Origin of the sequence: Acidovorax sp. (assembly GCF_046291265.1) — a bacterium.
GTDB lineage: Bacteria > Pseudomonadota > Gammaproteobacteria > Burkholderiales > Burkholderiaceae_C > Acidovorax.
In genome coordinates, this window is the sequence record NZ_JBKBTV010000019.1 from 1 (window position 1) to 57,671 (window position 57,671).

51 protein-coding genes (1 of these 51 running past the window's edge) are annotated in these 57,671 nt (G+C 60.9%); 12 read left to right on the plus strand and 39 right to left on the minus strand.

Translation table 11 applies throughout. The features are described 5' to 3' along the window. From ACK41V_RS09565 to ACK41V_RS09675, 23 genes are all read right to left on the minus strand, one after another. On the minus strand, positions 1 to 640 hold a 640-nt coding region (locus tag ACK41V_RS09565), incomplete at its 3' end, for a UDP-N-acetylglucosamine 1-carboxyvinyltransferase (RefSeq protein ID WP_409781188.1). 103 nt (positions 641 to 743) lie between these two features. Then, entirely contained in the window at positions 744 to 986 is a 243-nt protein-coding gene (locus ACK41V_RS09570) for a BolA family protein (RefSeq protein WP_409781191.1), read from the minus strand. A 1-nt stretch (position 987) separates the two neighbouring features. Next, the gene (locus ACK41V_RS09575) at positions 988 to 1,743 is read right to left on the minus strand and encodes an ABC transporter permease (protein ID WP_409781193.1); all 756 of its coding nucleotides are present in this window, start codon (positions 1,741 to 1,743) and stop codon (positions 988 to 990) included. Continuing rightward, complete coding sequence (locus tag ACK41V_RS09580) at positions 1,740 to 2,678, minus strand: ABC transporter ATP-binding protein (protein WP_409781196.1); 939 nt, start codon at positions 2,676 to 2,678, stop codon at positions 1,740 to 1,742. Before ACK41V_RS09580 ends, ACK41V_RS09575 begins: the two co-directional genes overlap by 4 nt. A gap of 122 nt (positions 2,679 to 2,800) precedes the next feature. Then, positions 2,801 to 3,073, minus strand: a complete 273-nt coding sequence (locus ACK41V_RS09585) for an STAS domain-containing protein (protein WP_409781199.1) — start codon at positions 3,071 to 3,073, stop codon at positions 2,801 to 2,803. A 33-nt stretch (positions 3,074 to 3,106) separates the two neighbouring features. After that, complete coding sequence (locus ACK41V_RS09590; RefSeq protein ID WP_409781202.1) at positions 3,107 to 3,745, minus strand: phospholipid-binding protein MlaC; 639 nt, start codon at positions 3,743 to 3,745, stop codon at positions 3,107 to 3,109. Positions 3,746 to 3,905: 160 nt separating this feature from the next. Further along, positions 3,906 to 4,646 (minus strand): VacJ family lipoprotein, encoded by a 741-nt coding sequence (locus ACK41V_RS09595; protein ID WP_409781205.1) that lies wholly within the window; start codon positions 4,644 to 4,646, stop codon positions 3,906 to 3,908. Between the two features lie 59 nt (positions 4,647 to 4,705). After that, positions 4,706 to 5,194: an outer membrane lipid asymmetry maintenance protein MlaD gene (gene mlaD / locus ACK41V_RS09600; protein ID WP_409781208.1), complete on the minus strand. Its 489-nt coding sequence runs from the start codon at positions 5,192 to 5,194 to the stop codon at positions 4,706 to 4,708. A gap of 39 nt (positions 5,195 to 5,233) precedes the next feature. Further along, entirely contained in the window at positions 5,234 to 6,016 is a 783-nt protein-coding gene (gene mlaE / locus ACK41V_RS09605) for a lipid asymmetry maintenance ABC transporter permease subunit MlaE (protein WP_409781211.1), read from the minus strand. Next, positions 6,013 to 6,831, minus strand: a complete 819-nt coding sequence (locus ACK41V_RS09610) for an ABC transporter ATP-binding protein (RefSeq protein ID WP_409781213.1) — start codon at positions 6,829 to 6,831, stop codon at positions 6,013 to 6,015. The genes mlaE and ACK41V_RS09610 overlap by 4 nt, the downstream gene beginning before the upstream one ends. 386 nt (positions 6,832 to 7,217) lie before the next feature. Next, positions 7,218 to 8,696: a glutamate synthase subunit beta gene (locus tag ACK41V_RS09615; protein WP_409781216.1), complete on the minus strand. Its 1,479-nt coding sequence runs from the start codon at positions 8,694 to 8,696 to the stop codon at positions 7,218 to 7,220. 48 nt (positions 8,697 to 8,744) lie between these two features. Next, positions 8,745 to 13,502 (minus strand): glutamate synthase-related protein, encoded by a 4,758-nt coding sequence (locus tag ACK41V_RS09620; RefSeq protein ID WP_409781219.1) that lies wholly within the window; start codon positions 13,500 to 13,502, stop codon positions 8,745 to 8,747. Positions 13,503 to 13,683: 181 nt separating this feature from the next. Further along, positions 13,684 to 14,382 carry a transposase gene (locus ACK41V_RS09625; RefSeq protein WP_409781222.1) on the minus strand — a complete coding sequence of 233 codons (699 nt, stop codon included), beginning with the start codon at positions 14,380 to 14,382 and terminating at the stop codon, positions 13,684 to 13,686. Positions 14,383 to 14,388: 6 nt separating this feature from the next. Next, on the minus strand, positions 14,389 to 15,297 hold the full coding sequence (locus ACK41V_RS09630; protein ID WP_409781225.1) for a class I SAM-dependent methyltransferase: 909 nt from the start codon (positions 15,295 to 15,297) through the stop codon (positions 14,389 to 14,391). Positions 15,298 to 15,344: 47 nt separating this feature from the next. Then, entirely contained in the window at positions 15,345 to 15,980 is a 636-nt protein-coding gene (locus ACK41V_RS09635) for a DUF1415 domain-containing protein (RefSeq protein ID WP_409781228.1), read from the minus strand. A gap of 129 nt (positions 15,981 to 16,109) precedes the next feature. Beyond that, positions 16,110 to 17,282, minus strand: a complete 1,173-nt coding sequence (locus tag ACK41V_RS09640) for a deoxyguanosinetriphosphate triphosphohydrolase (RefSeq protein ID WP_409781371.1) — start codon at positions 17,280 to 17,282, stop codon at positions 16,110 to 16,112. A gap of 68 nt (positions 17,283 to 17,350) precedes the next feature. After that, the gene (gene aroB, locus ACK41V_RS09645; RefSeq protein ID WP_409781231.1) at positions 17,351 to 18,442 is read right to left on the minus strand and encodes a 3-dehydroquinate synthase; all 1,092 of its coding nucleotides are present in this window, start codon (positions 18,440 to 18,442) and stop codon (positions 17,351 to 17,353) included. A gap of 170 nt (positions 18,443 to 18,612) precedes the next feature. Further along, entirely contained in the window at positions 18,613 to 19,779 is a 1,167-nt protein-coding gene (locus ACK41V_RS09650; RefSeq protein ID WP_409781234.1) for a hypothetical protein, read from the minus strand. 19 nt (positions 19,780 to 19,798) lie between these two features. Beyond that, positions 19,799 to 21,931, minus strand: a complete 2,133-nt coding sequence (gene pilQ / locus ACK41V_RS09655; protein ID WP_409781236.1) for a type IV pilus secretin PilQ — start codon at positions 21,929 to 21,931, stop codon at positions 19,799 to 19,801. After that, positions 21,928 to 22,437 carry a pilus assembly protein PilP gene (locus tag ACK41V_RS09660; protein WP_409781374.1) on the minus strand — a complete coding sequence of 170 codons (510 nt, stop codon included), beginning with the start codon at positions 22,435 to 22,437 and terminating at the stop codon, positions 21,928 to 21,930. Before ACK41V_RS09660 ends, pilQ begins: the two co-directional genes overlap by 4 nt. Positions 22,438 to 22,469: 32 nt before the next feature. Then, a complete protein-coding gene (locus ACK41V_RS09665; protein ID WP_409781239.1) occupies positions 22,470 to 23,135 on the minus strand; it encodes a type 4a pilus biogenesis protein PilO in 666 nt (221 codons plus the stop codon). A 1-nt stretch (position 23,136) separates the two neighbouring features. Then, entirely contained in the window at positions 23,137 to 23,757 is a 621-nt protein-coding gene (locus ACK41V_RS09670; RefSeq protein WP_409781242.1) for a PilN domain-containing protein, read from the minus strand. Continuing rightward, entirely contained in the window at positions 23,754 to 24,833 is a 1,080-nt protein-coding gene (locus ACK41V_RS09675; RefSeq protein WP_409781245.1) for a pilus assembly protein PilM, read from the minus strand. Before ACK41V_RS09675 ends, ACK41V_RS09670 begins: the two co-directional genes overlap by 4 nt. A 271-nt stretch (positions 24,834 to 25,104) precedes the next feature. On the opposite strand from ACK41V_RS09675, the gene ACK41V_RS09680 reads away from it, so the two are divergent. Further along, positions 25,105 to 27,504, plus strand: coding sequence for a penicillin-binding protein 1A (locus tag ACK41V_RS09680; protein WP_409781248.1), 2,400 nt, complete (start codon positions 25,105 to 25,107; stop codon positions 27,502 to 27,504). Between the two features lie 84 nt (positions 27,505 to 27,588). Here ACK41V_RS09680 and cyaY read toward each other — a convergent pair whose 3' ends face one another. Beyond that, positions 27,589 to 27,918: an iron donor protein CyaY gene (gene cyaY, locus ACK41V_RS09685; RefSeq protein ID WP_409781251.1), complete on the minus strand. Its 330-nt coding sequence runs from the start codon at positions 27,916 to 27,918 to the stop codon at positions 27,589 to 27,591. 12 nt (positions 27,919 to 27,930) lie between these two features. Between cyaY and lptM the strand changes: the two genes are divergently transcribed. Together lptM and ACK41V_RS09695 are read left to right on the plus strand one after the other, a co-directional pair. After that, positions 27,931 to 28,149 (plus strand): LPS translocon maturation chaperone LptM, encoded by a 219-nt coding sequence (gene lptM, locus ACK41V_RS09690; RefSeq protein WP_409781254.1) that lies wholly within the window; start codon positions 27,931 to 27,933, stop codon positions 28,147 to 28,149. Between the two features lie 167 nt (positions 28,150 to 28,316). Continuing rightward, the gene (locus ACK41V_RS09695) at positions 28,317 to 29,144 is read left to right on the plus strand and encodes an MBL fold metallo-hydrolase (RefSeq protein ID WP_409781257.1); all 828 of its coding nucleotides are present in this window, start codon (positions 28,317 to 28,319) and stop codon (positions 29,142 to 29,144) included. A 77-nt stretch (positions 29,145 to 29,221) separates the two neighbouring features. On the opposite strand, the gene ACK41V_RS09700 is transcribed toward ACK41V_RS09695, so the two are convergent. From ACK41V_RS09700 to ACK41V_RS09720, 5 genes are all read right to left on the minus strand, one after another. After that, positions 29,222 to 29,881, minus strand: a complete 660-nt coding sequence (locus tag ACK41V_RS09700) for a sulfite oxidase heme-binding subunit YedZ (RefSeq protein ID WP_409781260.1) — start codon at positions 29,879 to 29,881, stop codon at positions 29,222 to 29,224. Positions 29,882 to 29,942: 61 nt separating this feature from the next. After that, entirely contained in the window at positions 29,943 to 30,947 is a 1,005-nt protein-coding gene (gene msrP / locus ACK41V_RS09705) for a protein-methionine-sulfoxide reductase catalytic subunit MsrP (RefSeq protein ID WP_409781263.1), read from the minus strand. Positions 30,948 to 31,107: 160 nt separating this feature from the next. After that, entirely contained in the window at positions 31,108 to 32,451 is a 1,344-nt protein-coding gene (gene ccsB / locus ACK41V_RS09710; protein WP_409781266.1) for a c-type cytochrome biogenesis protein CcsB, read from the minus strand. Beyond that, on the minus strand, positions 32,448 to 34,601 hold the full coding sequence (locus ACK41V_RS09715) for a cytochrome c biogenesis protein ResB (protein WP_409781269.1): 2,154 nt from the start codon (positions 34,599 to 34,601) through the stop codon (positions 32,448 to 32,450). Before ACK41V_RS09715 ends, ccsB begins: the two co-directional genes overlap by 4 nt. A 148-nt stretch (positions 34,602 to 34,749) precedes the next feature. After that, positions 34,750 to 35,391 carry a c-type cytochrome gene (locus tag ACK41V_RS09720; RefSeq protein ID WP_409781272.1) on the minus strand — a complete coding sequence of 214 codons (642 nt, stop codon included), beginning with the start codon at positions 35,389 to 35,391 and terminating at the stop codon, positions 34,750 to 34,752. 72 nt (positions 35,392 to 35,463) lie between these two features. Here ACK41V_RS09720 and yihA point away from each other — a divergent pair, with 72 nt between their 5' ends. Together yihA and ACK41V_RS09730 are read left to right on the plus strand one after the other, a co-directional pair. Further along, complete coding sequence (yihA, locus tag ACK41V_RS09725; protein WP_409781275.1) at positions 35,464 to 36,213, plus strand: ribosome biogenesis GTP-binding protein YihA/YsxC; 750 nt, start codon at positions 35,464 to 35,466, stop codon at positions 36,211 to 36,213. A gap of 50 nt (positions 36,214 to 36,263) precedes the next feature. Continuing rightward, positions 36,264 to 37,169, plus strand: coding sequence for an alpha/beta fold hydrolase (locus tag ACK41V_RS09730; RefSeq protein WP_409781278.1), 906 nt, complete (start codon positions 36,264 to 36,266; stop codon positions 37,167 to 37,169). A gap of 52 nt (positions 37,170 to 37,221) precedes the next feature. Here the strand turns inward: ACK41V_RS09730 and ACK41V_RS09735 are convergent, their stop codons facing one another. After that, positions 37,222 to 38,091 carry a lysophospholipid acyltransferase family protein gene (locus ACK41V_RS09735; RefSeq protein ID WP_409781280.1) on the minus strand — a complete coding sequence of 290 codons (870 nt, stop codon included), beginning with the start codon at positions 38,089 to 38,091 and terminating at the stop codon, positions 37,222 to 37,224. Then, a complete protein-coding gene (locus tag ACK41V_RS09740) occupies positions 38,088 to 38,942 on the minus strand; it encodes a lysophospholipid acyltransferase family protein (RefSeq protein WP_409781283.1) in 855 nt (284 codons plus the stop codon). The genes ACK41V_RS09735 and ACK41V_RS09740 overlap by 4 nt, the downstream gene beginning before the upstream one ends. Positions 38,943 to 39,074: 132 nt before the next feature. Here ACK41V_RS09740 and metK point away from each other — a divergent pair, with 132 nt between their 5' ends. From metK to ACK41V_RS09755, 3 genes are all read left to right on the plus strand, one after another. Next, entirely contained in the window at positions 39,075 to 40,256 is a 1,182-nt protein-coding gene (gene metK, locus ACK41V_RS09745; RefSeq protein ID WP_409781286.1) for a methionine adenosyltransferase, read from the plus strand. Between the two features lie 311 nt (positions 40,257 to 40,567). After that, on the plus strand, positions 40,568 to 40,753 hold the full coding sequence (locus tag ACK41V_RS09750; RefSeq protein ID WP_409781289.1) for a DUF1328 family protein: 186 nt from the start codon (positions 40,568 to 40,570) through the stop codon (positions 40,751 to 40,753). Between the two features lie 71 nt (positions 40,754 to 40,824). After that, complete coding sequence (locus tag ACK41V_RS09755) at positions 40,825 to 41,280, plus strand: hemerythrin domain-containing protein (protein ID WP_409781291.1); 456 nt, start codon at positions 40,825 to 40,827, stop codon at positions 41,278 to 41,280. A gap of 36 nt (positions 41,281 to 41,316) precedes the next feature. Here the strand turns inward: ACK41V_RS09755 and ACK41V_RS09760 are convergent, their stop codons facing one another. Together ACK41V_RS09760 and ACK41V_RS09765 are read right to left on the minus strand one after the other, a co-directional pair. Continuing rightward, positions 41,317 to 42,558, minus strand: coding sequence for a diguanylate cyclase (locus tag ACK41V_RS09760; RefSeq protein WP_409781294.1), 1,242 nt, complete (start codon positions 42,556 to 42,558; stop codon positions 41,317 to 41,319). A gap of 237 nt (positions 42,559 to 42,795) precedes the next feature. Next, entirely contained in the window at positions 42,796 to 43,473 is a 678-nt protein-coding gene (locus ACK41V_RS09765; protein ID WP_409781295.1) for an NUDIX hydrolase, read from the minus strand. 182 nt (positions 43,474 to 43,655) lie between these two features. Here ACK41V_RS09765 and ACK41V_RS09770 point away from each other — a divergent pair, with 182 nt between their 5' ends. The 4 genes from ACK41V_RS09770 (at position 43,656) to ACK41V_RS09785 (ending at position 48,754) form a co-directional block, all read left to right on the plus strand. Beyond that, positions 43,656 to 44,516: a cysteine hydrolase gene (locus tag ACK41V_RS09770; protein ID WP_409781298.1), complete on the plus strand. Its 861-nt coding sequence runs from the start codon at positions 43,656 to 43,658 to the stop codon at positions 44,514 to 44,516. A gap of 45 nt (positions 44,517 to 44,561) precedes the next feature. Beyond that, positions 44,562 to 45,752 carry a nicotinate phosphoribosyltransferase gene (pncB, locus tag ACK41V_RS09775; protein WP_409781301.1) on the plus strand — a complete coding sequence of 397 codons (1,191 nt, stop codon included), beginning with the start codon at positions 44,562 to 44,564 and terminating at the stop codon, positions 45,750 to 45,752. Positions 45,753 to 45,895: 143 nt separating this feature from the next. Next, positions 45,896 to 47,596 (plus strand): NAD+ synthase, encoded by a 1,701-nt coding sequence (locus tag ACK41V_RS09780; protein WP_409781304.1) that lies wholly within the window; start codon positions 45,896 to 45,898, stop codon positions 47,594 to 47,596. 108 nt (positions 47,597 to 47,704) lie between these two features. After that, the gene (locus tag ACK41V_RS09785; protein ID WP_409781307.1) at positions 47,705 to 48,754 is read left to right on the plus strand and encodes a bifunctional nicotinamide-nucleotide adenylyltransferase/Nudix hydroxylase; all 1,050 of its coding nucleotides are present in this window, start codon (positions 47,705 to 47,707) and stop codon (positions 48,752 to 48,754) included. 212 nt (positions 48,755 to 48,966) lie between these two features. Here ACK41V_RS09785 and ACK41V_RS09790 read toward each other — a convergent pair whose 3' ends face one another. The 6 genes from ACK41V_RS09790 to ACK41V_RS09815 all read right to left on the minus strand — a co-directional run. Then, entirely contained in the window at positions 48,967 to 50,490 is a 1,524-nt protein-coding gene (locus ACK41V_RS09790; RefSeq protein WP_409781310.1) for a methyl-accepting chemotaxis protein, read from the minus strand. Positions 50,491 to 50,760: 270 nt separating this feature from the next. Continuing rightward, positions 50,761 to 52,017 carry a Zn-dependent hydrolase gene (locus ACK41V_RS09795; protein WP_409781312.1) on the minus strand — a complete coding sequence of 419 codons (1,257 nt, stop codon included), beginning with the start codon at positions 52,015 to 52,017 and terminating at the stop codon, positions 50,761 to 50,763. Between the two features lie 27 nt (positions 52,018 to 52,044). Further along, on the minus strand, positions 52,045 to 53,496 hold the full coding sequence (gene hydA / locus ACK41V_RS09800; RefSeq protein WP_409781315.1) for a dihydropyrimidinase: 1,452 nt from the start codon (positions 53,494 to 53,496) through the stop codon (positions 52,045 to 52,047). Between the two features lie 71 nt (positions 53,497 to 53,567). Beyond that, positions 53,568 to 55,025 (minus strand): NCS1 family nucleobase:cation symporter-1, encoded by a 1,458-nt coding sequence (locus tag ACK41V_RS09805; RefSeq protein ID WP_409781318.1) that lies wholly within the window; start codon positions 55,023 to 55,025, stop codon positions 53,568 to 53,570. 220 nt (positions 55,026 to 55,245) lie between these two features. After that, the gene (preA, locus tag ACK41V_RS09810) at positions 55,246 to 56,556 is read right to left on the minus strand and encodes an NAD-dependent dihydropyrimidine dehydrogenase subunit PreA (RefSeq protein WP_409781320.1); all 1,311 of its coding nucleotides are present in this window, start codon (positions 56,554 to 56,556) and stop codon (positions 55,246 to 55,248) included. A gap of 41 nt (positions 56,557 to 56,597) precedes the next feature. Beyond that, positions 56,598 to 57,671, minus strand: partial view of an NAD(P)-dependent oxidoreductase gene (locus ACK41V_RS09815; protein ID WP_409781323.1) — the 3' portion only. The gene runs 294 nt beyond the window's last position; 1,074 of the gene's 1,368 nt are visible here — the last part of the coding sequence; the start codon falls outside the window, past its right edge; the stop codon is at positions 56,598 to 56,600.

Below are 57,671 nucleotides of genomic sequence, written 5' to 3' on the forward strand. Positions count from 1 at the left end.
CGTGGCCTTCGATCTTGGCGCCCATGGCGATCAGCATCTCGGCCAGGTCCGAAATCTCGGGCTCTTGCGCGGCGTTTTCGAGCACCGTCTCGCCCTCGGCCAGCGCGGCGGCCATGAGGAAGTTCTCGGTGCCCGTCACCGTGACCATGTCGGTGGTGATGCGGGCGCCTTTCAGGCGCGTCCAGCCTGCGGGCAGCTTGGCGATCATGTAGCCGTGTTCGACCACGATCTCGGCGCCCATCGCAGCCAGGCCCTTGATGTGCTGGTCTACCGGGCGCGAGCCGATGGCGCAGCCGCCAGGCAGCGACACCGTGGCTTCGCCAAAACGCGCCAGCAGCGGGCCCAGCGCCAGCACCGAGGCGCGCATGGTCTTGACCAGCTCGTACGGGGCCTCGGGGGTGTTGAGTGCACCGGCATCGATGCGCACGGTGCCATCGTCGGCGCGCTCTGCGGCCACACCCATGTTGCGGATGAGCTTGAGCATGGTGCTCACATCCTGCAGCTGGGGCACGTTGAGCAGCGTGACCGGGTCGGCCGTGAGCAGTGCGGCACACAACTCCGGCAAGGCGGCGTTCTTGGCGCCAGACACCAGCACCTCGCCTTGCAAGCTGCGTCCGCCACGAATGAGGAGTTTGTCCATCTCAAAAAACCAAAAATATGAATGAAAATGGCCTCTAGCGCTTATCCATCAAGCGCTAGCAGCTATCAATAAGTGAGTAACTATGCGGTGAACTCTTGGGGGCTTATTGCCCCTGCGCCGCCCACTCGGCGGGGGTGAAGGTCTTCATCGACAGCGCATGCACTTCGTCGGTGTGCATTTTGGCGCCCAGCGTGGCGTACACGCGCTGGTGTCGCTGAATGGCGCGCTTGCCCTCGAAGTCGGCCGAGACGATGGTGGCATACCAGTGGCGGCCATCCCCTTCCAGCGTGATGTGTTCACAGGCAAGGCCCGCAGTGATGATGTCTTTGAGTTGGTCTGCAGTCATGTCAGTTTCTGATTTTGTAGCCGATGCGCAGCAGATGCACTGCCAGGAAGCTCACCGCCAGCCAGGCCGCGCCCAAGATGGTGAGGCTGAGCCAAGGCGAAGTATCGCTTTGACCAAAAAAGCCATAGCGGAACCCGTCGATCATGTAGAAAAACGGGTTGAGGTGGCTCACGGTCTGCCAGAACGGTGGCAGCGACTGGATGGAATAGAACACGCCCGAGAGGAACGTCATGGGCACCACCACAAAGTTCTGGAACGCCGCGAGTTGATCGAACTTGTCAGCCCACAGGCCAGCAATCAGCCCCAGGGTGGCCAACAAGCCCGCCCCCAGCACCGCAAACGCCAGGATCCACAGCGGCGCTGCAAACTCCGGCCGCGCAAACGCCAGCGTGACCACAAATACGCCCAGCCCCACCACCAGCCCGCGCACCATGGACGAGCCCACATAGGCCACAAACCAGGCCCAATGCGACAGCGGCGTGAGCAGCACAAACACCAGGCTGCCCATGATCTTGCTCTGGATCAGGCTTGACGAGCTGTTGGCAAAAGCGTTCTGCAACACGCTCATCATCACCAGGCCCGGCACCAGGAAGGCGGTGTAGCTGATGCTGTCGTACACCTTCACATGGTCTTCCAGCACGTGGCCAAAGATCAGCAGGTACAACACGGCCGTGAGCACGGGCGCAGCGACGGTCTGGAAGCTGACCTTCCAAAACCGCAATACTTCCTTGTAGAACAGGGTTTGCCAGCCGGTCATAGCGCGACCTCTTCCATGGAAATGTTGGACGCCGACGTTCCCGACATGACTTGCAAAAACACATCCTCCAGGTCTGGCCTGCGGATCTCCATGTCGTGCACATCCACACCGGCCACGCGCAGCGCCGCCAGATGGCTTTCGATCTCGGCAGCGTCGTGGGCGGGCAGTTGCACGATGCGACCTGTCACCCGCGCCACCATGGCCAGCGCGGGGGGCAAAGCGGCATCCGTCTTGAACTGCAGGATGCTGCCTGAGGCCGCCTGCAGCAGCTCGCTCGTGCGGTTGAGCGCCACGATGCGGCCCGACTTGAGCATGGCGATGCGGCCACACAGGGCCTCGGCTTCTTCCAGGTAGTGAGTGGTCAGCAGCACGGTGTGGCCTTCTTTGTTGAGGCGCGCCACAAAGTGCCAGAGGGTCTGGCGCAGCTCCACGTCCACGCCCGCCGTGGGCTCGTCCAGCACGATGATGGGGGGCTTGTGCACCAACGCCTGCGCGACCAGCACGCGGCGCTTCATACCGCCCGAGAGCTGGCGCATGTTGGCGTTGGCCTTGTCGGTGAGGCCCAGGTTTTCGAGCAGTTCGTCGATCCAGGGGTCGTTGTTCTTCACGCCAAAGTAGCCAGACTGGATGCGCAACGATTCGCGCACGTTGAAAAAGGGGTCAAACACCAGTTCTTGCGGCACCACACCCAGCTTGCGCCGTGCCTCGGCATAGTTCGCCTGCACATCGCTGCCCTGCACCAGCACACGGCCGCCGCTGGCGCGCGCCAGGCCCGCAAGGATGCTGATAAGGGTCGTTTTACCGGCACCATTGGGGCCGAGGAGTCCGAAGAACTCGCCCTCCTCTATGTCCAGACTGACCTGGTTCAGTGCCTGGAAAGGGCCTTTGGGCGTGTCAAAGGTTTTGGAGATGGCTTGGAATGAGACTGCTGGCATGAGCCCATGATTTTACGACCTTGCCCCGCACCGCGCCGTGCGGCCCGCCGATGGCCTGACGAGGCGGCAAAAGCTGCAGCGGCGGGCAGGCGTCGCGCCGCCGCCCACCCGGCGCCTTAGGGTCAGGTTGCCGGGGCCAGCAATCCATCCACCCCATACAAACCCGCCATGCCCATCAGCCCGGATGGCAGGCCTTGCACGGAGAAAGACTTGCCCAGCGACAGCGCCTCGCGGCGGCATTCCAGCAGCACGGCCAGGGCCGAGGTATCAAACGCCGTCAGTGCGTGGGCATCGACCACCACGCCGGGCTCGCGGTGCACCTTGAGCCCCTGCATGAGCATGCCAAGGCACGCCGTGGCCTGCCGGTGGGTAAGTTCGGGGGGGAGGACCAACATTGGAGGCAAGTCTGGATAGGCCGGAACGGTCCATCAACCCTTGCTGGCGTTGGTCTTGTTGCGGGCCGCCAGGGTTTCGATGAGTCCGTCGATGCCCTTGGCATTGATCTCCTGGGCAAACTGGCCGCGGTAGGTTTCTACCAGCCACACGCCCAGGACATTCAGGTTGTAGATCTTCCAGCCAGCGCCCTCACCCGGGGTTTTTTCCAGGCGGTAGTCCAGCTGAATCGGGTCGCCCCGGCCCACGATTTCGGTACGGACCAGCACGTCTTTGTCTTCAGCCGCCGCGCGCAGGGGCTTGACTTGAATGGACTGATCGTTCACCTGCGCCAGCGCACCCGCATAGGTGCGGACCAACAAAATCTTGAATTCGTCCTGCAGGCGTTTTTGCTGCTCCGGCGTGGCCTGGCGCCAGCCCGGGCCCACTGCCGCAGCCGTCATGCGGCGAAAGTTGACATTGGGCATCACGGTCTTGTCGACCAGGGCGATGACCTTGTTGATGTCTCCGCCCTGGATGGCTTTGTCGCCCTTGACGGTGGTGAGCACGTCGGCAGACAGGCGCTTGATCAGCGCGTCGGGGGCCTCATCGGCAGCCAGGGCCGTCAGCGGCAGGCCCAGCGACATGGCGGTGGCCACACAGAGGGCCATGTGCCCCAGGGTACGTCGGTTCATCGTGTCCTCTACTTTCCATCAGAACGGGGAAACGCCCGCGTTCATTTCATTGTGGTGGCCGGGGCTGCATCTCATGCGTCGCTGCGGTTGCGGAATGCAAGCAAGTGCAACACGCGCCGCCCCCGGTGGCCGCTGGCAAGGCTGCCAGAGCGGTTGTGGCTTATTTGGCAGGTGGTGGCTCGGGCGGCAGAACGCCATCATTGGCGTTGCGGTCCTCTTGCGCCTGCACGCTCTGGGATTCTCCGGCCTGGCTGCGAACTTGCAGGAACACGTCCCGGGTGAAGCTGTACTTGTCGAGCGCCGCGCTGTCCAGCACGTTGCCCGCGCGCAGCAGATTCGAACGCACTTCCACCGCACGCAGCGCATACAGAGAATTGCGGGCAGACACCGGGTCGACATAGCTCACCAGATTGCCCTTCATGTCGATAGGAAGTGCAAAGGTATCGCGCACGGTGGAGGGGCCCAGGATGGGCAGCACCAAATAAGGGCCCGTGTTCACACCCCAACGGCCCAGCGTCAGGCCGAAGTCCTGTCGGTATCGGTCAATGCCCAGTTCGCTGGCCACATCCAGAATGCCTCCCAGCCCGAAGAACGTGTTCACGTTGACGCGCATGAAGGTGGATGCCGCCGCTTCGCCGCGCAATTGCAGCACGTTGTTCACAAACGACCATACGTCGCTCAGGTTTGCAAAGAAGTTGCTCACCCCGGTGCGCACGGGCGCGGGCGTGACGTCCTTATAGGCAATGGCCACGGGCTTGAGGACCATGGCATCTACCTGCTCGTTGAAGTTGGTCATGCTGCGGTTGTACGACTCCAGCGGATCGCGGGGGTCGGGGTTTGCCACCGTGGCGCAGCCCGAGAGCAGCACGATGCCGAGCACCAGGGCAAGCCAGGTGGCCATGCGGCCACGGCTTGAAAGGGTCCCGGCAGCAGAAACCAGGTTCGTGGGTTTTGAATTCATCATTTTTTATCACCTGCCCCAGTGGGCTTACCGCCATCTTCGGCTTGTCTGTACAAAAATTGTCCGATCAGATTTTCGAGCACCACGGCCGACTGCGTCGCCGTGACGGTGTCGCCCGCGACGAGATTCTTCTCGTCCGCACCGGCTTCAATCCCGATGTACTGCTCACCCAGCAGCCCGCTCGTCAGAATCTTGAGAGAGCTGTCCTTGGGGAACACATAGCGGTCTTCCAGCGCCAGAGTGACCCGCGCCTGGTAGATCTTGTCGTCGAACGTGATGGACTCCACACGCCCCACCAGCACCCCCGCACTGCGCACCGCCGCCTGGGCTTTCAGCCCACCAATGTTGTCAAAGCGCGCCGTGATGCGGTAGCCGGACTGAAAACTCAGGCTCAGCAGGTTGGCCGACTGCAGCGCCAGAAACACCAGTGCCGCGGCACCCAGCATGACAAACAGGCCAACCCAGAGGTCGTTTTTGGAGCGTTGCATTTGTATTGGATTCCTCTTCACCTGCCAGCGTCGCCAGCGTCAGATACTGAACATCAGCGCCGTCAGGACAAAGTCCAGCGCCAGCACCGCCAGGGAGGCCATGACCACAGTGCGGGTGGTGGCCCGCGACACCCCCTCTGGCGTGGGCTTGGCCACATAACCCTGCAGCAGCGCCACAAAAGTCACCGTGAAGCCAAACACCACGCTTTTGATAACCCCATTGCCCACGTCTTTCCACACATCCACACCGCCCTGCATCTGGCTCCAGAAAGCGCCTGCGTCGATGCCGATCATGAGCACGCCCACAATCCAGCCACCAATGATGCCCACGGCACTGAACACTGCCGCCAACAGGGGCATGGTGATGACACCCGCCCAGAAACGGGGCGCCAGAATGCGGGGCACCGGGTCTACCGCCATCATTTCCATCGCACTCAGCTGTTCGCCAGCGCGCATCAAACCAATTTCGGCCGTCAGCGATGTTCCTGCGCGGCCTGCAAACAACAACGCGGTGACCACCGGCCCCAGCTCACGCACCAGCGACAGCGCCACCAGCAAACCCAGGGCTTCTGATGATCCATACCGCTGCAGTGTGTAGTAACCCTGCAGGCCCAGAACAAAGCCCACAAACAGGCCAGACACCGCAATGATGGCGAGCGAGTAGTTGCCCAAAAAATGCACTTGATCGCGCACCAGAGCAGGCCGCCGGAACGCGGCCCCGAACAACCGGACCAGCCGCCCAAAAAGGCGTGCAGCCATGCCGATATCGGCAAGCTTCGCCCGAACAGCAAAACCCACGTCGGAAGGCTTATACCAGCTCATTGCTTGCGCCCCTCGATGGGACCGAAATCCTCAGCAACGCCCGGGCCAGGATGGTGGAACGGCACAGGCCCCGTGGGGAGCGCATTCACAAATTGATGCACCAGCGGATCGGTGCTGGCACGCACCTCTTCAGGCGTGCCCTGCGCAGCCACCACGCCTTCACCCAGAATGATCACGTGATCTGCAAGCCGAAAGGTCTCTTCCAGATCGTGCGACACCACAATGCTGGTCAGGCCCATCGCGTCATTGAGTTGCCGGATCAACTGTGCGGCCGTGCCCAGCGATATGGGGTCAAGCCCCGCAAAGGGCTCGTCGTACATGACGAGTTCCGGGTCCAGCGCAATCGCTCGCGCCAGGGCCACACGCCGTGCCATGCCGCCGGACACCTGGCTGGGCATCAGGTCCCGTGCGCCCCGCAACCCCACCGCATGTAACTTCATCAGCACCACATCGCGGATAAGCTCTTCCGACAGATCCGTGTGTTCACGCAGCGGAAACGCCACGTTCTCGAACACGCTCAGGTCGGTGAACAAGGCGCCAAACTGGAACAACATGCCCATCCGCCTGCGGACGGCATAGAGGCCCTCCGCGTCCAGGCGCCCCACGTCATGCCCGTCAAACAACACTTCGCCGCTCTGCGCCCGCTGCTGTCCACCAATCAAACGCAACACGGTCGTCTTGCCGCCCCCCGATGCCCCCATCAGCGCCGTGACCTTACCCCGCGGCACGGCCAGCGTGACGTCGCGCAGGATCACACGATCTCCGTACGAAAACGTGACGTTGCGCAACTCGGCAAGAAGGGAAGGCTCAGACATTCAGCAGGATGGGCTCAGGAATTTGGGGCTGGTGCGGGCGACCATGCGGGCGGCGCAGACAGAAAAACAGCAGCGATGGTAGCCGAGAAATTAAACATACATACATGTATGTTTGCGTTTAAACAGCTGCGCTGAACGCGAGGTACCTGCTTCGCGGCGTCAGGCAAGCCCGAATTGACAGTGATCCCGATTGTGCCAAGAAAGAAATCTGACGGCTTGGAGCGGGCGATGGAGGTAGTGGCGAGGGATATCGGCGTCGCCGCCGATCAGCGTAGCGCCCTATCGCCAAAGCGTGAACCCTACCGGGGCAGGGGTGCCACGCGGCGTGCAACACCCATCAAAAACGGCGCCCCAAGGGCGCCGTCGCTTCGACAAGGAGCGCCCCTTTAGCGAGGCAGGTCCGAGTAACCCATCAAGAATTCATCCACTGACCGCGCCGCTTGGCGGCCCTCGCGAATGGCCCACACCACCAGCGACTGGCCGCGGCGGATATCCCCTGCGGCGAACACCTTGGGCACATTCGTGGCGTAGCCTCCGTCAAAGTCCGTGGTGGCGCGCGCATTGCCGCGGGCATCCTTATCGACACCGAAAGCATCCAGCACGGGCGCCACCGGGCTCACAAAGCCCATCGCCAGCAGCACCAGATCGGCTTTCAGGATCTGCTCAGAGCCCGCCACCTCGACGAACTTGCCGTCCTTGAACTCCACCCGGACCGTCTTGAGACCGGTGACCTTGCCCTTTTCGCCGATGAACTCTTTGGTAGAGATGGCGAACTCACGCTCGCAGCCTTCTTCATGGCTGGAACTGGTGCGCAGTTTGATCGGCCAGTAGGGCCAGGTCAAAGGGCGGTTTTCCTCCTCAGGTGGCTGGGGCATCAGTTCAAACTGCGTGACGCTCACAGCGCCGTGGCGGTTGCTGGTGCCCACGCAGTCGCTGCCGGTGTCGCCGCCGCCGATCACGATGACGTGCTTGCCATCTGCACGCAGCTGGCCTTTGAGCTTGTCGCCCGCGTTGACCTTGTTCTGCTGGGGCAGGAACTCCATGGCGAAGTGGATGCCATCCAGGTCGCGGCCCGGCACCGGCAAGTCGCGCGACTGCTCGGCACCGCCAGTCAGCAGCACGGCATCGAACTCCTTGTTCAGCTGCTCTGGCGTGACGGTTTCCTTGGCCCAGTTGGTGACCTTGGAATCCTTGCCGAGGCCGTCCTTGGCGGCGCCCACAAAGACGCTGGTGCGAAAGACTACGCCTTCGGCCTCCATCTGCTTGACGCGGCGGTCGATGTGCGATTTCTCCATCTTGAAGTCGGGAATGCCGTAGCGCAGCAGTCCACCCACGCGGTCGTTCTTTTCGAACAACGTGACACTGTGGCCAGCACGCGCCAATTGCTGGGCAGCCGCCATGCCCGCCGGGCCAGAGCCCACCACCGCCACCGTCTTGCCCGTCTTGTGTTTGGCAACGCGGGGCACGACCCAGCCTTCGTCCCAGGCACGGTCGATGATCGCGTGCTCGATGGACTTGATGCCCACGGCGTCGTCGTTCACGTTCAGCACACAGGCCGCCTCGCAAGGCGCCGGGCAGATGCGGCCCGTGAACTCGGGGAAGTTGTTGGTGCTGTGCAGCACCTCGATGGCACTCTTCCAGTCAGAGTGGTAAACCAGATCGTTGAAGTCCGGAATGATGTTGTTGACCGGGCAACCGCTGTTGCAGAACGGCGTGCCGCAGTCCATGCAGCGCGCGCCCTGCACCTTCGCCTGGCTCTCGTCGAGGCCGATGACGAATTCCTTGTAGTGCTTCAGGCGCTCGGGCACGGGCTTGTAGCCCTCTTCGATGCGCTCGTATTCCATGAAGCCGGTGGTTTTTCCCATGACGATGTCCTTGTCTATGAATGCTGTGCAGATGTTTGCGGTCGTGCCTTATTTGGCAGGAACCACTTCTTTTTTGGTAGCAGCTACCGCTGGTGTAGCGGACTCCTCCAGCACTTTCCGTTCATAAATTTCAGACAATGCACGCTTGTACTCGGTCGGGAAGACCTTGACGAACTTGCTGCGCGATGCGGCCCAGTTGTCGAGCAGTTCGCGTGCACGCTTGCTGCCCGTCCAGCGGTTATGGTCTTCCAGCAGCTTCTTGAGTTGGGCTTCGTCCGTCAGGCCGTTGTGCCAGATCGAGCGTGGCACCGTGGCTTCTTGCTCGGTACCCGGCAGGATGCGCTCCAGCGTAACCATGGACATGTTGCAACGCGTGTCGAACTGACCGTCTTCGTCATAGACATACGCCACACCGCCGCTCATGCCCGCGGCGAAGTTGCGTCCCGTGCGGCCCAAAACGGCCACCGTGCCGCCGGTCATGTATTCGCAGCCGTGGTCGCCCGTGCCTTCCACCACCGCCGTAGCGCCCGACAGGCGAACCGCAAAACGCTCGCCCGCCACGCCACTGAAGAAGGCCTCGCCCGTGGTGGCGCCATACATCACCGTGTTGCCCACGATGGTGTTGCGCACCGCATCGCCGCGAAAGTCAATGCTGGGGCGCACGATGACGCGGCCACCCGACAGGCCCTTGCCGGTGTAGTCGTTGGCGTCACCAATCAGGTACAGCGTGATGCCGCGTGTGAGGAACGCCCCAAACGACTGGCCGCCCGTGCCTTCCAGCTGGATGCGGATCGTGTCGTCTGGCAGACCCTCCGGGTGCACGCGCGTCACGGCGCCCGAAAGCATGGCACCCACGGAACGGTTCACGTTGCGCGCCACCTCGATGAACTGCACGCGTTCGCCGCCTTCGATGGCAGGCTTGCTGCGCTCGATGAGCTTGCGGTCCAGCGTGTGCTCGATGTTGTGGTCTTGCACATCCACGTGGTAACGGGGCACATCGGCGGGCACGTTGGGCTGCGCAAACAGGCGGCCAAAGTCCAGGCCTCGGGCCTTCCAGTGATCCAGGCCTTGGCGGGTGTCCAGCAGGTCGGAACGACCGATCAGGTCGTCGAACTTGCGGATGCCGAGCTGGGCCATGATCTGGCGCACTTCTTCGGCGATGAAGAAGAAGTAGTTCACCACGTGCTCGGGCTTGCCAGAGAACTTGGCGCGCAGCGCGGGGTCCTGCGTGGCCACGCCCACCGGGCAGGTGTTCAGGTGGCACTTGCGCATCATGATGCAGCCTTCGACGACCAGGGGTGCCGTGGCAAAACCGAACTCATCGGCACCCAGCAGCGCGCCGATGGCGACGTCGCGGCCGGTTTTCATCTGGCCATCGGCCTGCACGCGCACCCGGCCGCGCAGGCGGTTGAGCACCAGGGTCTGCTGGGTTTCGGCCAGGCCGATTTCCCAGGGGCCACCGGCATGCTTGATGGACGACCAAGGCGATGCACCGGTGCCGCCGTCGTGCCCGGCGATCACGATGTGGTCGCTCTTGCACTTGGTGACGCCAGCGGCAATCGTGCCCACACCGACTTCGGACACCAGCTTGGTGCTGATGCTGGCGTGCGGCGCCACGTTCTTCAGGTCGTGGATGAGCTGGGCCAGGTCTTCGATCGAATAGATGTCATGGTGCGGCGGGGGCGAGATCAGGCCCACGCCGGGCACGCTGTGGCGCAGTTTGCCGATGTAGTTGGAGACTTTGCCGCCGGGCAGCTGGCCGCCTTCGCCGGGCTTGGCACCCTGGGCCATCTTGATCTGGATCTGGTCGGCCGAGGACAGGTATTCGGCCGTGACGCCAAAGCGGCCCGACGCCACCTGTTTGATGCGGCTGCGCAGGGAGTCGCCGTCCTGCAAGGGCAGATCGACTTCGACGTTCTCGGCGCCGATCACGCTCTTGAGCGTATCGCCCAACTTGATCGGGATGCCCTTGAGTTCGTTGCGGTAGCGCGCGGCGTCCTCACCGCCTTCGCCGGTGTTGCTCTTGCCGCCGATGCGGTTCATGGCCACGGCCAGCGTGGCATGCGCCTCGGTGGAGATGGAGCCCAGCGACATGGCCCCGGTGGCAAAGCGTTTGACGATTTCCTTGGCGGACTCGACCTCGTCCACGGGGATGGCCTTGGCGGGGTCGATCTTGAACTCGAACAGGCCGCGCAGCGTCATGTGGCGCTTGCTCTGGTCGTTGATGATCTGGGCGTACTCTTTGTACGTGTTCCAGTTGTTGGCACGCGTGGAGTGCTGCAGCTTGGCAATGGCGTCAGGGCTCCACATGTGCTCTTCGCCACGGGCGCGCCACGCGTATTCGCCGCCTGCGTCCAGCATGGTTTCAAGCACGGGGTCGTCACCGAACGCCGCCTTGTGCATGCGGATAGCTTCTTCGGCAATCTGGAACACACCAATGCCTTCGACGCGGGTCGCTGTGCCGGTGAAGTATTTGCTGACGGTTTCGGTGTTCAGGCCGATGGCCTCGAACAGCTGTGCGCCGCAGTAGGACATGTAGGTGCTCACGCCCATCTTGGACATGATCTTGGACAGGCCCTTGCCAATCGCCTTGACGTAGTTGTAGATGGCCTTGTCAGCGGACAGGTCGCCCGCCAGATCCTTGTGCATCTCGGCCAGCGTTTCCATGGCCAGGTAGGGGTGCACGGCCTCAGCGCCGTAGCCACCCAGCACTGCAAAGTGGTGCACTTCGCGGGCGGTGCCCGTTTCGACCACCAAACCAGCGGTAGTGCGCAGGCCTGCGCCCACCAGGTGCTGGTGGATGGCCGACAGGGCCAGCAGTGCGGGGATGGCCACCTGGGTGGCGCTCACAGCGCGGTCGCTGACGATGAGGATGTTGGCGCCGCCCTTGATGGCATCCACGGCCTGCGCGCACAACGAGGCGAGCTTGGCTTCCACGCCCTCACGGCCCCAGTCCAGGGGGTAGGTGATGTCGATGGTGGCACTCTTGAACTTGCCTTGCGTGTACTTTTCGATGTCGCGCAGCTTGGCCATGTCGGCAAAGTCGAGCACGGGCTGGCTCACTTCGAGCCGCATCGGGGGGTTGACCTGGTTGATGTCCAGCAGATTCGGCTTGGGGCCGATGAAGCTGTTGAGCGACATCACGATGGCCTCGCGGATCGGGTCGATCGGCGGGTTGGTCACCTGGGCGAACAGCTGCTTGAAGTAGTTGTACAGCGGCTTGTTCTTGCCGGACAGCACGGCCAGCGGGCTGTCGTTGCCCATGGAGCCAATGCCTTCTTCGCCATTCTTGGCCATGGGCGCCATCAGGAACTTGATGTCTTCCTGCGTGTAGCCAAAGGCCTGCTGGCGATCCAGCAGCGGCAGATCGGCAGGCTGCGGCGCAGCCACTTGCGCGCCCGCATCAATGCTGTCGAGCTTGATGCGCAGGTTCTCAATCCACTGCTTGTAGGGCTTGGTGTTGACGACGTTGGCTTTGAGCTCGTCGTCGTCGATCATGCGGCCCTGTTCCAGGTCGATCAGGAACATCTTGCCGGGCTGCAGGCGCCACTTGCGCACGATCTTGTTTTCAGAAATCGGCAGCACGCCCGATTCGGAACCCATGATGACCAGGTCGTCGTCAGTGATGCAGTAGCGCGAGGGGCGCAGGCCGTTGCGGTCGAGCGTGGCGCCGATCTGGCGGCCGTCGGTGAACACGATGGAGGCGGGGCCGTCCCACGGCTCCAGCATGGCAGCGTGGTATTCATAGAAGGCGCGGCGGCGCTCGTCCATGGTGGTGTGCTGCTCCCAGGGCTCGGGGATCATCATCATCACGGCCTGGCTGATGGGGTAGCCCGCCATCGTCAGCAGTTCGAGGCAGTTGTCGAACGTGGCGGTGTCGGACTGGTCGGCAAAGCTGATGGGGTACAGCTTTTGCAGGTCGGCAGCCAGCACGGGCGAGGCCATCACGCCTTCGCGGGCCTTCATCCAGTTGTAGTTGCCCTTGACGGTGTTGATTTCACCGTTGTGCGCCACGTAGCGGTACGGGTGGGCCAGCGGCCATTCAGGGAATGTGTTCGTCGAGAAACGCTGGTGCACCAGGCCAATGGCCGAAACGCAGCGTTCATCTTGCAGGTCCAGGTAGTAGGTGCCCACTTGGTCGGCCAGCAGCAGGCCCTTGTAGACCACGGTGCGGCTGCTCATGCTGGGCACGTAATATTCTTTGCTGTGCTTGAGCTTCAGGGCCTGGATGTTGGCACTGGCGGTCTTGCGGATCACGTACAGCTTGCGCTCCAGTGCGTCTTGCACGATCACATCGTTGCCGCGGCCAATGAACACTTGGCGCAGGATGGGCTCCTTCTTGCGCACGGTGGGCGACATGGGCATGTCGCGGTTGACTGGGACATCGCGCCAGCCCAGCAGCACCTGGCCCTCCGCCTTGATGGCGCGCTCCATCTCCTGCTCGCAGGCCAGGCGCGAGGCGTGCTCTTTGGGCAAAAAGATCATGCCCACACCGTATTCGCCCGCAGCGGGCAACGTGACACCGACGGAGCCATCCGGCGCAGTGCCTGCCCGGGCCATCTCTTCACGGTACAGCGCATCGGGGATCTGGATCAGGATGCCTGCACCGTCACCCATGAGCTTGTCGGCGCCCACCGCGCCGCGGTGGTCGATGTTTTCGAGAATCTTGAGCGCTTGCGTCACGATGTCGTGGCGCTTCACTCCCTTGATGTGGGCGACAAAGCCAAGCCCGCAGGCGTCGTGCTCGTTACCCGAAGAATACAAACCGTGTTGTTGCAGGTGCTCGATCTCGGCGGCCGTGGTCATGGCGCACTCCTCATGTTTTCGCAGGGAGGGGAAGATTAGTGCATTGCAACATGCTTTGGCAAGCACATTAATTGGGGTCAGAACAAAATTAAAGACCAGATATCAACACACCCAAATTAATTAGGGACATATCAAAATTAATAGCTATCAGCGCTTCACCAATAAGCGCTAGAGGCCAATTTCACTCAAATTTCTTGACTGAGACCGGCCGACCTGCGTGCCCGCGGGCAACGCGGCGCTGCGTGGTTTTTTGTAGCTCTTCTACAAATTTAGGCTGACCCAGCGCCCAGCCGCTCAGCGCAGAGTCCGTCAATGCCGCCTGCTCTTGAGACCCAATCCCCGCTTGAACCAACGCTGCGTAAGCCGCCTCTCGCGCAAATGGCGTGTTGCCCAATCCCCAATAAAGCGTATGGGGCGTCAGCAACCGGTCATGGCGCAATCCGAGCCAATGGGCGTGGCTGGACCAAGCGTAATCTGCGGCCTGCGGCACCAGTCCGGCGCGCACCGGATTCAAGTCCAGGTACACCATGCACGGAAGCAAGTAGCGTTCCGGGTCCAGAACGGTGGAGCGATAGCGCCCCTCCCACAGCGTGCCGGTGCGGCCGTGCCGCCGGTTGAAATGCTGTACGTACCGCCGCCCCACGGCCTGCATCATTTGCGGCAAACCATCGGTCGAGGTGGGCGTCGCCAACAGGTGAAAGTGATTGCCCATCAGCACGTAGGCATGTACGGCCACCGCGTACTTCTGGGCGTTGTCGGCAAGCAATGCCAGCATCAGCCCGTAGTCTTCGCTGTCGCCAAAGATGGGCTGGCGATTGTTACCGCGCTGAATGATGTGGTGGAGATGACCCGGCAGGGTCAGGCGCGGCAGGCGGGCCATGGGTTGTCAGTCCCCCATGGGCTCTGGGTCTTGCACCGCGAAAACCGCAGTCGATGGGATTGATGCGGGCGCCAGCCCATACCGCGCAGCCAATACTTTGTCGAGGCCAAACTCCTCCAGAATGGCGCGCAGCCGCTCGGCTGCACTGCGTTTCTTCTGGCCGGTGTAGCGCGCAATGATCAGCTCATTTTTCATGCTGTGCTCCCAGCCCACCAACTCCGTCACCGTGACCTGGTAGCCGTTGGCTTCAAGGTACAGGCAGCGCAATACATTCGTGACCTGGCTGCCCAGCTCACGGGTATGCAGAGGATGGCGCCACAGCTCGGCCAGCGGAGTGCGCGCTAACTGCAGGGCTTTGCCTTGGCGAAGGCACGCTGCCATCTCAGCCTGGCAGCAGGGCACCAGCACCATCGCCCGAGCACGTTTCTGCAAACCAAAGGCAATGGCGTCGTCCGTTGCGGTGTCACAGGCATGCAGGGCGGTGACGACATCGATCTGGGCTGGAAGCTCTTCGGTATCGGCAGATTCAGCGACCGACACGTTGAGGAAAGACATCCGCGCAAAGCCCAGCTTCTGTGCGAGGAGGCGAGATTTTTCGACCAGCTCGGCCCGGGTCTCCACCCCGTAGATATGCCCTTGTCCCAGTGCCTTGAAATACAGGTCGTACAGGATGAACCCCAAGTACGACTTACCCGCACCATGGTCGGCGAGCGTGGGACCATGACCATTGGCAGAAAGGTCTTCCAACAAGGGCTCGATAAAGTTGAACAGGTGGTAGACCTGCTTGAGCTTGCGGCGCGAGTCCTGATTCAGCTTTCCGTCGCGGGTCAGGATGTGCAGCTCTTTGAGCAACTCTACCGACTGGCCGGGTCGAAGCTCTGACAGCTCTGGTGTCCCACCCTGGGTGGCAGTCATATTCTTTTTAGGCCCGCGATCTTGGGGGGCAAGAGAAGTCTTGTCTTTCATTGCGCCGCTCCTTTCGCAACCGCAGGAGCCGTCACCATCACACCTGCCGGGCTGGCACCCACATCGAGACTCGCCCAGCCCTCCATACCCAATGCTTCCAGGACTTCGATATTTCGCTCGAAAATGGCCTCCGCTTCAGGAAAAACCTCCACTGCACGATCAATGCTTTCCTCCCGCAGCAAATGCAAGGTCGGATACGGCGCACGGTTGGTGCAGTTGGTCACGTCGTTCACATCGGTCCCAGCAAACTGAAACTGCGGATGAAAGCTGGCGATCTGCACGGTACCCGTCAAGTCCATGGCATCCAAGACCGCCTCTGCCTTTTCCAAAAAGTCATTGAAGTCCAGAAAGTCCTGCAGGCAATGCGGCAGCAGGATCAAGGTGGTGTCTCTGGTCTGGGGAGACATCCCCACCAAAGCACCCAGCTCCGTGCGCAACAGCTCCAGCACCTCCGCGGGATCTTCCGTCGTAGTCACCGCATAGTGAACCTGCCCCTTCACATGCACGCCTTTGGCAAAAGGGCACAGGTTCAGCCCGATAACGGCCCGCTCCAGCCAGCGGACTGTGTCGTGAACAAACAAGCCTGCCGGATCCGAAGATCCGGCAGCGGGGACTGGGAGATGTGAAGTCATGAAGCAGGCGCGCGTGGCGCTGTGGAGTGCCTGCGAATTTTACCGGGCCTCAGTGGACGACCTGCCTTCATGGCCGTAGGCACAAATGTGCATTCAGAGCGCACGCGGCAATGCTGGAAGGTCACTACTTCAGCTCAATAGACGTCGCCCAGTGAGTCGTTCATGCTCTCGCGCGGCAAAGCGATCGGTCATCCCGGCAATGAAGTCAGCCACCGCACGAGCACGAAGCGGCCCGTCGTCCATGGACGCCTGCTCAGCAAAGGCGGCTTTCATTTCATGAGGAGCCGTGGTGTAAGCGGCAAACAGGTCTCGCACGATTTCTTGTGCATGGCCCGTGGTCTCCATCACCTGTGGGTGACGATAAAGGTTTTGAAACAAGAACCGTTTGAGCGTTTGCGAACGCTCGCGCATCGCATCGCTGAACATGACCAGTGGCGGACACTCTCTGCGGACGGCGTCGACATGTGCAGGCTTGCAATCGGCCAGTGCTTTCTGGGTGGCATCAATCACGTCGTAGACCTGCGCACTGAGCATGCGCCGGATCGCTTCATACAACAGGCGGCGGTGGAGCGAAGGCTGTCCAAGCTCCGGGTATTCCGCTTCGGCATCTGCACGGTAGCGATCAAATAAAGGCACATCCTGCAACTGCGCCAGCGTGATCAAGCCAGAGCGCACACCGTCGTCGATATCGTGCGCGTTGTACGCAATTTCATCCGCGAGATTGCACAGCTGGGCCTCCAGACTGGGCTGCTCCCGCCGCAAGAACCGGCCACCCACCCCACCGGGTTCCTGGTCTTCCAACTGCTGGGCGTGAAGCCTGGAGCAATGCTTGAGCACCCCTTCGCGCGTCTCGAAGGTCAGATTCAACCCGTCAAATTGCGGATAACGCTCCTCCAACTGGTCCACCACCCGCAGACTTTGCAGGTTGTGCTCAAAGCCACCGTGCCCACCCATACAACTGTGCAGCGCATCCTGCCCCGCATGGCCAAAGGGCGTATGCCCCAGATCGTGCGCTAGCGAAATGGCTTCGACCAAGTCTTCGTTGATGCGCAGCGACCGGGCTATGGAACGCCCCAGTTGAGCGACCTCCAGCGAGTGCGTCATCCGAGTGCGAAAGAGATCGCCTTCGTGGTTCAGAAAGACCTGCGTCTTGTAAACCAGGCGCCTGAACGCTGTGGAGTGAACGATGCGATCACGGTCCCGTTGGTAATCATTGCGTGTAGGGGCGGGACTCTCAGAAAAACGCCGCCCTCTACTGAAAGCCGGATCACATGCGTACGGAGACAAATCAAAGCGCTGAATCAAACCAGTTTCCCGCGTTTAATGCTACTTTTATTGATAGACACCCCCTCAGAGAGCGATGACCCGATTCATTTGCAGCAGGCATCGATCACTTCCCGCACCAGCGAATCCGGTGCGGGTCGCACTATTGCTTTACCCGGCCCGTCAATCAACACAAATCGAATTTCACCAGCCTCGGATTTTTTGTCTACACGCATCAAATCAAGATAGCGGCCAGCATTATCTACGGCGTCGATGACCGGGCCCTTCGTGGGCAGCCCCGCACGTCCGATCAGGCGCGTGAGTCGTCGGACAAACGACTCATCTACCAACCCAAGCCTCTTCGAAAGTTCTGCAGCCATCACCATGCCTGCAGCCACGCCTTCGCCATGTAACCAGACGCCATAACCCATACCCGCTTCGATGGCATGTCCAAACGTGTGGCCAAAGTTCAAGACGGCACGCTGCCCGGATTCGCGCTCATCCGAGCTAACCACCTGCGCCTTGATCTCGCAGCAGCGTTGCACTACGTGAGCCAACGCGTCCTCGTCTTTGGCCAACACGGCTTCTATCGACTCTTCTAGCCACTGAAAGAACACCATGTCATGTATGGGCCCGTACTTGATGACTTCAGCGATACCAGCTTGAAGCTCACGCAACGGCAGCGTATCCATGTATTGCAAGTCACAGACGACAGCGCGCGGTTGATAGAACGCCCCAATCATGTTCTTGCCAAGTGGATGGTTGATGGCCGTCTTGCCACCGACTGATGAATCCACCTGAGCCAAGAGCGTGGTGGGCAACTGCACAAAAGGAATTCCCCGCATGTAAGTGGCAGCGGCAAATCCAGTCACGTCGCCAATGACCCCACCACCCAGCGCAAATAGTACCGTCCCGCGGTCGCAGCCCCAACTCAGTAGCGCCGTCAGAATCTGGTTGAGCGAATCCCACGTCTTAAACTGTTCTCCATCGGGAATTTCAACCACCTCTACACGGTTGAATGTCTTATGCAAAGCAACGAGCACCTTAGACAGATGCAAGCGTGCAACTGTTGCGTTCGTTACCACAACAGCCACATTCTTCTTCATAGCCGAAGACAGCAGTACCTCACCTAAATCCATCGCAGAACCAATGGAAATTTCATAACTACGACTGTCAAGAAATATTTTTACAGAACGCATAAACTTTCTAAGGCGATAAATCAATTAACACGAAGTACGAGCTAGCAACAAGAAGAGAAACGGCATTTCGTGGACTCAAGACACACGCTAACTAGAGAGGTGAATTTCTGATGGATTAAATAATAAAAAAGGCCAACCTATAGGTTGGCCTTTTTACAAGCTGCAGTATGTCAGATGCAAGCTGCCGGTCCAGTGTCATCCCGGATGGTCAAAGTGATCGTCTGCTTCACAAGCTTCGCATCGTAAATATCGATCGGAATGACCACGTCAGGGCTGGCAGCAGCAATACAACGGTCTTGTCCTGCCTGCAAACCCACGGTCACCCTAGGCGGCGTGGAAACATTATCGATGGTCACGGCGTGGATCGCCGAATCCGTTGGGCTAACCAAAGCGCTGTAAGGGGCTGTACCACCTGTAATCAAGTACGTGACATTCACGTTGCTCGAGTCCAAGACCACTTGATTGGTAGGCGACACCGTCAGTGGTGCGGCAACTACAGGGGCGGCAGTCACTGTAACAGTAGCGCTAACTACCGCGCCTGTGGCATCAGTCACGCTGATGGTGGCAGTACCTGCAGCAAGCAGGCCGACAGATACTGCCGACCCAGCCAAAGAGGCGGAAGCCACCGATGTATTGGATGAGCTCGCTGTGTAAGGCGCTTTTCCACCGGCAATTGCCAGACTATTCGTACCACCCACGACCCCAGCTACCGCACTTGGCGTCAAAGTCAACGCTACTGTGCGCACGGCTTCGACGGTCACACTGATTTCGAAAGTGGCACCAGCGGCGTCTGTAACCAAAATCTTGGCAGAACCACCCTTCGGCTGCCCTACCAAAGTAATCGTGGCACCGGAAATACTGGCACTCACCACACTCGCGTCAGAAGTTGCCACCGTGTAAGGGCTGACGCCGCCGCGAAGGCTCAAGCTGCGCGTTTCACCAATGGCAAGGTTAACTGCCTGCCCCACGTTGCTTGTAATTGGGACAGCCTTGGCAGTCACAGAAATCTTAACTTGCTGAACCGGCAAGCTTGAGTCATAAACAACAACTTCTGATGTTCCGTCACCTTCCCCGCTGACCAAAACGAAGTTATCTGAACTCAAACCGACGTCAACAGATGCATCAGAACTAGTAATCGTATAGGGCGCCTTACCACCACGCACCTCAACTCCGGTAGAACCTGCGGCACCCACCGGCAGCGAAATTCCCGAAATCGGTGGATACAAACGGAGTACCGCGGCCGCCCCATTGGGCGTTCCTTCTCCCCCACCACCACCACCACAGGCTGCCACAAACAACACAGCGGCCGAGAAAAATATTTTAGAGATTATTTTCATATTAATTCACCATTGATATTCAACGCCGAGGCCCATTTTCAGAAATTACCTTTGGAGTAATGAAGACCAGCATTTCTTGTTTATTCATCGATTTAGTACGAGTTTTAAACAAGTTCCCAACCCCAGGCAAATCACCTAAGAGAGGGACCTTGCTCTCGGAACTATCCTCAAATAATTCAAAAATGCCTCCAATAACAACCGTTCCACCATTCTCTACGAGTACTTGGGTCTTAATATGCTTGGTATTAATAGCTCTTACGTTATTGAGAACCTCGCCAGGACTATCTTTATTGACGTCCAAGTCAAGAATAATATTTCCTTCGGGCGTAATTTGAGGAGTTACCTCAAGCTTCAACACCGCTTTCTTGAACGCTATAACTGTCCCCCCATTTGGAGCAGTAACAGGATACGGAAACTCGGTCCCCTGCTCGATAGAAGCCTTAGTCTGATCTGCGGTCACAACGCGCGGGCTTGAAACTATCCTACCCTTACCATCTGCTTCAAGAGCAGAAATCTCGAGATTCAAAAAGCGATTTGCCGCAGAATTAAAAATTGAGATTGCAAAACTTGATGGATCATATCCGCCAACCGCTTGCGCTGGCAAGTTAACAAAGTTGCCCGATGTATTAACTGCCCCACCTGCGCCGCTGGACGCAACTGCATTCGTGTAGCTGGTACCAAAGGCTACGCGGTTAGCCCCTCCAATTCCATATCCCCCATCCCCGCCTCGGCCCGCACGCAAATCTGCGCCACCCAGTCGAACACCCAAAGAGCGTCCGAAGGTATCCGTCGCCTCAACGATTCTCGCTTCAATCATTACCTGACGTACAGCCACGTCTAAACTAGCAAGTAGCTGCCTCACATCTTCTATTTTCGCCGCAGTATCGGTAACAAATAACTGATTGGTGCGTGGCTCTGAAATAGCGCTACCCCGCTCAGACAAAAATCTTGTGGAAACGCTACCTCCGGAAGCGCTGGTGGCCAATTGAGCCAAAATATCGGCGGCTTTGGCATAGTTCAATTGGAAAGCTTGTGTTCGGAGAGGCTCCAACTTCTGGATCGCTTGAACCGCCTCAAAGTCTTTTTTGGTGCGAGCATCTATCTCGTCCTTAGGAGCAATCCAAAGCACCGTGCCAGATTTCCTCATCCCCAAACCCTTGGCATCCATAATAATCTGGAGCGCTTGATCCCAGGGTACGTCTTTCAATCGCAAAGTCAGAGACCCAGTCACCGTATCTGAAGTGACAATATTGAAATTAGTAAAATCTGCAATTACCTGCAAGAGCGATCTAACCTCAATATTTTGGAAATTCAGAGACAACTTTTCACCGCTGTACCCTGGCCCCTGGGTTAACTTACTTAGATCTACCTTTTTCTGACGTACCTCTACAACAAACTGACTGTCGCTTTGGTATGCGCTGTGCTCCCAGTCGCCATTCACCTCGATGTTCATCCTGACACGCTCGCCGACTTGAGACGTCGTCACGAGCTGCACAGGCGTGCCAAAATCCGTCACGTCTAACTTCCGTCGCAGACCCTCAGGCAGTGAAGAGCGCAAAAATTCAATCGTAACCCCTTTAGCTTGCTGCTGGAGATCAACGCCTACTTGCGAATTTCCCAAAGCAATAACAACTCGGCCCGATCCGTCGGCCCCTCTCCTAAAATCGATGTCCTTCAGCGGCACAATTTCAGAGCTAAAACTTTCGGGAATTGATGATGAGTTAATTGCCCCTGCTACAGAGCCACCCGAAACCGGGTCCAGAGTTATAAATATCGAGGCGCCCTGTAGCTCTGCGCGATAAGAGGTAGGCGATTTCAAATTGAGCACGACACGAGATCTATCGCCAGCTTGAACTATAGAAATAGACCTCAAATTACCTTGGTTGATATCGAAATTAGACCTCCCAGTAGAGTTAGCGACCCCTGGAAAATCTAAGGCAATTCGAGCCGGAGACTGGATCGCAAAACCGGTAGGAACTGAATTCATACTTTCATTGAGATCGATTCGTACTACTTCGAACCCTCCCTGAACATGGCCAGAAATCTGCTGGATCGCCGATTGCGCCTGAACTGACAGACCCGCGACCGCAAGAGACAAACCAACCAAAGCACATCGGCAGTGGCGAAGAATATTAACGCTAGTGTATTTCATTTTTTCCCCTCTTGCAGATCAAGCGATGTAATACGCTCCATCCAGTCACCGGTCGCATCCTGTACTATTTCACGCAACTGAATTTGGTTTTCAGTAATTTTTACTATTTTTCCGTAATTTTGTCCGAGATAATTTCCCTGCTTAACCTGATAGAGAAGATTATCAACTTTAAGCAAAGCCGTAGGGTTCCCGGTCTTATTAAGACTCCCAACCATCGCCATAACATCCAAAGGAAAAGCTTCTAACGCTTCTTTTCGCCGAGCCATTTCTGGAGCGATAAGCGTAGCATTTGAAGCAATTTGCGTCGAATCGCGACGCAATGCTTGAGTTAACTTGACCTGATTGAAAGGCTCAACAGATCCTTCAGCAGAATATGCTTGCGGAACAAACTTTTTTGGCTCAGTGAGCGCAGTAACTCGGGACTTAGTATTTGCACGTTGCTCTGAAATCCAAGCACGCAGCTCATCATTACCCGTAGGTACGCACCCCCCAACAAGAAGCGTCATCAAGATGAGAAGGCGGCGCTGACCGTTAAAATTCATTTTTTCGCCCCAGTCTTCTGAGCTTGGATTTCCTCGGGATCCAAATAACGGAAAGTTCTAGCCGTCGCGTCCATTGTGAGGCTTGCGCTATCTCGTGCCGACGGGGTAATAGAAATATTATTGATTGTTACAATTCGTGAAAGATGCGCTATATCGGACGCAAACGAGCCAATATCATGATACCGACCAGAAACACGCACCGAAATTGGTAGCTCCGCGTAATAATCCCGAACAATAATCTGACCTGGTCGAAATAGTTCAAACTGAAGACTGCGCCCTAGCCCAGCTTGATTGATATCAGACAAAAGCGCCGCCATCTCAGCTTTACTTGGGAGTTGCTTTTCAAGTTGAATTACGTATTGCTGAATCTGCTCTCGCTGCTTCTTCAAGGCCTCTAGGCTAACGGCTTTTACTAGTTTTTTCTGATAATCTTCTCGCAATGCGACTTCCTTCGTTCGCTCCGAATTCAGTTCGACTTCGTAATCAGCCAAGACAATAAACCAAAGCGCAGTCGAGACTGCCGCAGCGATGAAAAGGCACAAGAACCCTTTTGGTAAGCTGGGCCAAAGTGATGGATCTTTGGTATCCAAATTCTTGAACTGCCTCTGAAAACCATTCATAGCCTCAGAGAAATTAAAATTTTCTTTAGTCCCTCTTGCCATGCTATTTCCCCCCCGAAGCAGAGGCATTTGAGCTCGCTGCGTTAATAGCCTTTTGCGCTTCGCTTGCTCGCACCAATTGGAATCGCAAATTGAACGTAGCTACGCGCCGCTGATCCCTCGGAGTCAAGGACAAATTATTAGCAACAATTTCAATAAGCTCGGGCTTCGTGAACCATGGAGTATTACTCGCAATGTTTCGAAGCATTTCCGAAACACGTTCATTAGATTGCGCCATTCCTTGCATGGTAATAGTTTGCCCGGCTTGCCGCAGGTTGGTTATGTAAACGCCGTCTGGTAGTTGTTGAACCAACTCGTTTAGCAAATGCACAGGCAAATTTCTGTCCGACTGCAGATCTTCAACCGCTTTCTGCCGCGCTTGCAGCGAAGCTATTTCCTCTTCAATAGAAGCAATTTCCTTTATTTGGCTTTCTAGCACCTTAATTTCGCCTTGAAGAAAAATGTTTTTCTCCTGCTGATCCGTGATCATTATCTGAAACCACCAGTAAATCGCACCAGAGATTGCCAAACCGACCAGTAACGACGCGAACATCGTAGCCTGAAAAGCCTCTTTTCTGCGCTTACGTGCAGCCTCCCGGTGCGGAAGTAAATTAATCAATATCACTGCAAAAACCTCCGCATGGCCAACCCACAAGACGTCAGGTAAGACGGTGCTTCACGGACCATTTTTTTCAATCGGACGGAACTTCCGATTTCCATACCATCGAAAGGATTGACCGCGCTGCAAGCAAACCCAGTCTGCTGTGTAACCGCTTCAGTCAGCCCAGGCAGAGGAGCCGAGCCCCCAGCAAGCATGATGTGGTCCACGCGGTTGTGCGGCGTACTGGTAAAGAAGAACTGCAATGCCCTTCCAATTTCTTGAGCCATGCTGTCTACGAATGGACGCAGAACTGCCGCTTGATAATCTTCTGGCAGGTCACCATTGCGCTTCTTACTCTCCGCCTCTTCCACCGAAAACCCGTATTGGCGGACAATCAATTGTGTCAACTGGGCACCGCCAAAAGCTTGGTCGCGGTCATACAAAACTTCTTCGTTTCGGATGACTTGCATACTGGTAGTTAAGGCCCCAACCTCGAAAAGTGCCACCATGGCGTCTACGCCGTTTTTGGGCAATGCTTCGATCAGTCGCCCCGCAGCGAGTCGAGAGGCATGGGACTCGATGTCCACAACAACAGGCTTAAGCCCTGCGGCCTCCGCCAGGCCTTGGCGATCTTGAACTTTCTCACGTCGGGAAGCTGCGATCAGCACGTCGACATCCCCAGGCGCGTTCTTGCTCGGCCCAATCACACAGAAGTCCAAACTCACTTCGTCTAGCGAAAATGGAATGTATTGATTGGCCTCGGATTCAACTTGCACTTCAAGCTCTTGCTCTGTCATTCCACCAGGCAAGGTGATCTTCTTGGTAATGACCGCAGACGGTGGAAGCGCGAGTGCGACGTTTTTCGTTCTGGTACCGCTTTTTTTAACCAGTCGACGCAAGGCGTCTGCAACCTCATCGAATTTCTCGATATTGCCGTCGGTGATCCAACCGCGCTCCAGCGGCTCGATAGCACAACGCTCTAGAACCAGACTACCCGCCTTATCACGACCCAACTCGACCAGCTTGACACTAGAAGAGCTGATATCGATTCCCAGCAGCGGTGCAGACTGGCGACTGAACAAAGACCCCATTGAGCTCAAGATTGGTCCCCTGTAACTTGCCGAAATGAGGCAACAAAACTTAACACTTCACATGAATGCTATCAGTAAGATAGTTCTCCGGCAAAGAATTTTCCCGCTGTAACACCTTTGGAGCGTTGCCAAAAGCAGACGGAAATTTGTCTTGATGCAACGCCACTTAGCGCGAGTGAAGCGCCTTTCGGCAAGTTCGACAGAACCACAGGCGACGCATTTCAGTCGTCCTTGGGTCAGACATTTTTTATAATGCACTGTCTTACCCCATCGGAGCGATATGCCGCGGACCTCCCCCTCGAAACCCTCCGAGAAGAAATCGGACAGCACCTCAACACGACAACTCCCCACTTGGCTTCACTGGGTTTTCCGCGTTTTTCTTTGGTTGACAGGGCTTGCCGCGGCGGGCGCGCTGGCACTTGTTCTGACGATCGCCGTGGCCCTTGCAGTGGCCTATCCGAATCTTCCAGACATCTCTGACCTTGCAGACTACAGGCCGAAACTGCCTTTGAGGGTCTACTCTTCAGAAGGCGCGCTCCTGGGAGAGTTTGGGGAAGAGCGGCGCAATCTCACACCGATTGGAGAGATTCCCAAGGTCATGAAGGATGCCGTCCTCGCCATTGAGGACACTCGCTTTTTTCAACACGGCGGCGTCGACTACAAAGGCGTGATGCGAGCGGGTCTTGCAAATTTAGGCAAAGTGAAAAGCCAAGGGGCTTCGACCATCACGATGCAGGTGGCTCGCAATGTTTATCTCTCTTCAGAAAAAACATTCACACGCAAAATTTACGAAATCTTACTGACATTCAAATTAGAGCATTTGTTGTCAAAAGACCAAATTCTTGAGATTTACATGAACCAGATTTATCTGGGCAATCGGGCTTATGGATTTGCAGCGGCTTCAGAGGCTTATTTTGGTAAACCGCTTAAATCCGTCTCTATTGCAGAGGCGGCCATGCTGGCAGGGTTGCCCAAGGCGCCTTCGGCTTACAACCCCATCAGTAACCCAAAGCGTGCTCGCTCGCGCCAGCTTTACATCATTGAACGCATGCAGGAGAACGGGTTCATTTCTGCACAAGATGCGGTCAATGCGAAGAAAGAAGAGCTGAAGATCCGCTCGGGCCCGGACAACACGCGAGTGCACGCAGAGTACGTGGCGGAGATGGCGCGGCAGCTCATCTTTGCTCAGTACGGGAACGAGGCTTACACCCGAGGATTGAACGTCTACACCACGCTCAACGCCGCCGAGCAGGACGCGGCCTATGGGGCGCTGCGCAAGGGCATCATGGACTACGAGCGACGACAGCAGTATCGTGGCCCTGAAAAGTTTGTAGCGCTCCCCACCGCTGCCCAAGAGGTTGAGGACGCCATTGACGACGCGCTCGCCAACCACCCGGACAACGGCGACGTGCTCTCGGCAGTCGTGCTGGAGGCGAGTGCGCGCAAGATCGTTGCGGCACGTGCCAACGGCGATGCGCTGGAGATTGTGGGCGATGGGCTCAAGCCCGCCCAATCAGGACTCGGTGACAAAGCCCCCCCCAACATCAAGATTCGTCGCGGAGCGGTGATCCGTGTAGTCAAGACGCCCAAAAACACCTGGGAAATCACACAGCTGCCGGAGGTCGAGGGCGCTTTCGTTGCCCTGGATCCTCGTACCGGAGCCATTCGTGCGCTGGTGGGTGGGTTTGACTTTGACAAGAACAAGTTCAATCACGTCACGCAAGCGTGGCGCCAGCCAGGCTCCAGTTTCAAGCCCTTTATCTACTCAGCGGCCCTGGAGAAGGGGTTCACACCAGCGACCATCGTGAACGACGCTCCCCTTTTCTTTGACGCCGGCGTGACAGGCGGCCAACCGTGGGAACCGAAGAACTACGACGGCAAATACGATGGCCCTATGAGCCTGCGCACCGGGCTCGCCAAGTCCAAGAACATGATCTCCATTCGTGTGCTCCAGGCCGTTGGCCCCAAGGCGGGGCAGGAATGGGTCTCGCGGTTCGGATTTGATGCGGATCGACATCCTGCTTATCTGACCATGGCGCTGGGCGCAGGCTCCGTGACGCCGTTGCAGGTGGCAGCTGGGTATTCCGTGTTTGCCAATGGCGGCTATCGCATGAACCCTTGGCTTATCACCAAGGTCACGGATCACAAAGGCCGCGTCATCTCCGAGACCACGCCCCCAGTGACCAGCGAACAGCCGCGGGCCATTGATGCGCGCAACGCTTTCATCATGAACAGCTTGCTGCAAGAAGTGACTCGCTCCGGAACAGCTGCACGCGCTCAGGGCACGCTCAAACGGCCCGATTTGTACGGGAAAACAGGAACGACCAATGATTCGTGGGACGCGTGGTTTGCAGGGTACCAACCGACCATCGCGGCGGTGACCTGGATTGGCTACGACACACCGCGCAACCTTGGCAATCGCGAGACGGGGGGCGGGCTCAGCCTGCCCGTCTGGATCAGTTTTATGCAGCAGGCACTCAAAGGCGTGCCCGTGATGGAGACACCAGTACCCCCTGGCGTGGTGAACGTAGGGGGCGAATGGTTCTACGACGAATACGCGCGCAACGGGGGCGTGGGAAGCGTCGGGCTGGATGATAAATCGGCATCCCCAGCGGTGGCACCCACAACGCCACCGCCCGCAGAGGAACGCAGCCGAATTCTCGATCTGTTCCGCAACTGATTGATCGGTTCATCCCCTCATTTCCCACAGTCCGATCAACCCCAACTGAGCAGCTGCCCGTCCCGGCACGCTGCTCACACAGGGTCAGGCAGTAAAGGCCAGCGGCAGCCCGGACTGCAAAGCCGCATCGCGGCTGAGGCATGCAAAGAACTCCCCCGCTCCTTTGGTGTCTTGCCACAGGCTGCCATCAAACCGGTAGTGGTACCCCCCAGACTTTGCGGCCATCCAGACCTCATGCAATGGCTTTTGCAGGTTGATCACGATCTGACTGCGGTTGGGGAATGTGAGGGTCACCATACCGCCTGAGCGCTGGGCGTCGACATCAGCGTCGGTGGTGTCATTGATCCAGTCACAACTGCGCTCGACGCCGGCAAGCAGTTTTTCGGCGTGGTCCAGAAATTCAAGGTCGGTCATTACAATTTGCGCATGTTGAAAGCTTCCCAAATTCTAGTCAGGACACTTGTCCTTGCTGCCAGTGCGGCGGCCCTTGCAGGTTGCGGACAACGTGGGCCACTGTTTCTGCCCACCGGGCCAGCGGCCACCCAGAGGGCTACCTTGCCGCAGACGCTCACTCCGGGCGGCAGTTCTTCCGCTGCAGAAGTAACGGCACCCGCCGCAGCCCCGGCCGCATCAGCTCCCCGCTGAGAGCACGGGTGTAAGAACCGTTCAAGGTCTTTTCGGGGTCGCCGAAAAGACCTTGAACAGGTTCTAAGACCACCGTGCGTGGTCATTCTCTCTTCGCTTGATCTCCATCAAGCACCCGACGCCGTGGCACTCGTACAGTCTGCGCTTTATTGCACCGCAGGACGGCCATGGCCATCGAACTCTACCGCGACAAGAACCATGCTTGCCTGATGTTCACCGACCTCATTGAAGAGGACGGCCAGGCGGTGCAAGCCAACCAGTTTTTGATTGTGGACGACGACACGGGCGCGATCATCGACCCGGGCGGCAACCTCGCATTCAATGAGTTGTTCATAGGAATGACCCAACATTTCCCGCCCCAAAAGCTGTCGTACGTGATCGCCTCCCATGCCGACCCGGACATCATTGCATCGCTCGACCGGTGGATGACAAGCACCAAGGCCCATTTGGTGATCTCGCGGGTGTGGGAGCGTTTTGCGCCGCACTTCACCAAGGTGGGCAAGACGGAAAACCGCGTCATCGGCGTGCCCGACAGCGGCGGCCATCTGCCGCTGGGACGCCATGAGCTGGTGCTGCTGCCCGCGCATTTCATGCACTCCGAAGGCAACTTTCACTTCTATGACCCGGTAAGCCGCATCTTGTTCACCGGAGACCTCGGGGTGTCAATGATGTCGGGCGCCGAAGCGCGCGTGCCCATCACCGATCTCAAGGCGCACATTCCGCGCATGGAAGGGTTTCACCGCCGGTACATGGTGTCCAACAAGATCCTGCGCATGTGGACGCGCATGGCACGGCAGCTGGACATCTCGATGCTGGTGCCGCAACACGGCGCCCCCATCGTGGGCAAGGAAGCGATCAACGATTTCTTCCACTGGATCGAAAACCTGATGTGTGGCATCGATCTGTTTGACGACAGGGCCTACCAGATCCCTACGGCCTTTATCGACCCCGTCACGCGCCAGATGCGCCCGGCCCTGCCGCAAATGGCTCGTTGACTCGAAAATATGAGTCAAATAGGCCTCTAGCGCTTATCCAATAAGCGCTAATAGCTATATATTTTATAGCAAACTACCTAATTGACGCGAGCGGATGCGCGGGACGCAGCCGCAGATGAGGCCCTTGCCCGTGCAGCACGCCGCTTGCGCAGCACGTTCCAGACGCGCCACCCCAGCAGTGCCGCAAGAATGGCTGCGTACACCGCCACCTCGCCAAAGTCATTCTTGCCCGCGCGCATCCAGAAGAAGTGAAGAATCGCCAGCGCCGCAACGGCATACACCGTGCGGTGCAGTGCCTGCCAGCGCTTGGCGCCCATGGATTTGATGGCCCGGTTGAAAGAGGTGGCCGCCAGCAGCGTCAGCAGCAACAGCGCCAGCGAGCCGACGAGGATGAAGGGCCGCTTGATGATGTCCCGCACGATGTCGGCCACATCAAACCCCATGTCAAACCAGCTGTAGCTGAGCAAATGCAGCACAGCGTAGAAAAACACGAACAAGCCGAACATGCGCCGAAACCGGGCCAGTTGTGGGGTCGACGTGAGCACCCGCATCGGGGTGACTGCCAGCACCAGGCACAGCGCGCGCAGCGTCCAGTCCCCTGTGGCGCGGATCAGCGCCTCGGCGGGATTGGCGCCCAGCTGGTTCGCCAGCGCGGCGTAAACCAGCCAGGCCAGCGGCAGCAGGCACAGCACAAACGCCACGGGTTTGGCGGCGGGATGGAGCAGAAGTTTTCGCATGGGATCGAGCGTCCGAGGCTCACCGGAGGGCGCGAGCGCACCGGACGCATCAGACAAAGGATCAGTAAAACTTCTTAAGGTCCATGCCCCCGTAGAGCTGTCCCACCTGGGCTTCGTAGCCGTTGAACATCAGTGTCTTGCGTTTCTTGGCAAACAGGCCGTCTTCGCCAATGCGCCGCTCGGTGGCCTGGCTCCAGCGGGGGTGGTCCACTTCGGGGTTCACGTTGGAATAAAAGCCGTATTCCTGCTTGGCCGCCTTGTTCCAGGCCGTGCCTGGCTCTTTTTCGACAAAACGGATCTTGACGATGCTCTTGGCGCTCTTGAAGCCGTATTTCCACGGCACCACCAGGCGCACCGGCGCACCGTTCTGGTTGGGCAACACCTCACCGTACATGCCGAACGTCAGCAGCGTGAGAGGGTGCATGGCCTCATCCATGCGCAGACCTTCCACATAAGGCCAGTCCAGCACCCGCGAGCCCACAAAAGGCATGGTGGTCTTGTCGGCCAGCGTCACAAATTCCACGTATTTCGCGTTGCCCTGCGGCTCCACGCGCTTGATGAGCTCTGCCAACGAGTAACCGACCCACGGGACGACCATGGACCAGCCCTCTACACAGCGCAAGCGATAAATACGTTCTTCCTGCGCACTCAGCTTGAGCAAATCTTCAATGCCGTACTTGCCCGGCTTCTTGACCAGGCCTTCGACTTCCACCGTCCACGGTGTGGTCTTGAGCGTATGGGCGTTGCGCGCGGGGTCGGCCTTGTCCGTGCCGAACTCGTAGAAGTTGTTGTAGGTGCTCGCGTCTTTGTAGTCGGTGAGTTTTTCCATGGACATGGCGCCAGCGACTGTCGACTTGGCGCCCGCCAACGCAGCCAGCTTGCCGGGGCGCGCCACCTGCGCCTGTTGCGCCATCGCCTCGCGGCCCGCCCAGGCCGCCATGGCGGCACCGGCCGCACCCCCGGCCATCAGCCGGAGCATCTGGCGGCGGTCTTCGTAGACCGCGCGCGGGGTGATTTCGGAGGGGGTTGGGTGATTGAACCCGTTGTTGCGAGGGGGGATCAGCATGGGGGCCTCCGGTGATTCTCTGGTTGAAACAGCTGTGCGGTAGAGCAGTACAACTGTTAGTTCGTTCCCTGGACCGTTCAGGTTACACCGAAGACGCAATAGTTGCTGACCTAGCCCAGATCCCTGACCACCGCCTCACCCCACGTCTTCACCTTGGCCGTTACAGCGTGCCGTAGCTGTGCAAGCCGCTCAGGAACATGTTCACACCCAGAAAGGCAAACGTGGTGACCGCCAAGCCCACCAGTGCCCACCAGGCCGACACCGTGCCGCGCAGGCCCTTCATGAGGCGCATATGCAGCCAGGCGGCGTAGTTGAGCCAGACGATCAGCGCCCAGGTTTCCTTGGGGTCCCAGCTCCAGTAACCGCCCCAGGCCTCGGCGGCCCACAAGGCGCCCAGCACGGTGGCGATGGTGAAAAAGGCAAAGCCCACGGCGATGGACTTGTACATCACATCGTCCAGGATCTCGAACGACGGAAGGCGCTCTGCAATGCGCTTGCGGCCCAGCAGGATGCCCGCCACGATCAGCGCCGAGATGCCGAAATACACCATCCAGTAACTGCCGCCGCTTTCCGTCGCGCCTTGGCGGAACACGATGGGCTCAAAACACAGCACCACGCCCAGCAGCCACAGCGGTGCCAGCTTGTACCAGCGGGTTTCCGTGGCCTGCTGCTTGATGAGGTAGGCAAAGGCGACCATGGCGGCCAGTGCAAACGTGCCATAGCCGATGAAATTGGCGGGCACATGCAGCTTCATCCACCAGCTCTTGAGGGCAGGCACCAACGGCTGAATCTCATGCGCTTCGCGCACCACGGTGTACCAGAGCAAAAAGCCCACGGCAGCGCTGACCACCAGCATCACAAAACCGCCGAGCGCCCGCGTGTCGTACTGCTGCTCGTAATACAGATAAAACGCCGCCGTCATCCAGCAGAACATCACAAACACTTCGTACAGGTTGCTGACCGGAATGTGGCCGATGTCCGGGCCGATGAGGTAACTTTCGTACCAGCGCACCAGCGTGCCGATGAGCGCCATGGCCACGGCCACCCACGCCAGGCGCGAGCCAATGAGGCTCATGGTGCGGCCTTCGCCGCGCGAGAACATACCGATCCAGTAAAACGCCGTACTCATGAAGAACAGCATGCTCATCCACAGAATGGCGGACTGGCTGGACAGAAAATACTTGAGACCAAACACGGTTTCGGCCCGCGCCAAGCTGCCTGCGCCGTCCTGCTGATACAGGCCAATGGCCATCAACGCCACCGCCGCCACGATGAGCAACAGTCCGCGCAGCGGCCGCCAGAACCAGCACAGCCAGATGGTGCATGGAATGGTGCCCAGCAGAATGCCTTTTTCGTAGCCATCCATGAAGCTGCCATACCGCTGCAGCGCATACAGGCCGCCCACCAGCACGATGGCGGCAAACAGCCAGTCGAACCAGTTGCGGCGGGCAAAAAAGCCCTCGTTCAGGGAGATGGTGGTTGTCGTTGTCGTGGCGGTGTTCATGCTTTGCCTTCGCGGGGCGCGGCCCCGATCAGTTTCTGTGCGAGCTGGACAAACTCCTGGTCGCCGTCCATCGTCTTGCGGTTGGTCGACAAGGCCATGGTGGCGTGGGTGCGGCCGTCCTGCGGCGCCAGCCAGACCCAGATGCGCCGCTCGCGCACGTAGAGCATGGCGAAAATGCCCAGAATGAGCAAGGCGCAGCCTAGATAAACAATGTTCTTTCCGGGGGCTCGCGCCACCTGGAACACACTGGCCTGCACCTGGGTGAAGTCTTTCAGTTCAAACGCCAGGGGCGCGGGGTAAATCTGCGCATCGCTGAGCGACAGCACCGCCTGGGTCATGAATCCCTGTGTCTGGTCGTCCTGCGGCAAGGCGGGCAGCCCGGCGCGCTGGCGCGAGAGCTGGGCCACCTCGAACAAGGTGCCGTTCAAAATGCGCACCAGCACCTCGCCTGCGCGCGCGCGCTCGGCCTCGGGCACATGGGCTCCCATGAAGGCCGACCCGCCCTGCCGGCCGCCGGTGGGCTTGCCATCGACCATGCCCTGGCCCGCAAACAGGGCCAGCGCGCGCGATGCAGACTGCTGCAACTGGTCTGCCAGGTCGGGGCGCGAGGTATCAATGGCCTGCGCCACATAGCGGCGCACAGCCTGCTCACGCGCCTCGGGGTCGGCCAGCAGGGTTTTCATGCGCAAAAAACCGTCCATGCTGCCTTTGTCGTCGGCGGGCACACGCAGGTAACGGAATGGCTCGGAGGGCGTCTCGCGCACACCCAGCAAGAACACAGCGACGCCATCACCGGTATCCACGGGCAGCATGTAGTTGTGGAACTCGCGCGCCTGGCCTGCGGCGTCGCGCAGCTTATAGCTCACGCTGGGGCCGACGTTGCGCAGCTCTTTCTTGGTGACGGTCTTGTTGGCCGCGCCCAAGCGCGACTCGACGGACTCGCGCAGATCCACCTTACGCACATCGACGCCCGTGCTGCCAGGGCCCGCACCGGCAAAGTTTTCGACATTGATGGTGCGCAGCGCGGTGAACTCCAGCGTCAAGGTGTCGCTGCCCGGGGCGCCGCCGTTGTTGGTGAGCTGGGTGGAGTTGCCCACCACGCCTTCCACATCAATGGGCTTGGCGCCCGCCACCATGGGCACGCCGCGCAGCTTGAGCAGCGAGCCGCCATCGTCAAAACTTGACTGGTAGATCTCGATGCCTTTGTAGCTCGCCGGATGGTTCACTTCCACGCGGGCCGGCGTTTTCTCGCCCGTGGCCTTGTCGTGGATGATGATCTCGCTGGCAAACAGCTTGGGCATGCCGGTGGAGTAGTGCTCCACGATGAACTTCTTGAGCTCGATGGCAAACGGCAGGTCTTGCAGCAGCACGCCGTCGGACTGGTTCAGGATCGCCGTGCTCGACTGCGTGCCTTCTGCCACCAGCAGGTTGCCGCGGAAGGTGGGGTTGCGCTCGGACAGGCGGTGCTCGGGCTTCACGTCGGCGATCAGCCCCCCACCGGTGTAGACGGATTTGCCGCCCAGCAGCATCTGCGCACGCACGACCAGGTCGCCGTCCAGCAAACCGCCTACGCACACCAGCACGATGGCGCTGTGCGCTGCGATGTAACCCAGTTTGTTGGCGGCGCCCGCCTTGGCAGCCACCATCCAACCGGCGCCGGGACCGGCTGCAGTGTCGCGTTGCTGCAGGCGCACCTTCCAGCCACCACCGGCCAGCATCGTGCCAATGCGGCGCGCTTCGGTTTCGGCGCTTTTGGGCAGTTCGGCCTCGGCCTTGTGGTGAAAGGCTTTCAGGCTTTGTTCGCGGATGTTTTCCTTGTAGACCTTGAGGTCGATCAGGATCTTGGGCGTGTTGCGGGCAATACACAGCGAGGTGCTGAGCACCAGAAACGCCAGGATGAGTAAAAACCACCAGGCGCTGTACACCGCGTTGAGCTGGATCGCCGCAAAAAGCTCCGCCCAGAAGGGGCCGAACTGGTTGACGTAGTTGGCCGCAGGTTCGTGCTGCTTGAGCACTGTGCCAATCACCGAGGCAATGCAGATCACCGTCAACAGCGAAATGGCGAACCGCATCGACGACAGCAGTTCGATCGCGGCACGCCACGCCTGGGAACCAGACTTGACGAGAAGGCCTTGGGTGTTGTCGGACATGGAGGAAAAAAGGAGCAGCGGGGCGCGAAAGAAAAAGGGCGGGACCATCTAGTCGATGGACCCGCCCTTTTTGGGTTTGTTATTGGCGGTAGGTTCCGTGTGGCCCGGTTCAAAAAACCTTAAAGGGCCACCGTTTGGCAAAGGTCAATCAGCGCAGGCCAGCGATGTAATCCGACACAGCCTTGATTTCCTTGTCGTTCAGCTTGGCGGCCACTTGTGTCATCTGGGTGCTGTTGCCACGCGATCCATCGCGGAACATGTTCAGCTGCGCCACCGTGTAGTCGGCATGCTGACCCGACAGACGGGGGTACTGGGCAGGAATGCCAGCGCCGTTGGGGCTGTGGCAGCCAGCGCAGGCAGCGATCTGGCGGTCTGCAATGCCACCGCGGTAGATGCGCTCACCCAGCGAGACCAGTTCTTTTTCTTTGGCGAACCCCGGCTTGGCTGCCTTGGAAGCCACCCAGTACGAAATGTTCTTCATGTCGTCATCGGTGAGGGCCGAAGCAAAGCCCTTCATGATGGCGTTGTTGCGCTTGCCGGACTTGAACTCGTGCAGTTGCTTGACCAGATACTCCGGGTGCTGCTGCGACAGTTTGGGGTTGGCTGCAATGGCCGAATTGCCGTCTGCGCCGTGGCATGCCGCACACACCGCGGTGTAGCTGGCCTCGCCCTTGACGAGATCCGGTTTGGCCGCCTTGGGGGGCGCCGCAGGAGTTTCCCCTGCTGCATAGGCCGAAAAAACAGGTGCTGCCAGTACGGCAGCCGTCAGCAAAGAGGCGAGCAACTTCATATCGAGGGTCTGTGTTTATGTGCGCAAAACCTCGCGATTCTACAATGATGGTTCTTTCTCTCCCAACTCCCCATGACGACCACCCCTTCCGCGCCAGTTGCTGGCTCCCTTCCGCCTGCTCCCGACGCCAAGATCGCCATGGGCTGGATGCACACCGCCAGGTTCCTGACCACGGCCGCGCAGTTGCACCACCTGCCGCCCATCCACGTGCCCGAGATCGCTTTTGTGGGCCGCTCCAACGCGGGCAAATCCACCTGCATCAACACGCTCACCCAGCAAAAGCAGCTGGCGTTCGCCTCTAAACGGCCTGGGCGCACGCAGCACATCAACCTTTTTTCCCTGGGAAAACACGGTGTGACCGATGCGGTTCTGGCCGATCTGCCCGGCTACGGCTACGCCAAGGTGTCGCGGTCCGACAAGGTGCGCTGGCAGCAGGTGATGGTCAATTACCTGGTCAGCCGCCACGGGCTCACCGGCATCGTCTTGCTGTGCGACCCCCGGCTTGGACTGACCGAGCTGGACGAGGCCCTGTTGGAGGTGCTGCGCCCACGGGTCGAAGAAGGCCTGAAATTCCTCATCGTGCTGACCAAGGCCGACAAGCTCACACGCTCCGAGCAAGCCAAGATCCTGTCGATTACGCGACTGAACGCGGCTGGCGGAGAGGTGATGATGTTCTCGGCCCTCAAGAAACAAGGCGTGGACGAGGTGGCACAACTGCTGTGGCAGTGGGCGCACCCGGCACAAGCCTCGGGCGACGCAGCCCCTGCCCCCACCGATGAGCCCCCAGAGCTTGATGATTCTGAGGATATTCAGTCAAATTAGGCTCTAGCGCTTATGCATCAAGCGCTACCAGCTATTAAATGCGTAGCGCCATGATTCAAACCGGCTCCGTCTCCCTGCCCCACGAAACCACCCTGCACTGCCGCGTGAGCGGCACGGCGGGCCGCCCGGTGCTGCTGTTTCTGCACGGTTTCCCGGAGGGGGCCTTCATCTGGGACGAGCTGCTGCTGCACTTTGCGCGCCCCGAAAACGGCGGCTACCGCTGCGTGGCGCCGTACCTGCGCGGGTTTGGCCCGTCGAGCAGCCCGACCAATGTGGACGCCTACCGCGCAAAGCACCTGGTGCAGGACCTGGTGGCGCTGATTGCCCACGAATGCCCCGGCGGCGCGCTGGAAGGCCTGGTGGCGCACGACTGGGGCGGCGCGGTGGCCTGGAACCTGGCCAACCAGCAGCCGCAGTTGATGAAGCGGCTGGCCATCATCAATTCGCCCCACCCTGGCGCCTTTGTGCGCGAGCTGTCACACAACGCCGCGCAGCAGGCAGGCAGCCAGTACATGCACTTTTTGTGCAGACCCGATGCCGAGGCGCTGCTGGCCGAAGACGACTTCCGCCGCCTGTTTGCGTTTTTCAACGCCCCGGATGGCAGCGCACCCGCGTGGCTGACCGACAGCGTGCGCGGCCAGTACCGCGACCTGTGGCGGCAGGGCCTGACCGGCGCCTGCAACTACTACCGTGCCAGCCCCATCCGCCCGCCGCGCGAGGGCGACCCAGGCGCCCAAGCCATCACCCTGCCGGACTCCATGCTGAGCGTGGTGGTGCCCACGCTGGTGCTGTGGGGCATGGACGACCCTGCTTTGCTGCCGGGTTTGCTCGATGGCCTGCCGGGCTGGGTGCCGCAGCTGAAATTGCAGCAGGTAGAGCAGGCATCGCACTGGATCGTGCACGAGCACCCCGAGCGCGTGGCCCTGAAGTTGCAGCGCTTTTTGCAATCAAAATAGTAGCTAACAGCGCTTATTCGATAAGCGCTAGAGGCCAATTTGACCCATATTTTCAAGAGTACACCGACGGCTCGCCCTCGGGTCGCGTCTTGAAGCGCTTGTGCACCCAGTAGTACTGCTCGGGCATGGTGTTGATGACAGCCTGCAGCTCGTGGTTCATGCGCTCCGTGTCGGCCTCGGCGTCGTCGGTGGGGTAGTCGGACCAGGCGGGCGAGACCTCGGCCACGTAGCCCGTCGGCGTCATGCGCGAATACACACCCACCACCTTGGCGCGCCCCAGCCGCGCAAACCGCGACAGCGACGGGATGGTGGCCGCCGTCACGCCGAAGAACGGCACAAACACGGAATCATTGCGCCCGTAGTCCATGTCGGGCAGCAGGTACAACAGGCCGCCCTTGCGCAGGTTGTTGATGATGGGTTTCACGCCGTCGGAGCGGTTGAGCATGCGCACGTCGCCAAAACGCTGGCGCCCCGCCATGAACCACGCATCCACCGCCGGATCAGGGTGGGTGGCAAAGATGGACGTGAACGCACGGCGTGTGTTCAGCGGCAGCGCCAGGCCGCCTGCGTCCAGGCCATAAAAATGCGGCGCGAACAGGATGGTGGGCGTGTCGCCTTCCAGTTCGTGCACCGCGCCGGTCAGGCGCACGCGCTGCTCCACCACGGCTTGCGGCGCGGCCCAGAGCCAGCTGCGGTCCAGCCACGCCTGGCAGAACACCACAAAATTGGCGCGCGCCACGGTGCGGCGGCGCGCCTCGGTCCAGTCCGGGAAACACAGTGCCAGGTTGCGCAGCGCCACCTTGCGCCGCCGCACCACCAGCACATAGGCCACCTGCCCCAGCACCCAACCCATGCCACGCAGCACCGGCAGCGGCAGCAGCGCCAGCACACTCATGAACCACACCCCCAGGCGACCGGTCATGCAGAAGCTCCCGGCGCTGCCGTGGCGTCCACGCGCGGTTGCTTGTAGCGCGCATAGCCCCAGAGATATTGTTCAGGGCACTGGCGAATGAGGTGTTCCATGGCCTGATTGATCTGCACAACGGCAAGGTCGAGTTGGTCCGACAGCGGCTGCGCCAGCGGTTCGAAATGGGTGACAAAACCGCGCCCCAACGACAGCCGCTCGCAGCGCACCAGCACCACCGCTGCGCCAGTCTGCTGGGCCAAGCGCACGGCCAATGTCATCGTGTAGGCATCGCGTCCAAAAAAAGGCGCCCATTGGCCTTGGCCGTCCGGCGGCACCTGGTCAGGCAACAAGCCCACAGCCTCGCCCCGGCGCAGGGCTTTGATCATCTGGCGCACACCCGCCAGCGTGGTGGGCACGGCCAGCATGCCGGGGCGGTTGCGGGCAGTCTCCATCACCTTGGCCAGCCAGGCCTGGCGTGCGGGGCGGTACAGCACCGTGATGGGGCCACGCTCGGCGCTCCAGCGCCGCGCAACCGCCTGCGCCGACAACTCAAAACACCCTTGGTGCGGCGTGAGAAGCACAATGCCGCGCCCGGCGGCATACGCGTCAGCCACACACGCCTCGCCCGTCAGCTGGCACGGCATGGGTGCGCCCAGCCACAGGCGCGGCAGCTCCGCCACCATGCGGCCCGCATGGCCCACAGCCGCACGCAAGGCACCCAACGAATACCCCGCCAATGCCACGTTCGCCACGAACCGGCGGCGGTACGTGGGCGACGCGGCAAACGCCACCCAGCCCATGGCTGCGCCGACGGCATGCAGCAACCACAGTGGAAACACGGAAAAGATTCGAAAGACGACTGGCATTAAAATAACGGGGTCGCTGAGTTAAATGAGCAACTTGCAGGGCGACGTTAAAAAAATCTGCTAAAGCGTTCGCCAAAGCTCCTTCGGGGTGAGGGCAACGCCCCAAATGCCGGAACACAGGAGTTTATTCAAATGGCGAACGACTTTCTTTTTACCTCGGAGTCCGTCTCTGAAGGCCACCCCGACAAGGTAGCTGATCAGATCTCTGATGCGATTCTCGATGCGATCTTCAAGCAAGACCCCCGCAGCCGCGTCGCCGCCGAAACGCTGACCAATACCGGCCTCGTGGTGCTGGCAGGCGAGATCACCACCAACGCCCACGTGGACTACATCCAGGTGGCGCGCGACACCATCAAGCGCATCGGCTACGACAACACCGACTACGGCATCGACTACAAGGGCTGCGCGGTGCTCGTGGCCTACGACAAGCAATCGAACGACATCGCACAGGGCGTGGACCAGGCCAGCGACGACCACCTGAACACCGGTGCTGGCGACCAGGGCCTGATGTTTGGCTACGCCTGCGATGAGACGCCCGAGCTGATGCCCGCGCCCATCTATTACGCCCACCGCCTGGTGGAGCGCCAGGCCCAGCTGCGCAAGGACGGCCGCCTGCCCTTCCTGCGCCCCGACGCCAAGAGCCAGGTGACGATGCGCTATGTGGATGGCAAGCCCCACAGCATCGACACCGTGGTGTTGTCTACCCAGCACCACCCCGACCAGAGCGAAACCCAGACCAAGATGAAGGCCTCGTTCACCGAAGCCATCATCGAAGAGATCATCAAGCCCGTGCTGCCGAAGGAATGGCTGCAGGACACCCGCTACCTGATCAACCCCACAGGCCGTTTTGTCATCGGCGGCCCCCAGGGCGACTGTGGCCTGACCGGCCGCAAGATCATCGTAGACACCTATGGCGGTGCCTGCCCCCACGGCGGCGGCGCCTTCAGCGGCAAGGATCCAACGAAGGTAGACCGCTCAGCCGCCTACGCCGCGCGCTACGTGGCCAAGAACATCGTGGCTGCGGGCCTGGCGCGCCAGTGCCAGATTCAGGTGGCCTACGCCATTGGCGTGGCCCAGCCCATGAACATCACCGTGTACACCGAAGGCACGGGCGTGATTTCGGACGAACGCATTGCCGCACTGGTGAAGGAACACTTCGACCTGCGCCCCAAGGGCATCATCCAGATGCTGGATCTGCTGCGTCCTATCTACGAAAAGACCGCGGCTTACGGCCACTTTGGGCGTGAAGAGCCTGAGTTCAGCTGGGAACGTACCGATAAGGCAGCAGCACTCCGTGCAGCAGCCGGGCTGTAAAACCGCCGCGCGAACAGCGCAGGCGTTCGTCGGGCAAAGTTCATATCGCGCTGCGATGTCTTAACGACGTAAGCCAGACCAGACGACTCATTGCCCCCATAAGCCGCAACGCTACCCGCGTTGCGGCTTTTCTTTTGGGCTTCTCACAAAAACGCATTCCCGGTCTCCCAGCCCCACCAGCGGACGCAGCGGCTCCCTCCTACACCCGCAAACCGCCCAAGCTGACGAACGTTCAGACCCCTGGCCTTTATCGTTCCTGCACACCCTTTCGCAGCCCCACGCTGCCTGAAAACCACCGCAAGGAGCGCCCCATGTTGAAGTACGCCATCGTTTTTGCCCTGATTTCCCTGGTCGCGGGCGCCCTGGGCTTTACGGGGGTCGCCGCTGGTGCGGCTGGTATTGCCAAGGTGCTGTTTGTGCTGTTCCTAGTGCTGGCCGTCGTGTTTGTGGTGCTTGCCGCCATCGGCGTGGGTGCTGCGCGCAAGGTACTGAAGTAAGCACCTCACGTCACCTGACCTCACTTCGCTTCGCTTCACGCCACATCACAACATCTAAAACCGGAAACCCCATGGCCGATACCAACATCTTTGAAACGCTGCGCGAGAGCCATGAGCTGCAGCGCACGCTGTACCGCCAACTCACCGAAACCAGTGGCGACACGCCCGAGCGCCAAGCGCTGTTTGAACAGCTCAAGCTGGAACTTACAGCCCATGAACTGGCAGAAGAGCGGCACTTTTACATTCCGCTGATGGCGCATGACGCGGGCATCGACCTGTCACGCCACGCGATTTCCGAGCATCACCAGCTCGATGAGCTGATTGAATCGCTCGAAGAGGCCGACCCGGCAACCCCCGCGTGGTTGCCACTGGCCAAGAAGCTGGCCGACAAAGTGGAGCACCATTTGAAGGAAGAAGAACACCGCTTCTTCCAGATGGCTGGCAAGCTGCTGACCGAAAAACAAAAGACTTCGTTGGCCGCCAGTTACCGCGCCGACTACGAAGAGGCCAAGGCCGCCACGGCTTGACACTGCAGCGCCCCAGCGCTGTCACCTCAGCTCACATCACTTCGCGTCTTCAGCTTGCACCACGCAATTGCGGCCGCGGGACTTGGCCACATACAGCGCCGTGTCCGCCCGCTTGATCAGCGCATGGCTGTCTTCCTTGTGGTCCCAGGTGGCCACGCCAAAACTTGCGCTGACATGGCCCACCGCGTCGAACGGCACGCTGGCGATACGCGCGCGCACGGCTTCGGCCATGGCCATGGCGGCATCGACAGGCGTTTCCTTGAGCAGCAGGATGAACTCCTCGCCGCCAAACCGTGCTGCGCAGTCCGACGAACGCAGCAACTCGCGCACACGCAGGGCCGTGGCCTTGAGCACCACATCGCCAGAGTCGTGCCCAAAGGTGTCATTGATGCGCTTGAAGAAGTCGATGTCCAGCATCACCACCGACAGGCTGCTCGTCTTGATGCGTGTCTCGGCCATCTCGGCCTCCAGCCTTTCAAAGAAACGTCGGCGGTTGACCAGATCGGTCAAAAAGTCCTTGGTGGCCAGGTCTTCGAGCTTGCGGTTGAGTCGGGCCATGGGCTCGATCACCAGCGAGGACAGCGACAGATTGAGCACCACAAACAGCAAGACAAAGCTGGCGACCAGAGCGCCCATGACGTTGTAAAAAGTCTGGCGCGCTTTTTCGAGCGGGAAGTACATGGGCACCTTCACTACCTGAATGCCCACCGTTTCGTTCATGCTCCAGCCAAACCCGTTCTTGTCGCCATACACCTTGATCATGGTGGGCGGCGCCACCTGCGGCGTGCTGTGGCAGGCCAGGCACTGCGGCTGCTTGATGGTGATGGGGCGGGCCACATACAGAGCGCGGTGCATGCCTTCGCCCACCTCGCCGGTCACCTCTTTTTTCAGGTCCGCCTTGCCGTCCCGAAAGTCGTTGATAACGCGCTCTTCCCATTCGTTCGCGCGGTCGCGCAGGTTGGTGGGGTTCAGCACCGCTTCTTTGTATTCATAGCCCGGAAACCGGCTTTGCAAGCGACGCAATGTTTCGGTAGCCGCATAGGCGGGCACGGTCTGCGGCAAGAACTTTTCGGCCAGCGTGACGTCCAGGTGGGGCTTGACCAGCTCGGTGGTGTAGTCGCGGATCGCCATGGCCGAGTGCATCATGATCTGCGAGTTGTGCTGCACTTCCTCGATGGCCGACTGCTGCAGAAACCGGTGCACGTAGACCCCCGCACCCACCGCAGCCAACAGCAACACAGCCGCCAGCACCAGATTGAATTTAAGCCGCAAAGACATGAATCTCCCTCAGAGGCCAGCGCGCGCAGCGCGTCGGCAAATTGTTGGTGGTGCTGAAGACTTCTGCGCTGAACCCTTCAGGTTCACCCGAGCCTGCGCATCCCTGCCCCGCGCCGGTCTGCCCGGGGACAGCCCCGCGCAAACACCGCGATCATGGGACACATCGGCTGCGTTTGTGCCAGATTTCCATGACAGGGTCCAACTTTTTTGTACCGCAGAACCACACTCTGGGTTGCTTTACAAACCCCGTGCGCTCAGCGACAACCTCTGACGAAACGCCGGACGCACCCGGTACAGCTGCGCGGGCCGGTGCGCGCCGCCGGTCTGCAGGGCACCGGGCACGGCCTCCAGCATGGCCAGCTCGTCCACCTTGCGGCGAAAACTGACCTTGTTGATGGGCTCCCCCAACACCGCTTCGTACACCGACTGCAACTGCGGCAGCGTGAACGGCTCGGCGCACAGGTGCACCGGCAGCGACGAATACTGGCTTTTGCTGCGCACGCGCTGCACAGCGGTGTCGATGATCTGGCGGTGGTCAAACGGCAAGGGTGGCAACCCATCCACCGCCACCAAAGTGATGCGGTCCGCAGCCTGCACCAACACCTCGGGCGGCACCAATGCGCAATACACCACGGCCACCGACCAGCCCCGCGGATCCCGCACCGGGCCCGAGAAGGTGGCCAGTTGCTCCAGATAGGGGCTTTGCAGCCCTGCCTTGTCGCGCAGCACCCGGGCCGCGCTGGCCTGCGCATCGGCGTCGTCTTGCGCGTGAATGTAGCCACCGGGCAAGGCAAGCACACCTGCAAAAGGCGCCCGCTCGCGGCGCAGCAGGGCCACGTGCAGGCTGCCCTGCTGCAGGGTGAGCAGCACCACGTCCACGGTGCACAGGATGGTGGGGGCGTCGGCGTCTTTCATGGATGTTGGGAAGGTAGTTCAGCGCAGATACGGACGAACAAGGCTACCACTGGATGCACCAATTCCCAATCTTTTCTACAGGCAACGCCTTGCCATCTCACAAGAAACATCAGGTTTCCATCTAGTTAGTTGCAATATTGAATTAACAACCTTACACTGCAAGCACAGTAAAGGAGAACACCATGTCCCGCAACATCCAGCTTCTGGTGATCGACCCGCAAAACGACTTTTGCGACCTGCCCGCGGCCTGGCAGCCCACCGACCCCACCACCGGCGCGCGCACCGCACCAAGCCTGCCCGTGGCAGGCGCCCATGCCGACATGCAACGCGTGGCCGCCTTCATCCGCGACCACGCCACTCAGCTCGATGCCATCACAGTCACGCTGGATTCACACCAGCGCATCGACATTGCCCACCCCGGCTTTTGGCAGCAGGCGGACGGGCGTGCGGTGGGGCCGTTCACACCCATTACCGCCGCCCAGGTGCGCGCGGGCGCTTTTGCACCGCGCAACCCCGCCCACTTGCCCCGCACGCTGGCCTACCTGGATGCGCTGGAAGCCCGCGGGCGCTACACCCTGATGGTGTGGCCCGTGCACTGCGAGATTGGCAGCTGGGGCCATGGCGTGCATGCCGATGTGCTGGCCGCGTGTGGTGAGTGGCAGCTGCAGCGACAGCGCGCGGTGCACAACGTGTTCAAGGGCACCAACCCCTGGACCGAACACTACAGCGCCATCGAGGCCGAGGTGGTGGATGCCGACGACCCCGACACCGCCCTCAACACCCGCCTGCTCGCAGCGCTCGACACCGCCGACCTGCTGCTGATTGCGGGCGAGGCCAGCAGCCACTGCGTGCGTGCCACCACCGAACACATCGTGCAGCACCTGCCCCGCCTGAAGAAGACCGGCGCGCGCCCCGAGCACATCGTGCTGCTGACCGACTGCATGAGCCCGGTGGGTGGCTTTGAGGCCGAGCACCAGGCTTTTCTGGACACCATGCGCGCACAAGGTGCGCGGCTTGAAAATAGCAGTCAAATCAGCCTCTAGCGCTTATTCAATAAGCGCTAATAGCTACTACATTAGGAGCAAACCATGAACCCCGTCATCACCAGCCTGCTCGACACCGACCTCTACAAGTTCACCATGTGGCAGGCCCTGCTGCACCGCCACCCGCAAACCCAAAGCGAATACCGCTTTGTGTGCCGCAACACCCCGGCCTACCCGCTGGCCGCGCTGCTGCCCGAGGTGAACGCCGCGCTGGACCACCTGTGCACCCTGCGCTTCACGCCCGATGAGCTGGCCTACGTGGGCGGGCTGCGCTACATCAAGAGCGACTTTGTGGACTTTCTGCGCATCTTCCAGTTCCAGCGCAGCTTCATCAGCGCCTGGGCGGAAGGGGACCAACTGCACATCGTGGCGCGTGGCCCGCAAGTGCATGTGATGGGCTTCGAGATCTTCGTGCTGGCCATCGTCAACGAGCTGTACTTCCGCCGCTTTGACGCCGACCGCGCCCTCGCCAGCGGCCGCGAGCGCCTGGCCGCCAAGGTGCAGCAGCTGCAAGCCCTGGCCCAGCAGGCCACGCTGCGCCACCCGTTCGAGCTGTTCGACTTTGGCCTGCGCCGCCGCTACAGCGGTGACTGGCAGCGCGAGGTGGTGCAGACCTTTGCCACACAAACACCGCAGTGGTTCAAGGGCACCAGCAACGTGCTGCTGGCGCGCGACCTGGGCCTCGTGCCCATCGGCACCATGGCGCACGAATACCTACAGACCTACCAGGCACTGGGCGTGCGGCTGCGCGATTTTCAAAAGGCCGCGCTCGAAGACTGGGTGCAAGAATACCGCGGCGACCTCGGCATTGCGCTGACCGACACCGTGGGCATGGACGCCTTTCTGGCCGACTTCGACCTGTACTTCGCCAAGCTGTTCGACGGCCTGCGCCACGACTCGGGCGACCCGGTGGCCTGGGGCGAAAAAGCCCTGGCGCACTACACCCGCCTGCGCATCGATGCGCACACCAAGCGGCTGGTGTTCTCTGATGGGCTCGACCTGGAACGCGCCCTGATGCTCTACCGCCACTTTGGCGACCGCACGCAGCTGGGGTTTGGTATAGGAACGAACCTCACCAACGATATGGGCGCAGACCACAAGCCGCTGAACATCGTAATGAAACTGGTGCGCGCCAACGGACAACCGGTGGCCAAGCTGTCGGACACGCCCGGCAAGACGCTGTGCGACGATGAAACGTACTTGGCCTACCTCCGCCAAGTCTTCAACGTTGCATAAGAAGCCCCCCTGAGTCGCTTCGCGCCTTCCCCCCAGGGGGACGACGCCCTCGCTGCGGGGCGGCCCTTGCTCGGCGTCCCTGGCATGGGCCGCGCCAGTGTCGGCGGCTACCGACGAACTCGTACCTTAGGATGAATGACACCATGCTCCGCATCACCATCGCCCAACTCAACTTCACCGTCGGCGACATCGAGGGCAACGTGGCCCGCATGGTCGCTGCCGCGCAGCAAGCGGCGCGCGAAGAAGCCGACCTCGTCGTGTTCAGCGAGCTGTCGCTGTGCGGCTATTACCCCGGCGACATGCTGGAGGAAAGCGGCTTCCAGCAACGCATCGAAGCCGGCATCGCCGCATTGCAGCAGGCATCCGCCGAGCTGCCGCAGCTGCACTGGGTGGTGGGCGCGCCCACCCCCACGCGCGGGCCCGGCAAAAAGCTGCACAACAGCCTACTGGTGCTGCAGGGCGGACAAGTGCGCTTGCAGTACGCCAAGCAACTGCTGCCCACCTACAACATCTTTGACGAGCGCCGCCACTTCGAGCCCGGCCCGGACGTGGCCAAGGTGCTGCGCATCGGCAGCGCACAGGTCGGCCTGCTGGTGTGCGAAGACGGCTGGAACGACCACGGCGGCGACTACGTGATCAACCCGTTCGAGCGCATGCGCGACGCCGCACCCGACCTGGTGATCAGCATCAACGCCAGCCCCAGCCACATGGGCAAACGCGAGCAACGCCACCAGATGTTTGGCGGCTCGTCTCGCCGCCACGGCCTGCCCATCGTGTACGTGAACCAGATCGGCGGACACGACCAGGTGGTGTACGACGGAGCATCGTTCGCGGCCGAGCCCGAGGCGGGTGTCGTCTTCGAAGCTGCGCGGTTTGTGGAAGACGTGCGCACGCTGCAGTTCGACAACGGGCATTTTCTGAGCGCTGAAGGCGCGCGCCCCGCCACCGTGCCCGCGCAAGGCCTGCCCACCATGGACTTCTACCGCCAGCAGATCGTGCTGGGTCTGCGCGACTACGCACGGCGCTGCGGCTTTACGCAGGTGGTGGTGGGCAGCTCGGGCGGCATCGACAGCGCGCTGACGCTGGCGCTCGCTGTGGAAGCGCTGGGGGCGGATAACGTGGTGGGCATCACCATGCCTTCGCGTTACTCCAGCAGCGGCTCGGTCGATGACTCGGTGGCGCTGTGCAACAACCTCGGCGTGCAGCTCTTCACGCACCCGATTGCCGAGCTGGTGGCGGGCTATGCGCAGCAGTTCGAGGCCAGCTTTAGCACACCGCTGGCGGGACTGCCGCTCGAAAATCTGCAGGCACGCATTCGCGGCACGGTGCTGATGGAATACTCCAACGCCTTTGGTCACCTGCTGCTCACCACAGGCAACAAGTCCGAAATCTCGGTGGGCTACTGCACGCTGTATGGCGACACCAACGGCGGGCTGGGCCTGATTGGCGACCTCTACAAGACCGAGGTATTTGCCCTCTCGCGCCACGTCAACGAACATGCCGGGCGCGAGCTGATTCCGCAGGCCATCATCGACAAGGAACCGTCTGCCGAGCTGGCCCCGGGCCAGCGCGATGTGGACAGCCTGCCGCCCTACCCCGTGCTCGACGAAGTGCTCAAGCTGCTCATCGAAGGCGACCGCCTGTCTGCCGCGGAGCATGCCGCCGCGCAGGCCTTCGTGGCCCAACTGCAAACCGACGACGCGGGCCGCGCGCTGGTGCAACGCGTGCGCATGATGGTGGCGCGCAACGAATACAAACGCCGCCAGGCCCCGCCCATCGTGCGCGTGCGCGCCAGGGCCTTTGGCAGCGGGCGGCAGATGCCGATTGCTGCGCGGTATGTGTGAAACGGCTTCACGGTAAAATTACTACCAAAAAGATAGCTGCTAGCGCTTTATAGATAAGCGCTAGAGGCCAAAAACACTTAAAAACTACCCGACAACGACTGGAGACACATGGTCGATATCGCCATCTACATCGGGCGTTTTGAACCCGTGCACAACGGGCACATGGCGCTGCTGCAGCGCGCACTCGACAGCGCGCAGCAGGTCATCGTGGTGGTGGGCTCGGCTTGGCAGGCGCGCTCGCCCAAGAACCCATTCACCTGGCCAGAGCGCGAGGCCATGTTGCGCGACGCGCTGCCCGAGGCCGACCGCAGCCGCGTGTTGGTGCTGCCCATGCGCGACTACTACAACGAGGCTGTGTGGGTGCAGGCCGTGCGCCAGGGTGTGGCGCGTTTGACTGCGCCGGGTGCACGCATCGGGCTGGTGGGCCACTTCAAGGACGCCACCAGCGGCTACCTGAGCGCGTTCCCCGGCTGGGAGCTGATCCATGTGGAGCGCCAAGGGCCCATCGACGCCACGGCCATTCGCGACGCCTGGTTTGGTGCCAGCCCCGACACCGCGCCATCCGCCCTCGCCCCCCTGGCCGACCAGATGCCCGCCAGCACCCTGGCCACACTGACCCAGTTTGCGCAAACTCCGCACTACCTGGCGCTGCAGCAAGAGTGGCAGATGCTGCGCGGCTACCGCCAGGCCTGGGCCGCCGCGCCCTACCCGCCCGTGTTTGTGACGGTGGACGCCGTGCTGCGCTGCCGCGACCATGTGCTGCTCATACGCCGCGCCCACGCCCCCGGCAAGGGCCAGCTGGCCGTGCCCGGCGGTTTCATCGAACAGCGCGAAACCGTGTGGCAGTCGTGCCTGCGCGAGCTGGTGGAGGAAACCCACTGCGATTTACCAGAGGCCACCATGCGCGCCGCGCTGCAGTCCGTGGCCGTGTTCGACCACCCCGACCGCAGCCAACGCGGCCGCACGCTGACGCATGCGCACTACTTCGATCTGGGAGATGCAACGTTCCCGGTAGTGCAGGCCGATGACGATGCGATGCTGGTGCAGTGGACGCGCATCGACCAGTTGGCAGGTTTGGAAGAAGAATTCTTTGAAGACCACTTCCACATGCTGGACCACTTCCTGGGGTTGACGGGATCGGTCACGCCCAACGCATAGCACCGAGCTCGGCTATAGGCTCACACTTTCATGTGCGAAGCCTCAACCGAGCTGATGAGACTGGCGCGGCCCAAACCAGCGGCCCCGTGCAAGGGCCGCCACGACAGGCAAATGTCGTCTCCGCTCCGTGCACCGGGGGCGTCCCCCTCCCGCATTGCGCAGCAATGCGGGAGGGGGAAGGCGCGAAGCGACTTAGGGGGTGCTTTACTCCATCACGCCACCCGGAACTGGCCGACCGTCTGCGACAAAGTCACCGCCTGCTGGCTGAGCGACTGCGCGGCAGCCAAGGCCTCTTCCACCAACGCGGCGTTCTGCTGCGTGCTCTGGTCCATTTGCGAGATGGCCTGGTTCACCTGGGCGATGCCCGCGCTTTGCTCGCCGCTGGCAGCGCTGATCTCGGCCACCATGGTGGTCACGCTTTTCACACCGGCCACCACCTCGCTCATCGTGGCACCGGCCTGCTCGACCAGTTGGGTACCCAGTCCCACCTTGGCGACCGAGTCGTCGATCAGGCCCTTGATCTCCTTGGCAGCGGCCGCGCTGCGCTGGGCCAGGCTGCGCACTTCGCTGGCCACCACGGCAAAACCCCGGCCCTGCTCACCCGCGCGGGCAGCTTCCACAGCGGCATTCAGCGCCAGGATATTGGTCTGAAACGCAATGCCGTCGATGACGCTGATGATGTCCACGATTTTGCGCGAGGACTGGTCGATGGAGCCCATGGTGCCGACCACCTGCTGCACCACATCGCCACCACGCACGGCCATGTCCGACGCTGCACGCGCCAGCTCGTCCGCACGCTTGGCGTTGGCTGCGTTCTGCTGCACGGTGGAGGTGAGCTGCTCCATCGACGCCGCCGTCTCCTGCAGCGCGCTGGCCTGCGATTCGGTGCGGGACGACAGGTCGCCATTGCCTGCCGCGATTTCGGACGACGCGGTGGTGATCGAATCGGTGCTGTCGCGCACCTGGGTCACCAGGTGGGCCAGGTTGTCGCGCATGGCGCGGATGGCGTGCAGGATGCTGGTGGTGTCGCCGGGCAATGTCTGCACGTCCACCGCCAAATTGCCTTCAGCGATCTGGGTCACCACATCGGCCGCGTACTGCGGCTCGCCGCCCAACTGGTGCACCAAGGTGCGCAGCATTTGCCAGGCCATCAGCGCGACAATGAGCATCAGCACCGCGCCGATGGACAGCAGGATGGCGGTGTTGCGCCAGAAGGCGTTTTCGATGTCGTCCACATAGTCGCCGAAGCCGATGATCCAGTCCCACGGCTCGAACTTGATGATGGCGTAGAGCTTGTCCACCGGCTCTTTCGCGCCGGGGCGCGTGCCGGGCGCCGTGACGGTTCCGATGGTCTTGCCCTGCAACGCTGCGCGGTAACGCACTCCGGCCTCTTTGCCGCCTTTTTCATCGACGATGCCAATGCGCTTGGGGTTGGGGTGCACGTAGTTGATGTCGTTCGCGAAGCCGCGGACAAAGAAGTATTTGTCCTTGTCCACAAAACTGCCGATGGTGCGCGTGGCTTCCTTGATGGCGTCTTCGCGCGACAGGGCGCCGCTCTTTTCCTGCTCGTGCGCCTTTTGCGCAGCCGCATGGGCCAGCACCACCAGGTTGGACAACTGCGCCGTGCGCTCTTTCATCATCGACTGGTAGAGCGTGGTCAACGCCACAGCGGACAGCACGACGAGCCCCAGCAGCGTGGCGGCGCACAGCCACAGGATTCGGGTTTTGAGTTTCATGACGGTGCCTGCAATGCTTGGTAAAGTGGTTACCAAACGATACACCGGAGGCTCCGCCTCTGAAGAATGAAGCCTCCGCTGTTACAGGCTGCGTGACAGATTTGTGTCAAAAATCCATCACCCGCGGTAGACGGACCCACAAGCACGCAGGCCTCTGGCCAGCCCTGAAAGACGCCACCGGAGCCATTCAGGCGTGTAGCGCCAAACTTTAAGCCAAATTGGCCTCTAGCGCTTATCCATAAAGCGCTAATAGCTATCAATTGCAGAGCATCAAGTGCCTGCCCGCTCCAGCATCGCGTGCAGCAGCACGTTGCACCCTGCCTCGATGTGCTCGGGCTTGGCGTCTTCGATCTCGTTGTGGCTGATGCCGTCCTTGCACGGAATGAAGATCATGCCGCTGGGCGCCAGTTTGGCCATGTAAACCGCGTCGTGCCCCGCACCCGAGACCGCAGGCATGTGGCTGTAGCCGAGTTTTGCGGCGGCGCGGCCCACGGCGTCCACGCAGTCGGGGTGGAAGACCTGGGCCACGTAGTTGGAGACCATGTCGATCTTGATCGGCAATCCCGTGTCTGCACTGAGCTTGGCGGCCACGGCGCGGATGTCCTTGTCCATGCTTTCGCAGTCGGCATCGGTGGCGTTGCGCAGGTCGATGCTGAACTTGACCTGGCCCGGAATCACGTTGCGGCTGTTGGGGTGCACATGCACCATGCCCACGGTGCCGCGTCCGTGTGGCGGGTGGCGGTGGGCGCAGGCCACTACTTCCTGCATCAGGTGCGTGGCGACCTGCAGCGCGTCCTTGCGCAAGGCCATGGGCGTGGGGCCCGCGTGGGCTTCCATGCCGGTCACCGTGCAGTCGTACCAGCGGATGCCCAGCACGCCGCTGACCACGCCGATGGTCTTGTTGTTGTCCTCGAGCACCGGGCCTTGTTCGATGTGGGTTTCAAAGTAGGCGCCGATGGGGTGGTCGCCGGGTTCCTGGTCGCCGATGTAGCCGATGCGCTCCAGCTCGCCCTTGACGGTTTTGCCTTCGGTGTCGGTGGCGGCGTAGGCGTGTTCCAGCGTGAAGGCTTTGGCGAAGACGCCTGAGCCCATCATGACGGGCACAAAGCGGCTGCCTTCTTCGTTGGTCCAGAAGGCGACTTCGATGGGGGCCTCGGTTTCGATGCCGTGGTCGTTGAGCGTGCGCACCACCTCGATGCCCGCCAGCACGCCGTAGTTGCCATCGAACTTGCCGCCCGTGGGCTGGGTGTCGATGTGGCTGCCAGTCATGATGGGCGGCAGTCTGTTGTTGCGGCCGGGGCGGCGCATGAAGCCATTGCCAATCTTGTCGATGGTCACCGTCATGCCCGCCTCGCGCGCCCAGCGGGTGACGAGGTCACGGCCTTGTTTGTCCAGGTCGGTGAGGGTCAGGCGGCACACGCCGCCTTTGGGCGTCGCGCCGATCTGCGCTAGCTCCATCAGCGATGCCCACAGGCGGTCACCATTGATGCGCAGGTTCTCGATGTCGGTCTTCACTTGGGTGTCCATGGTGTTCTCCGTGATGGCGTTCGTTCTTCAGCGAGCGACCGCAGTGGGGGCCAGATCGTGGGCGCGCTTTTGCACGGCCTGAAAGTTGCTGCCAAACGCCGGGCGCTTGATGTAGCGGCCCTTGCCTTGTTCAGCACGCAAGTCGCCATTGGCAAACACCACACGGCCCTGGCTGATGGTGTGGCTGGGGATGCCGCGCACGGTGCGGCCTTCAAAGATGTTGAAGTCGCCCTTGCTGAACTGGGTCTTGGCGGAGAAGGTCTTGGTGCCTTCAGGGTCCCACACCACCAAATCGGCGTCGGCGCCCTCGCCGATGAAACCCTTGCGCGGATAGATGTTGAACAGCTTGGCGCAGTTGGCCGAGGTGATGGCGACAAACTCGCTCGGCGTGAGGCGCCCGGTGTTCACGCCGCCATCCCAAATGGCGGCCATGCGTTCTTCCACACCGCCCGTGCCGTTGGGAATTTTGGCGAAGTTGTCTTTGCCTGCGGCCTTTTGCGCGGCGCAGAAGGTGCAGTGGTCTGTCGCGGTGGTGTGCAGTTGACCCGACTGCAGGCCACGCCACAGTGCCTCCTGGTGGCCTTTGGGCCGGAAGGGCGGGCTCATCACATGCGCAGCCGCTTTCGCAAAGTCCGGGTCGCGGTACACGCTGTCGTCAATCAACAAGTGCCCGGCCAGCACCTCGCCATACACACGCTGGCCGCGTGCGCGGGCGCGGGCAATGGCGTCGGCCGACTCCATGCAGCTCACGTGCACCACGTAGATGGGCACGCCCAGCACGTCGGCAATGGCGATGGCGCGGTTGGCGGCTTCGGCCTCGACCATGGGCGGGCGTGACAGTGGATGGCCTTCGGGGCCGGTGATGCCCATCTTGGCAACCTCTTGCTGCAGCAGATACACCAGCTCGCCGTTTTCGGCGTGCACGGTGGGCATGGCGCCCAGCTCCAGCGCGCGCTTGAAGCTGTTCACCAGGGTTTCGTCGTCGCACATGATGGCGTTCTTGTAGGCCATGAAGTGCTTGAAGCTGTTCACGCCCTCTTCGTGCACCAGCGTGCCCATGTCGGCGCGCACCTGCTCGCTCCACCAGGTAATGGCGACATGAAAGGAATAGTCAGCCGCCGACTTCTCCGCCCAGCCGCGCCACTTGCGGTAAGCGTCCAAGATGTTTTCTTGCGGGTCTGGGATGACGAAATCGATGATGCTGGTTGTGCCACCGGCCAAGCCCGCTGCCGTGCCGGTGTAAAAGTCATCCATGGTGGTGGTGCCCATGAACGGCAACTGCATGTGGGTGTGTGGGTCGATACCGCCGGGCAGCACGTACTGCCCGCTGGCATCCAGCACCTCGGCCCCCGCAGGCGCCAGCGCCGCTGCGCCCTCACCCACCGCCACGATGCGGCCGTCCACACACAGCACATCGGCTGCTTGTTCGCGGTCGGCGTTGACCACGGTTCCACCGCGGATCAAAAGGGCTTGGGTCATGAGGGTCTCCTTCAGGGGGTCAAATCAAAAAAGGCTCTGCCTAGGCCGCTGGCCATGGCAGAGCCACCGGGTCACTTCTTCTTGGCGGTCAGGTAGTAATAGGTACCCGCCACGGCCAGGCTGAAGAACCAGCCAAAGTCGAACAGCGCCAGCAGCAGGCCAGGCACCGAGGCCTTGTCCACCACGCCCGACACCGCCAGATAACCTGGCAGGCAGGGCAACACGCCCAGCGCAAACGCGATGAGCGCCTGCACGTTCCAGCCGTTGCTGTATTCGTAGTCGCCACCGCGGCGGTACAGGTCGTCCACCTTCAGTTCGGTCTTGCGCACAAAGTAATAGTCGACCAGCAGAATGCCCGCAATGGCGCCCAGCAGCGTGCCGTAGCCGCCCAGCCAGGTGAACAGGTAACCGCCCGACGTCGCCAGCAGCTTCCAGGGCATGAACAGCAGGCCGATGAAGGCAGCGATCAAACCACCGGTGCGGAAGCTGATCTTGGAAGGCGCTATCTGGCTGAAGTCATACGACGGCGACACCAGATTGGCGGCGACGTTGGTCGTCAGGTTGGCCAGCAAAATCACCAGCAGGCCCACACCCGCGGCAACGCTGCCCATCTGGGTGAGCAAGCCGTCGGGGAACAGTTGCGCCTTGCCGTACAGGATGGCCGATGCCGAGAAGCCGATCACGCCCACCATGGAGAACAGCGCCATGGGGATGGGCAGGCCGATGGCCTGGCCAATGACCTGGTCCTTCTGCGAACGCGCAAAGCGCGTGAAGTCCGGGATGTTGAGGGCCAGCGTGGCCCAGAAGCCGACCAGGCCGGTCAGCGCCGCCCAGGTCTTGGGGCCACCTTCAACCACCTTGGCGGGCAGGTTGAACAACTGGCTGGCGGGCACGGCGCTGAGCAGCACCACCACCAGCACGATGGACGCAATGATCATCAGCGGCGCGGCAATCACTTCAAGCTTACGGATGGATTCAGGCCCCTTCCAGATGAAGTAGATGTGCACCGCCCAGAAGGCCAGGAAGCACATGAACTGCGAGCTGCTGATGGTCTCGCCATCCGCCGGGCCCGCGAGGCCCATGCCCAGAATGTTCAGAAAACCATGCAGCGCCAGCGCGCCAAAGTAGCAGTTGATGGAGAACCATCCGCAAGCCACCAGCCCGCGCAGCACCGCAGGCAGGTTGGCGCCCTTGACGCCAAACGACGCACGCGCCAACACCGGAAACGGGATGCCATATTTGGGCCCCACGCGGCCGATGAGCAGCATGGGAATCAGCACGATGCAGTTGGCCACAAACACCAGCCACACCGCCATTTGCCAGGTGAAGCCCTGGTCGAGCATGGAGCTGGCCATGGTGTAGGTGGGCACACACACCACCATCCCCACCCACAGCGCCGCATAGTCCTTCCAGGCCCAGTGGCGCTGGGCCTGCGTGGTGGGGAGCAAATCTTCATTGGCGAGCGGGTTCATTCCACCGCCGGGCATTTGCCCCGCCACGTGGGCGGCACTGCCGGTACTTTTTGTCATACCTGTACTCCTGTCAAAGACTTCGTTGGGGTTGCACACAACCCGCTGTCTGGTCCGGCGCCCTCACGCTGGCAGATGGCGGGCAAAAGGGAAGCGAGCGATGCTATCGGTCACGCAAGAAGTGCACCAGATGCAGTGCAGCACGCGTTGCGAATGTGCACCAGATTGGCGGGACTGAAGACCGTTTTCATGGCATTTTTTGTGCGTTGTGTCGCTCGCTTCACGCGGCAGCAGACACGCGTTGCGGGTTGTTGGGGTGGGTGGTCCAGTTCGCGTATTCGCCGGTCACCGTTTTGCCTGTGCGCACATCCACTTCACCGGGTTTGAGCGCCCGCATGGTGATGCACTCGGGCACCGGGCAGATGGACACGCACAGGTTGCAGCCCACGCATTCCTCTTCCTTCACTTCAAAGCGCCGCGCACCGTCCACCATGTTGGTAATGGCCTGGTGCGAGGTGTCTTCGCACACCACATGGCAGCGGCCGCACTGGATGCACGCGTCCTGGTTGATGACGGCTTTTTCGATGTGGTTGAGGTTGAGGTTCTTCCAGTCTTTGACCGTGGGCACGGCCTGGCCCTTGAAGTCGTCGATGGTGGCGTAGCCATGCTCGTCCATGAAGTTGGACAGCCCGTCGCACATGTCCTGCACGATCTTGAAGCCGTAGACCATGGCCGCGGTGCACACCTGCACCGTGCCGCAGCCCAGCGCAATGTATTCGGCCGCATCGCGCCAGGTGGTGATGCCTCCAATGCCGCTGATGGGCAGGCCTGCGGTCTGCGTGTCGCGTGCGATCTCGGCCACCATGTTCAGCGCAATGGGCTTGACGGCCGGGCCACAGTAGCCGCCGTGCGAGCCCCAGCCATCGGTGCTCGGGCTCATCACCATGCGGTCCAGGTCCACACCCATGATGGAGTTGATGGTGTTGATGAGCGACACCGCGTCGGCACCGCCCGCCTTGGCTGCGCGCGCGGGGTGGCGCACATCGGTGATGTTGGGCGTGAGCTTCACGATCACGGGCAGCTTGCTGTAGTGCTTGCACCAGGCGGTAACCATCTGGATGTATTCGGGCACCTGGCCCACGGCGGCGCCCATGCCGCGCTCGCTCATGCCGTGCGGGCAGCCGAAGTTCAGCTCAATGCCATCGGCTCCCGTGTCCTCCACCAGCGGCAGGATGTTCTTCCAGCTTTGCTCTTCGCAGGGCACCATCAGCGAGACGATCATGGCGCGGTCGGGCCAGGCGCGTTTAACGCGTTTGATCTCTTCCAGGTTGGTCTGCAAAGGGCGGTCGGTGATCAGCTCAATGTTGTTCAGGCCGATCACGCGGCGGTCTTGCGACATGAGGGTGGCGTAGCGCGGGCCATTGACGTTGACCACGGCCGGGTCTTCGCCCAGCGTCTTCCACACCACGCCGCCCCAGCCTGCTTCAAAGGCGCGGGTGACGTTGATCTCTTTGTCGGTGGGTGGCGCGGAGGCCAGCCAAAACGGGTTGGGGCTCTGGATGCCCAGAAAATTGCTGCGAATGTCTGCCATGGGGTGCTCCCGTGTGTTGTGCGGTGTGACTGGTTGGCGTGTCAGGCAGCCTTGGCGGCAGGTGCCATGAGCGCGGCGTGCATGGACACTGCGGCAACCTTGCCGTGCTCCACCGCTTCCACCGTCAGGTCGCGGCCGCCCACGCGGCAGTCGCCCCCAGCCCAGACGCGCGTCAGGCTGGTGCAGCCCTCTGCGTCGGTGACGATGCGGCCGGCCTGGAGCGCGATGGATGCGCCCGCAGGCTCGGCCACGTAGGTCTGGCCAATGGCCTTGAGCACCGTGTCGGCGTCGAGCGTGAAGAACTCTCCGGTTTCCACCAGCTTGCCGCCACTGAGCGCGGTGGCGGCAAAACGCACACCGGTGACCGCACCTCCTTCAGACAGCACTTCTTTGGGGGCAGCCCAGTGACGGATCTTCACGCCGTTGGTTTGCGCCCATTGCTGCTCCACCGCCGACGCGGACATGGCGTCGGCCCCGCGGCGGTAGACGATGGTCACGTCCTCGGCCCCCAGTTTGCGCGACTGCACGGCGGCGTCCACTGCCGTCATGCCGCCGCCAATCACCACCACGCGGCGGCCCACAGGCAGGGTGGACAGGTCGGTGGCCTGGCGCAGCTCGGCAATGAAGTCGACGGCATTGCGCAAGCCCGTGGCGGTGGGTTCGGCCACGCCCAGCGCGTTCACACCCTGCAGGCCCAAGCCCAGGAACACGGCGTCGTAGGCACCCAGCAGGCTGTCGAGCGTGATGTCGCGGCCCAGTTGCTGGCCCGTGCGCACCTCGATGCCGCCAATGGACAGCAACCACTCCACTTCCTTCTGCGCGAAGTTGTCGGTGGTCTTGTAGCTGGCCAGGCCGTATTCGTTGAGGCCACCCAGTTTGGGCCTAGCCTCGAACAGCACCACGTCGTGACCACGCACTGCCAACCCATGCGCGCAGGACAGGCCCGCGGGGCCCGCACCCACCACGGCCACGCGCTTGCCGGTGGCGGCGGCGCGCTGGAACAAGGGCGCACCCGGCTTGGCAAAGAAGGCGTCTGTGGCGTAGCGCTGCAGCGATCCGATCTCTACCGGCTTGTCCTCGTTGGTGTTGCGCACGCAGGCCTGCTCGCACAGCAC

Excerpts from the sequence above, each read along its gene's own strand:
- ACK41V_RS09570 (WP_409781191.1), bottom strand. The coding sequence starts at position 986 with ATGACTGCAGACCAACTCAAAGACATCATCACTGCGGGCCTTGCCTGT.
- ACK41V_RS09575 (WP_409781193.1), bottom strand. The coding sequence starts at position 1,743 with ATGACCGGCTGGCAAACCCTGTTCTACAAGGAAGTATTGCGGTTTTGG.
- ACK41V_RS09580 (WP_409781196.1), bottom strand. The coding sequence starts at position 2,678 with ATGCCAGCAGTCTCATTCCAAGCCATCTCCAAAACCTTTGACACGCCC.
- ACK41V_RS09585 (WP_409781199.1), bottom strand. The coding sequence starts at position 3,073 with ATGTTGGTCCTCCCCCCCGAACTTACCCACCGGCAGGCCACGGCGTGC.
- ACK41V_RS09590 (WP_409781202.1), bottom strand. The coding sequence starts at position 3,745 with ATGAACCGACGTACCCTGGGGCACATGGCCCTCTGTGTGGCCACCGCC.
- ACK41V_RS09595 (WP_409781205.1), bottom strand. The coding sequence starts at position 4,646 with ATGGCCACCTGGCTTGCCCTGGTGCTCGGCATCGTGCTGCTCTCGGGC.
- mlaD (WP_409781208.1), bottom strand. The coding sequence starts at position 5,194 with ATGCAACGCTCCAAAAACGACCTCTGGGTTGGCCTGTTTGTCATGCTG.
- mlaE (WP_409781211.1), bottom strand. The coding sequence starts at position 6,016 with ATGAGCTGGTATAAGCCTTCCGACGTGGGTTTTGCTGTTCGGGCGAAG.
- ACK41V_RS09610 (WP_409781213.1), bottom strand. The coding sequence starts at position 6,831 with ATGTCTGAGCCTTCCCTTCTTGCCGAGTTGCGCAACGTCACGTTTTCG.
- ACK41V_RS09615 (WP_409781216.1), bottom strand. The coding sequence starts at position 8,696 with ATGGGAAAAACCACCGGCTTCATGGAATACGAGCGCATCGAAGAGGGC.
- ACK41V_RS09620 (WP_409781219.1), bottom strand. The coding sequence starts at position 13,502 with ATGACCACGGCCGCCGAGATCGAGCACCTGCAACAACACGGTTTGTAT.
- ACK41V_RS09625 (WP_409781222.1), bottom strand. The coding sequence starts at position 14,382 with ATGGCCCGCCTGCCGCGCCTGACCCTGCCGGGTCATCTCCACCACATC.
- ACK41V_RS09630 (WP_409781225.1), bottom strand. The coding sequence starts at position 15,297 with ATGACTGCCACCCAGGGTGGGACACCAGAGCTGTCAGAGCTTCGACCC.
- ACK41V_RS09635 (WP_409781228.1), bottom strand. The coding sequence starts at position 15,980 with ATGACTTCACATCTCCCAGTCCCCGCTGCCGGATCTTCGGATCCGGCA.
- aroB (WP_409781231.1), bottom strand. The coding sequence starts at position 18,442 with ATGCGTTCTGTAAAAATATTTCTTGACAGTCGTAGTTATGAAATTTCC.
- ACK41V_RS09650 (WP_409781234.1), bottom strand. The coding sequence starts at position 19,779 with ATGAAAATAATCTCTAAAATATTTTTCTCGGCCGCTGTGTTGTTTGTG.
- pilQ (WP_409781236.1), bottom strand. The coding sequence starts at position 21,931 with ATGAAATACACTAGCGTTAATATTCTTCGCCACTGCCGATGTGCTTTG.
- ACK41V_RS09660 (WP_409781374.1), bottom strand. The coding sequence starts at position 22,437 with ATGACGCTTCTTGTTGGGGGGTGCGTACCTACGGGTAATGATGAGCTG.
- ACK41V_RS09665 (WP_409781239.1), bottom strand. The coding sequence starts at position 23,135 with ATGGCAAGAGGGACTAAAGAAAATTTTAATTTCTCTGAGGCTATGAAT.
- ACK41V_RS09680 (WP_409781248.1), top strand. The coding sequence starts at position 25,105 with ATGCCGCGGACCTCCCCCTCGAAACCCTCCGAGAAGAAATCGGACAGC.
- cyaY (WP_409781251.1), bottom strand. The coding sequence starts at position 27,918 with ATGACCGACCTTGAATTTCTGGACCACGCCGAAAAACTGCTTGCCGGC.
- lptM (WP_409781254.1), top strand. The coding sequence starts at position 27,931 with ATGTTGAAAGCTTCCCAAATTCTAGTCAGGACACTTGTCCTTGCTGCC.
- ACK41V_RS09695 (WP_409781257.1), top strand. The coding sequence starts at position 28,317 with ATGGCCATCGAACTCTACCGCGACAAGAACCATGCTTGCCTGATGTTC.
- ACK41V_RS09700 (WP_409781260.1), bottom strand. The coding sequence starts at position 29,881 with ATGCGAAAACTTCTGCTCCATCCCGCCGCCAAACCCGTGGCGTTTGTG.
- msrP (WP_409781263.1), bottom strand. The coding sequence starts at position 30,947 with ATGCTGATCCCCCCTCGCAACAACGGGTTCAATCACCCAACCCCCTCC.
- ccsB (WP_409781266.1), bottom strand. The coding sequence starts at position 32,451 with ATGAACACCGCCACGACAACGACAACCACCATCTCCCTGAACGAGGGC.
- ACK41V_RS09715 (WP_409781269.1), bottom strand. The coding sequence starts at position 34,601 with ATGTCCGACAACACCCAAGGCCTTCTCGTCAAGTCTGGTTCCCAGGCG.
- ACK41V_RS09720 (WP_409781272.1), bottom strand. The coding sequence starts at position 35,391 with ATGAAGTTGCTCGCCTCTTTGCTGACGGCTGCCGTACTGGCAGCACCT.
- yihA (WP_409781275.1), top strand. The coding sequence starts at position 35,464 with ATGACGACCACCCCTTCCGCGCCAGTTGCTGGCTCCCTTCCGCCTGCT.
- ACK41V_RS09730 (WP_409781278.1), top strand. The coding sequence starts at position 36,264 with ATGATTCAAACCGGCTCCGTCTCCCTGCCCCACGAAACCACCCTGCAC.
- ACK41V_RS09735 (WP_409781280.1), bottom strand. The coding sequence starts at position 38,091 with ATGACCGGTCGCCTGGGGGTGTGGTTCATGAGTGTGCTGGCGCTGCTG.
- ACK41V_RS09740 (WP_409781283.1), bottom strand. The coding sequence starts at position 38,942 with ATGCCAGTCGTCTTTCGAATCTTTTCCGTGTTTCCACTGTGGTTGCTG.
- metK (WP_409781286.1), top strand. The coding sequence starts at position 39,075 with ATGGCGAACGACTTTCTTTTTACCTCGGAGTCCGTCTCTGAAGGCCAC.
- ACK41V_RS09750 (WP_409781289.1), top strand. The coding sequence starts at position 40,568 with ATGTTGAAGTACGCCATCGTTTTTGCCCTGATTTCCCTGGTCGCGGGC.
- ACK41V_RS09755 (WP_409781291.1), top strand. The coding sequence starts at position 40,825 with ATGGCCGATACCAACATCTTTGAAACGCTGCGCGAGAGCCATGAGCTG.
- ACK41V_RS09760 (WP_409781294.1), bottom strand. The coding sequence starts at position 42,558 with ATGTCTTTGCGGCTTAAATTCAATCTGGTGCTGGCGGCTGTGTTGCTG.
- ACK41V_RS09765 (WP_409781295.1), bottom strand. The coding sequence starts at position 43,473 with ATGAAAGACGCCGACGCCCCCACCATCCTGTGCACCGTGGACGTGGTG.
- ACK41V_RS09770 (WP_409781298.1), top strand. The coding sequence starts at position 43,656 with ATGTCCCGCAACATCCAGCTTCTGGTGATCGACCCGCAAAACGACTTT.
- pncB (WP_409781301.1), top strand. The coding sequence starts at position 44,562 with ATGAACCCCGTCATCACCAGCCTGCTCGACACCGACCTCTACAAGTTC.
- ACK41V_RS09780 (WP_409781304.1), top strand. The coding sequence starts at position 45,896 with ATGCTCCGCATCACCATCGCCCAACTCAACTTCACCGTCGGCGACATC.
- ACK41V_RS09785 (WP_409781307.1), top strand. The coding sequence starts at position 47,705 with ATGGTCGATATCGCCATCTACATCGGGCGTTTTGAACCCGTGCACAAC.
- ACK41V_RS09790 (WP_409781310.1), bottom strand. The coding sequence starts at position 50,490 with ATGAAACTCAAAACCCGAATCCTGTGGCTGTGCGCCGCCACGCTGCTG.
- ACK41V_RS09795 (WP_409781312.1), bottom strand. The coding sequence starts at position 52,017 with ATGGACACCCAAGTGAAGACCGACATCGAGAACCTGCGCATCAATGGT.
- hydA (WP_409781315.1), bottom strand. The coding sequence starts at position 53,496 with ATGACCCAAGCCCTTTTGATCCGCGGTGGAACCGTGGTCAACGCCGAC.
- ACK41V_RS09805 (WP_409781318.1), bottom strand. The coding sequence starts at position 55,025 with ATGACAAAAAGTACCGGCAGTGCCGCCCACGTGGCGGGGCAAATGCCC.
- preA (WP_409781320.1), bottom strand. The coding sequence starts at position 56,556 with ATGGCAGACATTCGCAGCAATTTTCTGGGCATCCAGAGCCCCAACCCG.